The 55,035-nt window shown below is 70.8% G+C and carries 59 protein-coding genes and 1 pseudogene (1 of these 60 only partly in view); 14 read left to right on the top strand and 46 right to left on the bottom strand.

What is annotated here, in order from left to right; all coding sequences use genetic code 11:
* On the bottom strand, window positions 1–972 hold the beginning of the coding sequence (locus tag CW362_RS16735) for a transglycosylase domain-containing protein (RefSeq protein ID WP_103550271.1). Its footprint begins 1,302 nt before the window's first position; the window shows 972 of its 2,274 coding nt (coding positions 1–972); its start codon is at window positions 970–972; the stop codon falls past the left edge of the window.
* 406 nt (window positions 973–1,378) lie between these two features.
* Here CW362_RS16735 and wblA point away from each other — a divergent pair, with 406 nt between their 5' ends.
* Window positions 1,379–1,717 (top strand): transcriptional regulator WblA, encoded by a 339-nt coding sequence (gene wblA, locus CW362_RS16725; protein WP_028799159.1) that lies wholly within the window; start codon window positions 1,379–1,381, stop codon window positions 1,715–1,717.
* A 127-nt stretch (window positions 1,718–1,844) separates the two neighbouring features.
* Here wblA and bagB read toward each other — a convergent pair whose 3' ends face one another.
* Window positions 1,845–3,257, bottom strand: a complete 1,413-nt coding sequence (gene bagB, locus CW362_RS16720; RefSeq protein ID WP_103550270.1) for an ATPase BagB — start codon at window positions 3,255–3,257, stop codon at window positions 1,845–1,847.
* On the bottom strand, window positions 3,254–4,231 hold the full coding sequence (gene bagA, locus CW362_RS16715) for an ATPase BagA (RefSeq protein ID WP_103550269.1): 978 nt from the start codon (window positions 4,229–4,231) through the stop codon (window positions 3,254–3,256). The genes bagB and bagA overlap by 4 nt, the downstream gene beginning before the upstream one ends.
* Before the next feature lie 151 nt (window positions 4,232–4,382).
* Between bagA and CW362_RS16710 the strand changes: the two genes are divergently transcribed.
* The 4 genes from CW362_RS16710 (at window position 4,383) to CW362_RS16695 (ending at window position 7,229) form a co-directional block, all read left to right on the top strand.
* Complete coding sequence (locus tag CW362_RS16710) at window positions 4,383–4,544, top strand: Sp36 family protein (protein ID WP_075033571.1); 162 nt, start codon at window positions 4,383–4,385, stop codon at window positions 4,542–4,544.
* A complete protein-coding gene (locus tag CW362_RS16705) occupies window positions 4,541–5,011 on the top strand; it encodes a RidA family protein (RefSeq protein WP_103550268.1) in 471 nt (156 codons plus the stop codon). The genes CW362_RS16710 and CW362_RS16705 overlap by 4 nt, the downstream gene beginning before the upstream one ends.
* 521 nt (window positions 5,012–5,532) lie before the next feature.
* The gene (locus tag CW362_RS16700) at window positions 5,533–6,402 is read left to right on the top strand and encodes an NUDIX hydrolase (protein ID WP_103550267.1); all 870 of its coding nucleotides are present in this window, start codon (window positions 5,533–5,535) and stop codon (window positions 6,400–6,402) included.
* The gene (locus tag CW362_RS16695) at window positions 6,399–7,229 is read left to right on the top strand and encodes an MBL fold metallo-hydrolase (protein WP_103550266.1); all 831 of its coding nucleotides are present in this window, start codon (window positions 6,399–6,401) and stop codon (window positions 7,227–7,229) included. Before CW362_RS16700 ends, CW362_RS16695 begins: the two co-directional genes overlap by 4 nt.
* Before the next feature lie 48 nt (window positions 7,230–7,277).
* Here the strand turns inward: CW362_RS16695 and CW362_RS16690 are convergent, their stop codons facing one another.
* Both CW362_RS16690 and CW362_RS16685 read right to left on the bottom strand, forming a co-directional pair.
* Entirely contained in the window at window positions 7,278–8,096 is an 819-nt protein-coding gene (locus CW362_RS16690; protein ID WP_103550265.1) for a nucleotidyltransferase, read from the bottom strand.
* A gap of 154 nt (window positions 8,097–8,250) precedes the next feature.
* Window positions 8,251–8,925 (bottom strand): Crp/Fnr family transcriptional regulator, encoded by a 675-nt coding sequence (locus CW362_RS16685; protein WP_006382668.1) that lies wholly within the window; start codon window positions 8,923–8,925, stop codon window positions 8,251–8,253.
* 336 nt (window positions 8,926–9,261) lie between these two features.
* Here CW362_RS16685 and nth point away from each other — a divergent pair, with 336 nt between their 5' ends.
* The 3 genes from nth to CW362_RS16670 are packed head-to-tail and all read left to right on the top strand — an operon-like array spanning window position 9,262 to window position 12,320.
* Window positions 9,262–10,344 (top strand): endonuclease III, encoded by a 1,083-nt coding sequence (gene nth / locus CW362_RS16680; RefSeq protein ID WP_376450253.1) that lies wholly within the window; start codon window positions 9,262–9,264, stop codon window positions 10,342–10,344.
* A 52-nt stretch (window positions 10,345–10,396) separates the two neighbouring features.
* Window positions 10,397–11,107 carry an NUDIX hydrolase gene (locus CW362_RS16675; RefSeq protein WP_103550264.1) on the top strand — a complete coding sequence of 237 codons (711 nt, stop codon included), beginning with the start codon at window positions 10,397–10,399 and terminating at the stop codon, window positions 11,105–11,107.
* Between the two features lie 13 nt (window positions 11,108–11,120).
* Window positions 11,121–12,320 (top strand): MarP family serine protease, encoded by a 1,200-nt coding sequence (locus tag CW362_RS16670; RefSeq protein WP_103550301.1) that lies wholly within the window; start codon window positions 11,121–11,123, stop codon window positions 12,318–12,320.
* Window positions 12,321–12,376: 56 nt separating this feature from the next.
* Here the strand turns inward: CW362_RS16670 and CW362_RS44500 are convergent, their stop codons facing one another.
* The 6 genes from CW362_RS44500 to CW362_RS16640 form a co-directional block, all read right to left on the bottom strand.
* A complete protein-coding gene (locus tag CW362_RS44500) occupies window positions 12,377–12,556 on the bottom strand; it encodes a hypothetical protein (protein WP_103550263.1) in 180 nt (59 codons plus the stop codon).
* A gap of 162 nt (window positions 12,557–12,718) precedes the next feature.
* On the bottom strand, window positions 12,719–13,669 hold the full coding sequence (locus CW362_RS16660) for an alpha/beta fold hydrolase (protein ID WP_103550262.1): 951 nt from the start codon (window positions 13,667–13,669) through the stop codon (window positions 12,719–12,721).
* Entirely contained in the window at window positions 13,666–14,142 is a 477-nt protein-coding gene (locus CW362_RS16655) for a phage holin family protein (RefSeq protein WP_103550300.1), read from the bottom strand. The genes CW362_RS16660 and CW362_RS16655 overlap by 4 nt, the downstream gene beginning before the upstream one ends.
* Before the next feature lie 43 nt (window positions 14,143–14,185).
* The gene (gene nhaA / locus CW362_RS16650) at window positions 14,186–15,583 is read right to left on the bottom strand and encodes a Na+/H+ antiporter NhaA (RefSeq protein WP_103550261.1); all 1,398 of its coding nucleotides are present in this window, start codon (window positions 15,581–15,583) and stop codon (window positions 14,186–14,188) included.
* Between the two features lie 503 nt (window positions 15,584–16,086).
* Window positions 16,087–18,087 (bottom strand): acetate--CoA ligase, encoded by a 2,001-nt coding sequence (gene acs, locus CW362_RS16645; RefSeq protein WP_103550260.1) that lies wholly within the window; start codon window positions 18,085–18,087, stop codon window positions 16,087–16,089.
* Window positions 18,088–18,563: 476 nt separating this feature from the next.
* Entirely contained in the window at window positions 18,564–20,954 is a 2,391-nt protein-coding gene (locus CW362_RS16640) for a SulP family inorganic anion transporter (RefSeq protein WP_103550259.1), read from the bottom strand.
* Between the two features lie 327 nt (window positions 20,955–21,281).
* Here CW362_RS16640 and CW362_RS16635 point away from each other — a divergent pair, with 327 nt between their 5' ends.
* The gene (locus tag CW362_RS16635; RefSeq protein WP_103550258.1) at window positions 21,282–22,553 is read left to right on the top strand and encodes a polysaccharide deacetylase family protein; all 1,272 of its coding nucleotides are present in this window, start codon (window positions 21,282–21,284) and stop codon (window positions 22,551–22,553) included.
* A gap of 94 nt (window positions 22,554–22,647) precedes the next feature.
* Here the strand turns inward: CW362_RS16635 and CW362_RS16630 are convergent, their stop codons facing one another.
* Window positions 22,648–23,628 (bottom strand): ATP-binding protein, encoded by a 981-nt coding sequence (locus tag CW362_RS16630; RefSeq protein ID WP_103550299.1) that lies wholly within the window; start codon window positions 23,626–23,628, stop codon window positions 22,648–22,650.
* A 101-nt stretch (window positions 23,629–23,729) separates the two neighbouring features.
* On the opposite strand from CW362_RS16630, the gene CW362_RS16625 reads away from it, so the two are divergent.
* Window positions 23,730–24,554 (top strand): Fic family protein, encoded by an 825-nt coding sequence (locus tag CW362_RS16625; RefSeq protein ID WP_103550257.1) that lies wholly within the window; start codon window positions 23,730–23,732, stop codon window positions 24,552–24,554.
* A gap of 367 nt (window positions 24,555–24,921) precedes the next feature.
* On the opposite strand, the gene CW362_RS16620 is transcribed toward CW362_RS16625, so the two are convergent.
* The gene (locus tag CW362_RS16620; RefSeq protein WP_103550256.1) at window positions 24,922–25,755 is read right to left on the bottom strand and encodes an HAD family hydrolase; all 834 of its coding nucleotides are present in this window, start codon (window positions 25,753–25,755) and stop codon (window positions 24,922–24,924) included.
* A 570-nt stretch (window positions 25,756–26,325) separates the two neighbouring features.
* Between CW362_RS16620 and ssd the strand changes: the two genes are divergently transcribed.
* Together ssd and CW362_RS16610 are read left to right on the top strand one after the other, a co-directional pair.
* On the top strand, window positions 26,326–27,420 hold the full coding sequence (ssd, locus tag CW362_RS16615) for a septum site-determining protein Ssd (RefSeq protein WP_103550255.1): 1,095 nt from the start codon (window positions 26,326–26,328) through the stop codon (window positions 27,418–27,420).
* A pseudogene (locus tag CW362_RS16610) lies at window positions 27,417–28,271 on the top strand (ATPase, T2SS/T4P/T4SS family); the annotation flags it as partial. The gene ssd and the pseudogene CW362_RS16610, both read left to right, overlap by 4 nt.
* Before the next feature lie 217 nt (window positions 28,272–28,488).
* On the opposite strand, the gene CW362_RS43310 reads toward CW362_RS16610, so the two are convergent.
* The gene (locus tag CW362_RS43310) at window positions 28,489–28,638 is read right to left on the bottom strand and encodes a hypothetical protein (protein ID WP_162684102.1); all 150 of its coding nucleotides are present in this window, start codon (window positions 28,636–28,638) and stop codon (window positions 28,489–28,491) included.
* Between the two features lie 511 nt (window positions 28,639–29,149).
* Here CW362_RS43310 and CW362_RS16605 point away from each other — a divergent pair.
* The gene (locus CW362_RS16605; protein WP_103550253.1) at window positions 29,150–29,383 is read left to right on the top strand and encodes a GntR family transcriptional regulator; all 234 of its coding nucleotides are present in this window, start codon (window positions 29,150–29,152) and stop codon (window positions 29,381–29,383) included.
* Window positions 29,384–29,441: 58 nt separating this feature from the next.
* Here the strand turns inward: CW362_RS16605 and CW362_RS16600 are convergent, their stop codons facing one another.
* The 20 genes from CW362_RS16600 to CW362_RS16505 form a co-directional block, all read right to left on the bottom strand.
* Window positions 29,442–29,708, bottom strand: a complete 267-nt coding sequence (locus CW362_RS16600; protein ID WP_103550252.1) for a hypothetical protein — start codon at window positions 29,706–29,708, stop codon at window positions 29,442–29,444.
* Window positions 29,708–29,890: a hypothetical protein gene (locus tag CW362_RS16595; RefSeq protein WP_103550251.1), complete on the bottom strand. Its 183-nt coding sequence runs from the start codon at window positions 29,888–29,890 to the stop codon at window positions 29,708–29,710. The genes CW362_RS16600 and CW362_RS16595 overlap by 1 nt, the downstream gene beginning before the upstream one ends.
* Window positions 29,891–29,898: 8 nt before the next feature.
* Entirely contained in the window at window positions 29,899–30,615 is a 717-nt protein-coding gene (locus CW362_RS16590) for a peptidoglycan recognition protein family protein (protein WP_103550250.1), read from the bottom strand.
* Between the two features lie 63 nt (window positions 30,616–30,678).
* Window positions 30,679–31,155, bottom strand: coding sequence for a hypothetical protein (locus tag CW362_RS16585; protein ID WP_103550249.1), 477 nt, complete (start codon window positions 31,153–31,155; stop codon window positions 30,679–30,681).
* Window positions 31,156–31,165: 10 nt separating this feature from the next.
* Window positions 31,166–35,014 (bottom strand): carbohydrate binding domain-containing protein, encoded by a 3,849-nt coding sequence (locus CW362_RS16580; RefSeq protein WP_103550248.1) that lies wholly within the window; start codon window positions 35,012–35,014, stop codon window positions 31,166–31,168.
* A 14-nt stretch (window positions 35,015–35,028) separates the two neighbouring features.
* Window positions 35,029–37,962, bottom strand: coding sequence for a phage tail tape measure protein (locus CW362_RS16575; RefSeq protein ID WP_103550247.1), 2,934 nt, complete (start codon window positions 37,960–37,962; stop codon window positions 35,029–35,031).
* Between the two features lie 175 nt (window positions 37,963–38,137).
* Window positions 38,138–38,548, bottom strand: coding sequence for a hypothetical protein (locus CW362_RS16570; protein ID WP_103550246.1), 411 nt, complete (start codon window positions 38,546–38,548; stop codon window positions 38,138–38,140).
* A gap of 7 nt (window positions 38,549–38,555) precedes the next feature.
* Window positions 38,556–39,068: a hypothetical protein gene (locus tag CW362_RS16565; RefSeq protein WP_103550245.1), complete on the bottom strand. Its 513-nt coding sequence runs from the start codon at window positions 39,066–39,068 to the stop codon at window positions 38,556–38,558.
* On the bottom strand, window positions 39,068–39,478 hold the full coding sequence (locus tag CW362_RS16560; RefSeq protein WP_103550244.1) for a phage tail protein: 411 nt from the start codon (window positions 39,476–39,478) through the stop codon (window positions 39,068–39,070). Before CW362_RS16560 ends, CW362_RS16565 begins: the two co-directional genes overlap by 1 nt.
* A gap of 68 nt (window positions 39,479–39,546) precedes the next feature.
* Entirely contained in the window at window positions 39,547–40,284 is a 738-nt protein-coding gene (locus CW362_RS16555) for a hypothetical protein (protein WP_103550243.1), read from the bottom strand.
* Window positions 40,281–40,502: a hypothetical protein gene (locus CW362_RS16550; protein ID WP_103550242.1), complete on the bottom strand. Its 222-nt coding sequence runs from the start codon at window positions 40,500–40,502 to the stop codon at window positions 40,281–40,283. Before CW362_RS16550 ends, CW362_RS16555 begins: the two co-directional genes overlap by 4 nt.
* Window positions 40,502–40,948 (bottom strand): hypothetical protein, encoded by a 447-nt coding sequence (locus CW362_RS16545; RefSeq protein WP_103550241.1) that lies wholly within the window; start codon window positions 40,946–40,948, stop codon window positions 40,502–40,504. The genes CW362_RS16550 and CW362_RS16545 overlap by 1 nt, the downstream gene beginning before the upstream one ends.
* 10 nt (window positions 40,949–40,958) lie before the next feature.
* The gene (locus CW362_RS16540; protein ID WP_103550240.1) at window positions 40,959–41,552 is read right to left on the bottom strand and encodes a hypothetical protein; all 594 of its coding nucleotides are present in this window, start codon (window positions 41,550–41,552) and stop codon (window positions 40,959–40,961) included.
* Between the two features lies 1 nt (window position 41,553).
* Window positions 41,554–41,772, bottom strand: a complete 219-nt coding sequence (locus tag CW362_RS16535; RefSeq protein ID WP_103550239.1) for a hypothetical protein — start codon at window positions 41,770–41,772, stop codon at window positions 41,554–41,556.
* Between the two features lie 72 nt (window positions 41,773–41,844).
* The gene (locus tag CW362_RS16530) at window positions 41,845–43,236 is read right to left on the bottom strand and encodes a hypothetical protein (RefSeq protein WP_103550238.1); all 1,392 of its coding nucleotides are present in this window, start codon (window positions 43,234–43,236) and stop codon (window positions 41,845–41,847) included.
* 136 nt (window positions 43,237–43,372) lie between these two features.
* Window positions 43,373–44,047 carry an HK97 family phage prohead protease gene (locus CW362_RS16525; protein WP_103550237.1) on the bottom strand — a complete coding sequence of 225 codons (675 nt, stop codon included), beginning with the start codon at window positions 44,045–44,047 and terminating at the stop codon, window positions 43,373–43,375.
* Window positions 44,044–45,258: a phage portal protein gene (locus CW362_RS16520; RefSeq protein WP_103550236.1), complete on the bottom strand. Its 1,215-nt coding sequence runs from the start codon at window positions 45,256–45,258 to the stop codon at window positions 44,044–44,046. Before CW362_RS16520 ends, CW362_RS16525 begins: the two co-directional genes overlap by 4 nt.
* A gap of 13 nt (window positions 45,259–45,271) precedes the next feature.
* Window positions 45,272–46,837 carry a terminase large subunit domain-containing protein gene (locus tag CW362_RS16515; protein WP_103550235.1) on the bottom strand — a complete coding sequence of 522 codons (1,566 nt, stop codon included), beginning with the start codon at window positions 46,835–46,837 and terminating at the stop codon, window positions 45,272–45,274.
* Complete coding sequence (locus CW362_RS16510) at window positions 46,800–47,081, bottom strand: hypothetical protein (RefSeq protein ID WP_103550234.1); 282 nt, start codon at window positions 47,079–47,081, stop codon at window positions 46,800–46,802. The genes CW362_RS16515 and CW362_RS16510 overlap by 38 nt, the downstream gene beginning before the upstream one ends.
* A gap of 178 nt (window positions 47,082–47,259) precedes the next feature.
* Window positions 47,260–47,553 (bottom strand): HNH endonuclease, encoded by a 294-nt coding sequence (locus tag CW362_RS16505; protein ID WP_103550298.1) that lies wholly within the window; start codon window positions 47,551–47,553, stop codon window positions 47,260–47,262.
* 94 nt (window positions 47,554–47,647) lie between these two features.
* Here CW362_RS16505 and CW362_RS16500 point away from each other — a divergent pair, with 94 nt between their 5' ends.
* Entirely contained in the window at window positions 47,648–48,199 is a 552-nt protein-coding gene (locus CW362_RS16500; RefSeq protein WP_103550233.1) for a PH domain-containing protein, read from the top strand.
* A 119-nt stretch (window positions 48,200–48,318) separates the two neighbouring features.
* On the opposite strand, the gene CW362_RS16495 is transcribed toward CW362_RS16500, so the two are convergent.
* The 12 genes from CW362_RS16495 to CW362_RS16450 form a co-directional block, all read right to left on the bottom strand.
* Window positions 48,319–48,519 carry a hypothetical protein gene (locus CW362_RS16495; protein WP_167455621.1) on the bottom strand — a complete coding sequence of 67 codons (201 nt, stop codon included), beginning with the start codon at window positions 48,517–48,519 and terminating at the stop codon, window positions 48,319–48,321.
* A 187-nt stretch (window positions 48,520–48,706) separates the two neighbouring features.
* Window positions 48,707–50,827, bottom strand: coding sequence for an FtsK/SpoIIIE domain-containing protein (locus CW362_RS45275; protein WP_103550232.1), 2,121 nt, complete (start codon window positions 50,825–50,827; stop codon window positions 48,707–48,709).
* An 87-nt stretch (window positions 50,828–50,914) separates the two neighbouring features.
* Window positions 50,915–51,250: a hypothetical protein gene (locus tag CW362_RS16485; RefSeq protein ID WP_103550231.1), complete on the bottom strand. Its 336-nt coding sequence runs from the start codon at window positions 51,248–51,250 to the stop codon at window positions 50,915–50,917.
* A 2-nt stretch (window positions 51,251–51,252) separates the two neighbouring features.
* Entirely contained in the window at window positions 51,253–51,456 is a 204-nt protein-coding gene (locus tag CW362_RS16480; RefSeq protein ID WP_103550230.1) for a hypothetical protein, read from the bottom strand.
* A 13-nt stretch (window positions 51,457–51,469) separates the two neighbouring features.
* Window positions 51,470–51,871 carry a hypothetical protein gene (locus CW362_RS16475; RefSeq protein ID WP_240657825.1) on the bottom strand — a complete coding sequence of 134 codons (402 nt, stop codon included), beginning with the start codon at window positions 51,869–51,871 and terminating at the stop codon, window positions 51,470–51,472.
* A complete protein-coding gene (locus tag CW362_RS43785) occupies window positions 51,868–52,044 on the bottom strand; it encodes a hypothetical protein (protein ID WP_167455620.1) in 177 nt (58 codons plus the stop codon). The genes CW362_RS16475 and CW362_RS43785 overlap by 4 nt, the downstream gene beginning before the upstream one ends.
* Window positions 52,041–53,159: a hypothetical protein gene (locus tag CW362_RS16470; RefSeq protein WP_103550228.1), complete on the bottom strand. Its 1,119-nt coding sequence runs from the start codon at window positions 53,157–53,159 to the stop codon at window positions 52,041–52,043. The genes CW362_RS43785 and CW362_RS16470 overlap by 4 nt, the downstream gene beginning before the upstream one ends.
* Window positions 53,156–53,530: a DUF6907 domain-containing protein gene (locus tag CW362_RS16465; RefSeq protein WP_103550227.1), complete on the bottom strand. Its 375-nt coding sequence runs from the start codon at window positions 53,528–53,530 to the stop codon at window positions 53,156–53,158. The genes CW362_RS16470 and CW362_RS16465 overlap by 4 nt, the downstream gene beginning before the upstream one ends.
* The gene (locus tag CW362_RS16460; RefSeq protein ID WP_103550226.1) at window positions 53,527–53,781 is read right to left on the bottom strand and encodes a hypothetical protein; all 255 of its coding nucleotides are present in this window, start codon (window positions 53,779–53,781) and stop codon (window positions 53,527–53,529) included. The genes CW362_RS16465 and CW362_RS16460 overlap by 4 nt, the downstream gene beginning before the upstream one ends.
* Before the next feature lie 97 nt (window positions 53,782–53,878).
* The gene (locus tag CW362_RS16455; protein ID WP_103550225.1) at window positions 53,879–54,088 is read right to left on the bottom strand and encodes a hypothetical protein; all 210 of its coding nucleotides are present in this window, start codon (window positions 54,086–54,088) and stop codon (window positions 53,879–53,881) included.
* Between the two features lie 71 nt (window positions 54,089–54,159).
* A complete protein-coding gene (locus CW362_RS43305) occupies window positions 54,160–54,330 on the bottom strand; it encodes a hypothetical protein (RefSeq protein WP_162684101.1) in 171 nt (56 codons plus the stop codon).
* Entirely contained in the window at window positions 54,330–54,989 is a 660-nt protein-coding gene (locus tag CW362_RS16450) for a hypothetical protein (RefSeq protein ID WP_103550224.1), read from the bottom strand. Before CW362_RS16450 ends, CW362_RS43305 begins: the two co-directional genes overlap by 1 nt.
* Window positions 54,990–55,035 lie beyond the last annotated feature (46 nt).

Here is a 55,035-nt window from a genome sequence, read left to right as displayed (position 1 = left end):
CTTCGCCCGCTCCTCCTTGGTCTTGCCGAAGACCGGATCGCTCAGGAAGACCTTCTCCACGTACTTGCAGAAGAAGCTGGCGCCCTTGATGGCCGTGATGCAGCCGTTCTTCGGCTGGCTGACGTGCAGCCCGAGCTTCGTCGCCTTGGCGGCGTCGGCCTGCTCCTGGGAGATGTCGTGCACCTCGGCCATGCGCTGCAGCACGGTGTTGCGGCGCTTGAGGGCCTCCTCCTCGTCGTTGACCGGGTCGTACCGGCTGGGCGACTGGACGATGCCCGCGAGCAGCGCCGCCTCCTGGAGGTTCAGCTTCTTGGCGGGCTTGGAGAAGTACCGCTGGGAGGCGGCCTCGATGCCGTACGCCTGCTCCCCGAAGAACGTGATGTTCAGGTAGTTCTCGAGGATCTTCTTCTTGCCCAGCTTCTCTTCCAGCTGGATCGCGTACTTGAGCTCGCGGATCTTGCGGCCGATGGTCTGCTGGGTGGCCTGGGCGACCTTGGTCGGGTCGTCGCCGGCCTCCTCCACGAAGTAGTTCTTCACCAGCTGCTGGGTCAGGGTGGAGGCGCCCTGGGCCACGCCGCCGTTCTGCGCGTTCTGGTTGACCGCGCGCAGGACGCCCTTCAGGTCGATCGCGCCGTGCTGGTAGAAGCGCGAGTCCTCGATCGCGACGATCGCCTTCTGCATGTAGGGCGAGATGTCCTTGAGGTCGACCACCGTGCGGTCGCGCGAGTAGACGGTCGCGATCTGACCGCCCTTGCTGTCCAGGATCGTCGTCCGCTGACTCAGCGACGGACTCTTCAGATTGTCCGGAATGTCATCGAACCCCTGGGCCGAGCCCTTGACCGCCAGACCGAGCGCGCCCGCGGCGGGCAGCGCGATTCCGGCCATGACGGCGCCCGCGAGCACGCTGACACCGAGGAACTTGGCGGCCTGCTGCGTAGGGGACAGACCACCACCCGAGCGCTTCTTTGGCATGAGGGCAGCCTACGTTCTCATTCGCCGGACACGCGTATATGCCTTGGCCTAAGCTGCTCTCAACTGTCACAGCAGTGCGGCCACGTATCAATACGTCCGGCGACCCCGAATCGTTCCGGAGGTTCCGCGTTCCTGTGGAGCAGGTGTCCGAATCAGCCTCGTGTGTCATATGACGTCCGTTGTGACGAGACCGAATCGTCCCGGTCTGTCGGGATGGTCGCGCATGTCCTCGGCTCACTCCCCCGGGTGATCTGCCGCTTACGCATAGTCCGTTCGGGCCATTCAAGATTGGGCCCGAAGGGGGTGTTGCGCTGTGCCCACCTTCCGTAACGTCCTCAACTGGCGGCGGTGAATATGCCGCTGCCGCCGTGGGGGAGCCTCGAATTCGGGAGAGGACGGCGCCGGTATGGGCTGGGTAACCGACTGGAGTGCGCAGGCGGCCTGCCGCACTACCGATCCGGACGAACTGTTCGTTCAAGGAGCAGCGCAGAACAGGGCCAAGGCAGTGTGCACCGGATGTCCGGTTCGCACGGAGTGCCTCGCCGACGCGCTCGACAACCGCGTCGAATTCGGCGTATGGGGTGGCATGACCGAGCGCGAGCGCCGCGCGTTGCTGCGTCGGCGGCCGACCGTCACCTCGTGGCGTCGCCTGCTCGAGACCGCGCGCACGGAGTACGAGCGCGGGGCGGGCCTGCTGCCCCTCGACGAGGAAGAGGTGTACGAGCGCTACGCGGCGGTGGGCTGAGGGGGCCTTCCCGCCCCGTCGGCGGCCAGGACGCCGCCCAGGGCCCCTCAAGCGCCCCTGCGGGCCCTCCCGGGCCCGTTCGGTGCCGCGGGGGCCGGGCGAGGGCGCCCTTCGGGCGCCTCCGCGCTCAGCTTTCGGGAAGCTCCGGCCGGTGGGCCGCGAGCCGGTTCCCGATGTCCCGCAGCCCCGCGAGATCGTGTACGTCGCCGGGCAGCGCGGCCACTTCGGCCACCGGCACCTCCGGGTGGCGCGCGGCGAAGCGGTCACGTGTGCGCTGCTCGCGGGAGAGCAGCTGCATGCGCTCGGCGTGGAGCCGCAGCAGGCCTGCGGTGAGCTGGTCGATGGACCGCTCGGGGTCCGTGGTGGCGGTCCTGTCCGTAGCGGTGGGGTGGTCCGTGCCGGCCGTCCTGTCCGTGGGGGCGGGGGAGCCTTCGTCAGGAGCTGGTGACCCGGAAGCCGGTGATTCTGAACTGCCGTACGTGCCGGGAGAGTTACGAAGTCCAGCTTTCCCGTCCGCCTGATCCACAATGCGGGCGTCGGCAAGATTTTCTGCGGCGGTGGTTCCAGGGCCCCCGGCACCGTCCGCTCCGGGATTTTCCGCGTCGGCGGAATCGAGGTCCTCCGCGGCGGCGAGCGCCCGCTCGGCGGACAGCTGGGCGGCCCCGCTGCCGTGCACCCGGTTGAGCACCAGCCCGGCGAACGGCATCTTCTCCGCGGCCAGCCGCTCCACGAAGTACGCGGCCTCGCGCAGCGCGTCCCGCTCGGGCGCCGCCACCACAAGGAACGCGGTGCCGGGCGCCTGGAGCAGCTTGTACGTGGCGTCGGCCCGGGTGCGGAAACCGCCGAAGGTGGTGTCCATGGCCGCGACGAACGTCTGCACGTCCTTGAGGAGCTGGCCCCCGAGCAGCTTGCCCAGGGTGCCCGTCATCATCGACATCCCGACGTTCAGGAACTTCATGCCGGCCCGGCCGCCCAGCTTCGCCGGAGCCGTCAGCAGCCGGATCAGCCGCCCGTCGAGGAAGGAACCGAGCCGCTTCGGGGCGTCCAGGAAGTCCAGTGCCGAGCGGGACGGCGGAGTGTCGACCACGATCAGGTCCCACTCGTCGCGCCCCCGCAACTGGCCCAGCTTCTCCATCGCCATGTATTCCTGCGTGCCCGCGAAGCCCGCCGAAAGCGACTGGTAGAAGGGGTTGTTGAGGATGGCCGCCGCCCGGTCGCCGTCCGCGTGCGCCTCGACGATCTCGTCGAACGTGCGCTTCATGTCGAGCATCATGGCGTGCAGCTCGCCGGTCCCCTCGACGCCCTTCACCCGGCGCGGGGTGTTGTCGAGGGAGTCGATGCCCATGGACTGCGCCAGCCTGCGCGCGGGGTCGATGGTGAGCACCACCACCTTGCGGCCGCGCTCCGCGGCACGCAGCCCGAGCGCCGCCGCCGTGGTCGTCTTGCCGACGCCGCCCGACCCGCAGCACACCACGATGCGGGTTTCCGGGTCGTCGAGCAGCGGGTCGAGATCGAGGACGCGGGCGGGGTCCAGACTCATGACATCCCTTGCTTACGCAGCTGTGCGGCCAGTTCGTACAGGCCCGCCAGGTCCAGGCCCTCGGCGAGCAGCGGGAGTTCGTGCGACGGCAGGCCCAGTTCGGCCAGCACGCTCCGCTGTTCGGTCTCCAGCGTGTACCGCTCGGCGTACTCCTCGGCCTGCTGGAGAAGCGGGTCCACCAGGCGCTCGGCGAGCCCGCCGCGGCGCGCGCCGCCGAGGCCGGCCGAGGAGAGCGACTTGGCGATCGCCGAACGCGAAGCGGCCTTCGCCAGCTCCAGGTCGACACCGTCGAGGAGTGCCGGGCGCACCATGTTCACGATGATCCGGCCCACGGGAAGTTTCGCGGCGCGCAGCTCCGCGATCCCGTCCGCGGTCTCCTGTACGGGCATCTCCTCCAGCAGCGTCACCAAGTGGACCGCCGTCTCCGGAGACTTGAGGACGCGCATGACGGCCTGGGCCTGATTGTGTATCGGGCCGATCTTGGCGAGGCCGGCGACCTCGTCGTTGACGTTCAGGAAGCGGGTGATGCGGCCGGTGGGCGGCGCGTCCATCACCACGTAGTCGTACGTGAAGCGGCCGCTCTTCTCCTTGCGCCGCACCGCCTCGCAGGCCTTGCCGGTCAGGAGCACGTCCCGCAGCCCGGGCGCGATGGTGGTCGCGAAGTCGATCGCGCCGAGTTTTTTCAGGGCGCGGCCGGCTCCGCCCAGTTTGTAGAACATCTGGAGGTAGTCCAGCAAAGCCAGTTCGGGGTCGATGGCGAGGGCGTACACCTCCCCGCCCCCTGGAGCGACGGCGATCTTCCGCTCCTCGTAGGGCAGCGCTTCTGTCTCGAAGAGCTGCGCGATGCCCTGTCTGCCCTCGACCTCGACCAGGAGGGCGCGCTTGCCCTCGGTCGCGAGGGCGAGCGCGAGGGCTGCGGCCACCGTGGTCTTGCCGGTACCGCCCTTGCCGCTGACGACCTGGAGCCTGCTCACGTATTCGAGCCTAACCAGTCCGCCGCCGGAGTAAGCAGGAGGCTGTGGACAAGCGGTGCTGTCGGTGGCGTGGCGGCGGGTGGGTGGGGCGGTCGGCTCGGGTGGGTGGCAGGGCGGGAGGCTGTGGTCGGCAGCGGATACAGTCGGCCACATGACCAAATGGGAATACGCCACCGTGCCGCTGCTCGTCCACGCCACGAAGCAGATTCTGGACACCTGGGGCGAGGACGGCTGGGAGCTCGTCCAGGTCGTGCCCGGCCCCAACAACCCCGAGCAGCTCGTGGCCTACCTGAAGCGCGAGAAGTCCGCGTGAGCGGGGCCGTCGAGGCGAAGCTCGCCGAACTCGGACTGAGCCTTCCGGACGTCGTTCCGCCGCTGGCCGCGTACCAGCCCGCCGTGCAGTCGGGTGTGTACGTGTACACCGCCGGGCAGCTTCCGATGGTGGACGGGAAGCTGCCCGTCACCGGGAAGGTGGGGGCCGAGGTCACGGCCGAGGAGGCCAAGGAACTGGCCCGTACGTGCGCGCTGAACGCCCTCGCGGCGGTGAAGTCGGTCGTGGGTGACCTCGACCGCATCGCGCGTGTCGTCAAGGTCGTGGGCTTCGTGGCCTCGGCGTCGGACTTCACCGGGCAGCCGGGTGTGCTGAACGGCGCGAGCGAGCTGCTGGGTGCCGTACTGGGCGACAAGGGCGTGCACGCCCGGAGCGCGGTCGGCGTGGCCGTGCTGCCGCTGGACGCGCCGGTGGAGGTCGAGATCCAGGTGGAGCTCGCTCAGGCGTAGGTCTGTCGGGCGGCTCCGGCTCCGGCCCCGGCTCCGGCTTCGGTCCGGTGGGTGGGGCGGGGCCGTGCCGGTGCATCAGCCCGTCGCCGTCGGACAGAGATGTGAGCGTCGGTGGCGACGGGCATCGATGTACCGGCACGGCCCCTCACGCCGGATCCCGGCCGCGGGTGTGTCGTGGTGACGGGTATTGGGGTGCCGGTGCGGCCCCTTCCGTCGGATTCCGGCCGCGGGTGTGTCGTCGTGACGGGTAGCGGGGTGCCGGTACGGCCTCTTCCGTCGGATTCCGGCCGCGGGTGCGTCGTGGTGACGGGTAGCGGGGTGCCGGTACGGCCTCTTCCGTCGGATCCCGGCCGCGGGTGCGTCGTGGCTGGGGAGAGCCGGCCCCTCCGGTGTTTGAGGAGCGGTGGTCCGGGGGCGGGGGTCTGCGGGCGGAGTTCCTGGGTTCGGGTCGGGAGGGGCGAAAAGGGCTTGTGGGGCGGTGAGGTCTCGAACATCCGCCCGGCTCGGGATAGCCTCCGGCCATGGGGAATGGGCAATGGTTTCCGGCGGAGTGGCCGGAGCGGATCCGGGCGCTCGCTGAGGGCACGCTGACGCCGGTCGCGCCCCGGCGCGCCGCCACGGTGATGCTGGTCAAGGACAGCGGGTCCGGCCCTGTGGTCCACATGCTGCGCCGACGCGCCTCCATGGCCTTCGCCGGAGGCGCGTACGCCTATCCGGGCGGTGGCGTGGACCCGCGTGACGACGAGCACCAGATCCGCTGGGCGGGGCCCACGCGCGCGTGGTGGGCTCGGCGGCTCGGCGTGGACGAGACATCGGCCCAGGCCGTCGTCTGCGCGGCCGTACGGGAGACGTACGAGGAGGCGGGCGTCCTGCTCGCCGGCCCCAGCCCGGACAGCGTGGTCGGAGACACCACGGGGGACGACTGGGAGGCGGACCGGGCGGCCCTGGTCGCCAGGGACCTGTCCTTCGCCGAGTTCCTCGACCGCAGGGGGCTCGTGCTCCGCTCGGACCTGCTGGGAGCCTGGGCCCGCTGGATCACCCCTGAGTTCGAGTCCCGCCGCTACGACACGTGGTTCTTCGTGGCCGTCCTCCCGGAGGGCCAGCGCACGCGGAACGCCTCCACGGAGGCCGACCGTACGGTGTGGATCCGCCCGGCCGACGCGGCGGCCGGATACGACAAGGGCGAGCTGCTGATGATGCCGCCCACCATCGCGACCCTGCGCGGGATCGTGGAGTACGAGAGCTCCGCCGCCGCCCTCGCCGGCGCGGCCGACCGTGATCTGACCCCCGTTCTGGCCGAGGCGCGCCTGGAGGACGGCGAGGTCGTCCTCTCCTGGCCCGGGCACGACGAGTTCACCAAGCACATCCCGACCGGCGGAGCCCCCGCATGACCGACGCAGCAGCCCTCCCCGGCCAGCCGCGGGGCACGGTCCTCTCCGGTCCCGCCACCGCGCGCGCGGTGAACGTCCTCGCCCCCAACGCGTCCGCGATGACCCTGGACGGCACGAACACGTGGATCGTGTCCGAGCCGGACTCCGAGCTCGCGGTCGTCATCGACCCGGGCCCCCTGGACGACGTGCATCTGCGCAATGTCCTGGACACGGCCGAGAAGGCCGGGAAGCGTGTCGCGCTGACCCTGCTCACGCACGGACATCCCGATCATGCGGAGGGCGCGTCGCGCTTCGCCGAACTGTCGGGGACCGCCGTGCGCGCCCTGGACCCCGCGCTGCGGCTCGGGGACGAGGGGCTGGCCGCGGGAGACGTGATCAGCCTCGGCGGGCTCGAACTGCGCGTCGTGTCGACTCCCGGGCACACCGCCGACTCGCTGTGCTTCCACCTCCCGGCCGACCGGGCCGTGCTGACCGGGGACACCGTCCTGGGCCGCGGTACGACCGTGGTGGCCCATCCCGACGGGCGCCTGGGCGACTATCTCGACTCCCTGCGCCGGCTCCGCTCGCTGACGGTCGACGACGGCGTGCACACCGTCCTGCCCGGTCACGGACCGGTCCTCGACGACGCGCAGGGCGCGGTCGAGTTCTACCTCGCCCACCGTGCCCACCGGCTCGCCCAGGTCGAGACCGCCGTCGAGGACGGCCTCCGGTCGCCGCAGGAGGTCGTCGCCCGCGTCTACGCGGACGTGGACCGGTCGCTGTGGCCCGCGGCCGAACTGTCGGTGCGGGCGCAGATGGACTATCTGCGGGAGCACGGGCTCATCTAGGGCACGTGTCCGGGGTCGTGGCGCCCTGCGGGGCCTTTGGAGGGGTCTTCAGGGGCGGGGCGTCTTGATGCCGTGCACGCGCGCGTACTCCCCGGCCAGCCACGGTCCCAGCTCGTACGCGTACGAGTGGAGCACGGCCGGGTCGCCGGTCGGTTCGTATCCGCGTACGGCCGCGCCGCGCATGTCGGCGGCCCGTTCCGGGTAGTACGCGCCGAACGCCCCGGCCATCTCCCCGAGGTCGCTGGTCCAGCCGTTCCAGCGCGGCATGACGAGCGTGAAGCCGGTGCGGACGAGGTGCCGGGACATCGAGCGGACCAGCGGGCGCCTGGCCTCGTCACTGTCCGCGGCCGCGGCGATTCGTTCGCGCCAGCGCGGCAGGAGCAGGGCGAGGTCGCCGTTCGTCTCGCGGGCCAGCAGCGCGTCGGGGCGGTAGCGCGGCAGCCGTTCGGCCAGGTCCTCGCCCAGGAGCGGGGTGCAGAGGCAGGCGACGAACCAGCCGAGGTCGTGGGTCTCCAGGTCGCTCAGCAGCCGCGCACGGCTGAACAGGAGCGTTCCCACTCCGTCGATCTCGGTGAACTCCTCGTCGAGCGCCGCTTCGAGCGCGCGGGCGTCGGCGCGGTCCGTGCCGGTCGGCTCGTCCCGCAGGGACAGCAGCAGGTCGAGGTCGGAGCGTCCCACGCGCGCGGTACCGCGCGGGATCGAGCCGTAGAGGTACGCGCCGTCCAGCCGGGCCCCGAAGACGTCCTGGAGGCGCTCACGGGCCGCCACGACGACGGGCCGGAAGGCGTGCGGGACGAGCGCGAGTGATCCCTCGCGCTCGATGTACCCCCGGGCGTCGAGTCCTCTGCGGTGCCTCTGTGCGGCCATGCGCCCACTGTGCCGGGAAGGGCTGCCGCGGCGCAGATCATTTACGGCCGCGCGGTCGGCTCGGACGGCCGCGCCCGCGGCCGGTCCGGGGGACACGCCGACGGGGTCCCGCCTCGGAAGGAGGCGGGACCCCGTCGGCGTACGGACGGAAACGTCAGCGCGAGCGCTTGGCGAGCCTCTCCACGTCCAGGAGGATCACCGCGCGGGCCTCCAGGCGGAGCCAGCCGCGGCCCGCGAAGTCGGCGAGCGCCTTGTTGACGGTCTCGCGGGAGGCGCCGACCAGCTGGGCCAGCTCCTCCTGCGTGAGGTCGTGCACGACGTGGATGCCCTCTTCGGACTGCACGCCGAAGCGGCGCGACAGGTCGAGCAGGGCGCGCGCGACACGGCCGGGCACGTCGGAGAAGACCAGGTCGGACATCTGGTCGTTGGTCTTGCGCAGGCGCCGGGCGACGGCGCGCAGCAGGGCGGCGGCCACCTCGGGCCGCGCGTTCAGCCACGGCTGGAGATCGCCGTGGCCGAGGCCGAGCAGCTTGACCTCGGTGAGCGCGGTGGCGGTCGCCGTGCGCGGGCCCGGGTCGAACAGCGACAGTTCGCCGATCAGCTCACCGGGGCCGAGGACGGCCAGCATGTTCTCGCGCCCGTCGGGGGAGGTGCGGTGGAGCTTCACCTTGCCCTCGGTGACCACATAGAGGCGGTCGCCGGGGTCGCCCTCATGGAAGAGGGCGTCGCCTCGCGCGAGGGTCACCTCACTCATGGAGGCGCGGAGCTCCGCGGCCTGCTCGTCATCGAGCGCCGCGAAGAGCGGGGCGCGCCGCAGAACGTCGTCCACGAGTTCTCTCCTTGTCGGCCTGCTCAGGGGATCTTGCTCCCCCTTGGTACCAGGGGACCGTGTTCCCCATCTTGCCGGACGGTCCAAACAGTGTGATCAGTCACAAGTCTGCCGCACTGACGTCCCAACCAGTGCGGCAGGGGGCCAATTGGGGGCCGATCTTCGGGGTCCGGGGCGGATGCCGGTGCCGGGCTTTAGGCTGGCCGGGTGTCCAAAACGCCGGTGAGAGCACAGGCCAAGGGGGCTGGGCGGGTGGCCGCAGACCACGATTCCGCTGTGGGTGAACAGGCCCCCGACGGAACCAAAGAGACGACAGAAGAGACAGAAGCGACACCGGTGAAGGCGGTGCGGAAGACGGGGCCCGAGGCCGCGTCCGCGGGGGCGTCGGCGTCGGCCGGCGGGAAGAGCGCGAAGAGCGCGAAGAAGGCCGCCCCTCGGACCGCCAAGAAGGTGACACCCGCGAGAACGGCCGCCGGGAAGGCGGCAGGGGCGGCCTCCAAGAAGGCGGCCGCCGGGGGAACCGCCGCCGGGAAGGCCGCTCCGGTGAAGGCGGCTCCCAGGAAGGCGGCTTCCAAGAAGGCGGCGTCCGGTGAGGCGGTCTCCGCGAAGGCGGCGCCCGTGCGGCCCGCCGCCGCACCGCCGCGCGACGAGTCGCACACCGCCCTCGTCCGCCGGGCCCGCCGCATCAACCGCGAACTCGCCGAGGTGTACCCGTACGCCCACCCGGAGCTGGACTTCGAGAACCCCTTCCAGCTCGTCGTCGCCACGGTCCTGTCCGCCCAGACCACCGACCTGCGGGTGAACCAGACGACGCCGGCGCTCTTCGCCAGGTACCCGACCCCCGAGGACCTCGCCGCGGCCGACCCGGAGGAGGTCGAGGAGATCCTGCGCCCGACCGGGTTCTTCCGGGCCAAGACCAAATCCGTCATAGGACTCTCCAGGGTCCTGCGGGACGACTTCGGGGGCGAGGTGCCCGGCCGTCTCGAAGACCTCGTGAAACTGCCCGGGGTGGGCCGCAAGACCGCCTTCGTCGTGCTCGGCAACGCCTTCGGGCGGCCCGGGATCACCGTCGACACCCACTTCCAGCGGCTCGTGCGACGCTGGAGGTGGACCGCGGAGACCGACCCGGACAAGATCGAGACGGCCGTCGGCGGACTCTTCCCGAAGAGCGAGTGGACCATGCTGTCGCACCACGTGATCTTCCACGGCCGCCGCATCTGTCACGCCCGCAAGCCGGCTTGCGGCGCCTGCCCCATCGCCCCGCTCTGCCCGGCGTACGGGGAGGGCGAGACCGACCCCGAGAAGGCGGAGAAGCTCCTGAAGTACGAGAAGGGCGGCTTCCCCGGACAGCGGCTCAACCCTCCGCAGTCCTACCTGGACGCGGGCGGCAGGCCCGCACCCCCGCTGGGCGCCGGATGACGGAACGAACACGGCCTCGGCGGGCGTTGGGAACAGCAGAACGGGGGTGGCGATGAAGCACGCAGGCGGCACACAGGACGCGAGCAACACGCAGGGCGGGCCGATGCTCAGCAAGGACGGTCTGCCCGGGTGGCTGGGGCCGGTCGCGCGGGTCGCGGAGACCGTGGAACCCCTCCAGCTGAGCCGCTTCCTGCCGCCGGCCAACGGCGCGGGCCGCCAGTCCGCGGTGCTCATCCTCTTCGGCGAGGGCCCGCGCGGTCCCGAGCTGCTGCTCATGGAGAGGGCGGGCACCCTCAGATCGCACGCCGGACAGCCCTCCTTCCCGGGCGGCGCCCTCGACCCCGAGGACGGCGACCCGACGGCCGACGGGCCGCTGAACGCCGCCCTGCGCGAGGCCGAGGAGGAGACCGGTCTCGACCCGAGCGGCGTCCAGCTCTTCGGCGTCCTGCCCAAGCTGTACATCCCGGTCAGCCGTTTCGTGGTGACCCCGGTCCTCGGCTGGTGGCGCCGCCCGACGCCGGTCGGCGTCGTCGACCCGGGCGAGACGGCCCGGGTCTTCACCGTCCCCGTGGTGGATCTCACGGACCCCGCCAACCGCGCGACCACCGTGCACCCCAGCGGTCACCGAGGCCCGGCATTTCTGGTCGAATCGGCCCTGGTCTGGGGTTTCACGGCCGGGGTGATCGACAAGATCCTGCATTTCGCGGGCTGGGAGCGCCCGTGGGACCGCGAGAAGCAGGTCCCGCTCGACTGGCGCGCGTGACAAGGTGACCTTCGTGAATGTGCTGGACATCCTGTTGCTGGTCGCCGCCGTGTGGTTCGCGATCGTTGGCTACCGCCAGGGCTTCGTCGTCGGCATCCTGTCGGTGATCGGTTTCCTGGGCGGCGGCCTCGTCGCCGTCTATCTGCTCCCGGTCGTCTGGAGCTGGACGACCGACGACAGCAAGGTGAGCACGACCGCCGCCGTCGTCGCCGTGGTCGTCGTCATCGTCTGCGCCTCCGTCGGCCAGGCGCTCACCACACACCTCGGCAACAAGCTCCGTCGGTACATCACCTGGTCCCCGGCCAGAGCCCTGGACGCGACCGGCGGCGCCCTCGTGAACGTCGTGGCGATGCTGCTCGTCGCCTGGCTGATCGGCTCCGCCCTCGCCGGCACGACGCTCCCGACGCTCGGCAAGGAGGTCCGCAACTCCAAGGTGCTGCTGGGGGTTTCGCGCGCGCTTCCCAGCCAGGCCAACACCTGGTTCGCCGACTTCTCCTCGGTCCTCGCGCAGAACGGCTTCCCGCAGGTCTTCAGCCCGTTCGCCAACGAGCCCATCACAGAGGTCCAGCCGCCCGATCCCCAGCTCGCCGCCAGCCCCGTCGCCACCCGCTCGCAGAACTCCATCGTCAAGGTCATGGGCACCGCCCAGAGTTGCGGCAAGGTCCTCGAGGGCACCGGTTTCGTCTTCAGCGACCGCCGTGTGATGACCAACGCGCACGTGGTCGGCGGAGTCGACGAACCCACCGTCCAGATAGGCGGCCGGGGCAAGAAGTACGACGCCACGGTCGTCCTCTACGACTGGGAGCGCGACATCGCCGTACTCGACGTGCCGAACCTGAAGGCGCCCGCGCTGCGGTTCAGCACCGGGGACGCGAGCAGCGGTGACAGCGCGATCGTCGCCGGGTTCCCGCAGAACGGCTCGTACAACGTCCAGCCCGCGCGCGTGCGGGGCCGCATCACGGCCAACGGCCCGGACATCTACCACCGCAAGACGGTGCGCCGCGATGTCTACTCGCTGTACGCGACGGTGCGTCAGGGCAACTCCGGCGGACCGCTGCTGACACCCGAGGGCAAGGTGTACGGCGTGGTCTTCGCGAAGTCGCTCGACGACGCCGAGACCGGCTACGCGCTCACCGCGGACGAGGTCCGGCAGGACATCGCCAAGGGGCGTACGGCCGACCAGCAGGTGGACAGCGACAGCTGCGCGCTCTGACCGGTGGGCGGGGCCTCGACCGCAAGGCCTCGACCGCAAGGCCTCAGCCGCGGGTCTCAGCCGCGTGGATGGCGCAGCCGCACGGAGACCCAGCGGGCCCGGCGCCGCAGAATGCGCGGAATCCCCACGCGGGGATCCGTGCCCGTCAGCTGCGGTTCGCCCCCTCGGTGGGAGCTCGGACCTGCGGCCGAGCGGCGATTGCGTGCTGCGTCACTGTAGTCGTGCGTCCAGCCCATACCCCGACGTCTGCCCCTGCCCCAAGGTCGATAACCTCGCCCCGGCCCCTCAATTGGCCTATGCGCCGGGCAATTGGCCTTTCGTAGGACAGGTGTTCACGGTCCGCGTTCCGGACGCGGCACCGGGTGCGTCCGGACGGTCACGCGCGGGTGACCGAGGTGTCACCGATCGGGTTCCGGATCCTTCAGCCAGTTGATCAGTTCGGTGGAGAAGGCGACCGGATCCTCCTCGTGCGGGAAGTGGCCGAGCCCGTCGAACAGCCGCCAGCGGTACGGCGCCTCGACGTACTCCCCGGAGCCCGCCGCACTCCGTGTCCGCATCACCGGATCGAGCGAACCGTGCAGATGCAGTGTCGGCACCCGCACCGGCCGCTTCATGCGCCGGTTGAACTGGATGCCGTCCGGGCGCGCCATGGACCGCACCATCCAGCGGTACGGCTCGATGGAGCAGTGCGCGGTCGAGGGGATGCGCATGGCCCGGCGGTACGTCTCCAGGGTCTCCTCGTCCGGCTGCCGGGGTCCCGACCAGTCGCTCACCAGACGGCCCACCAGAGCGGCGTCGTCGGCGAGGAGTTGGCGCTCCGGGATCCAGGGGCGCTGGAACCCCCATACGTACGAGCCCGCCGTCGTCTGCCTGACGTCGGAGAGCATCGCGGAACGCCAGCGCCGCGGATGCGGCATGGACGACACCGCGAGCCGGCGGACGAGCTTGGGCCGCATGGCGGCCGCCGTCCACGCCAGATAGCCGCCGAGGTCGTGTCCGACCAGGGCGGCGTCGGGCTCGCCGAGGGAACGTACGACCCCGGTGATGTCGAGCGCGAGGTTGGCGGGGTCGTAGCCGCGCGGGGTGCGGTCGCTGCCCCCGACGCCCCGCAGGTCCATGGCGACGGCCCGGAACCCGGCGTCGGCGAGCGCGACGAGCTGGTGCCGCCAGGCCCACCAGAACTGCGGGAAGCCGTGCAGCAGCAGGACGAGCGGCCCGTCGCCGAGCTCGGCGATGTGGAAGCGCGCGCCGTTGGCGGCCACGTCGCGGTGCGTGACCTTGCGGTCGCCGGGAAGGTCGATCCGTACGACCGAGGTGGGTTGCGCCGAAGGTGTGGCGGGGTCCGTCATGAGGATGAGCGTGCCACAGCCTCGACGGCGTCCTCGACCGGTTCGGGCCGGGGGTGCGGCTTGGCGTTCTGCAGAACGCCCGCCGTCTCCTTCATGGAGGCCGCGACCTTCTGCGGGCCCTTGCTCTTCTTCGCCTTCTTCGCGAAGACCGTGCCGATCAGCGCGAGCACGGCCGCGACCAGCACGTTCGCCGCGAACGACAGCAGGAAGCAGATCGCGAGATTCCAGTTGCTCCAGGTCCGGATGCCGTACGCGAGGGCGAAATTGAGCATCGGCAGGGAGAAGACCAGGACCGCTCCGGCCGCCGAGAACGCGCCGCCGCTGACCGCACCGCGCTTGACGTCCTGCTTGAGCTGCGCCTTCGCCAGCGCGATCTCGTCGTGCACCAGCGCGGACATCTCGGTCGTCGCCGCGGCGACCAACTGGCCGATACTGCGTTCGGCACCGACCGGGGTCCCGTCGGGTGCGCTCATCGCGATCTCCCTCTTCTGCATGTGTTTGTACGGTCCTGTCAGATCATGCCGGACCGTCGTCCCCCTCGCTTGCCCCACCCGCCACTTCGCCAAGCCTGCGGTGTTCCGCGGCCTTTCGTTCATAGATCGCGGCCATGCGCAGGTGGTACGCGGGCTTGTCCTTCTCGTAGATGTCGGGGATGCCGTCGAGGTCGTCGTCGCGCTCCTCGGCCTCGCACAGCGAGCGGTACTTGGAGTTGCGTATCTTCAGCAGCGCCGTGGCGAGCACCGCCGCGATGAACGAGCCGATCAGGACGGCCGCCTTGGTCTCCTCGGTGAGGATCGCATTGCCTTCGTAGGCGAGCTCGCCGATGAGCAGGGAGACGGTGAAGCCGATGCCGGCGAGGGTGGAGACGGCGACGACGTCGGCCCATTCCAGGTCGTCGCTGAGCGAGGCCCTGGTGAACCGGGCCGTCAGCCAGGTACCGCCGAAGATGCCGACCGCCTTGCCGACGACGAGTCCGAGCACCACGCCGAGCGTCTCGGGCCGGGTGAACACATCGTGGATCGCGCCGCCGGAGACCACGACACCGGCACTGAACAGGGCGAAAAGCGGCACGGCGAGCCCCGCCGACACCGGGCGCACCAGATGCTCGATGTGCTCGCCGGGGGAGTGCTCCTCGCCTTCGCGCTGGTGGCAGCGCAGCATCAGGCCCATGGCGACACCGGCGATGGTGGCGTGGATGCCGCTGTTGTACATCAGGGCCCAGATGACCAGCGCGAGCGGGACGTACACGTACCAGCCGCGTACTTCCTTGCGCAGCAGCAGCCAGAAGAGGCCGAGGCCGAGGAGGGAACCGCCGAGCGCCGCGAGATTGATGGAGGACGTGAAGAACACCGCGATGATCAGGATCGCGAACAGGTCGTCGACCACGGCGAGGGTGAGGAGGAAGGCGCGCAGGGCGGACGGCAACGACGTCCCGATGACGGCGAGCACTGCGAGCGCGAAGGCGATGTCGGTGGCGGTGGGGACGGCCCATCCTTCGAGCGAGCCGCCGCCGGACACGTTGGTCAGGACGTAGACGACCGCGGGAACGGCCATGCCGCAGACCGCGGCGGCCACGGGCAGCACCGCGGCCTTCGGGTCCCGCAGGTCCCCGGCCACCAGCTCGCGCTTCAGCTCGATGCCGGCGACGAAGAAGAAGATGGCGAGCAGTCCGTCGGCCGCCCAGTGCTCCACGGACAGGTCGAGCCCGAGGGCGGCCGGTCCGAAGTGGTAGTGGGAGACGGTCTCGTAGCTGTGCGGCAGGGCGTTCGCCCAGATCAGCGCCGCGACCGCGGCGATCAGCAGGAGCACTCCGCCCACGGTCTCGGTGCGCAGCGCGTCCGCCACGAAGTTCCGCTCCGGCAGGGACATCAGGCCGAGGAACTTGCGAGGGGTGGTGCCGGGGGGCGCGGCCATGGGGAAGACCTCCGGTCGAGCAGGCAGGACGGAGCATTCGCCGACCAGACTTCCCGGCACACCATGAACGATCTTGTCGCGACTTTGACGCTTTGCTCACCTTACCCACGGTGCGGCCGGCTCGGTGGGGATCTTCACGTTACGACCGAACCGGGCGGGGGGCCTGCTGGTCGGGCCGACGGGCCGATGGGGCGCCGCGGCTTCGGCCGCCGGCGGATCGGGCCGCGCGGTCGTCGCGGATGAGGGTGCGGGTGTGGGTGCGGGTGCGGATGCTTCGCAGGGGTGCCCGGTGCGAGCCGGAAGAGCGGAGGCCGAGCGGGGGCTGGGGAGAGGGGCGAGGGCCGAGCGGGGGCGGAGAGGGGTGCGGGACCGTGAAGGGGGCTGAGGGAACGCCTGAGGGGTGCGGGGCCGCGAAGAGATGTGCGGGAACGCCTGAGGGGTGCGGGAGCAACGTGAGCGTGCTCCCCCACCCCTCAGGGCCGGGCCGGCGGGGTGAGCCCGCCTCAGTCCTCGCTGGGCGCGGCCGGCAGCTTCGCCTGGATCAGATCCATGACCGTGCTGTCGGTCAGCGTCGTGACGTCTCCGAGTTCACGGTTCTCGGCCACGTCCCGCAGCAGTCGGCGCATGATCTTCCCGGACCGGGTCTTCGGCAGCTCGGCCACCGGCAGGACCCGCTTCGGCTTGGCGATGGGGCCGAGCGTGGTGCCCACGTGGTTGCGCAGCTCCGCCACCAGCCCGGCGTCCTCGGCGGAAGCCGTCCCGCGCAGGATGACGAACGCGACGATCGCCTGTCCGGTGGTCTCGTCCGCCGCACCCACGACGGCCGCCTCGGCGACCGCCGGGTGGGAGACGAGGGCCGACTCGACCTCGGTCGTCGAGATGTTGTGCCCGGACACGAGCATCACGTCGTCGACGCGCCCGAGCAGCCAGACGTCACCGTCGTCGTCCTTCTTGGCCCCGTCACCGGCGAAGTACTTGCCTTCGAAGCGGGACCAGTACGTGTCGAGGAACCGCTGGTCGTCACCCCAGATCGTGCGGAGCATGGACGGCCACGGCTCGGTCAGCACGAGGTAGCCGCCACCGCCGTCGGGCACCTCGTTCGCCTCGTCGTCGACGACCGTGGCCGAGATACCGGGCAGCGCACGCTGTGCCGAGCCCGGCTTCGTCTCGGTGACCCCGGGCAGCGGCGAGATCATCATCGCGCCGGTCTCGGTCTGCCACCAGGTGTCGACGATCGGCGTACGGTCCCCGCCGATGTGCTTGCGGTACCAGATCCACGCCTCGGGGTTGATCGGCTCCCCGACCGACCCGAGCACCCGCAGCGAGGACAGGTCGAACTTCGCGGGGATGTCGTCGCCCCACTTCATGAACGTGCGGATGGCCGTGGGCGCCGTGTACAGGATCGTCACCCCGTACTTCTGCACGATCTCCCAGAACCGGCCCTGGTGCGGGGTGTCCGGGGTCCCCTCGTACATCACCTGCGTCGCGCCGTTCGAGAGCGGGCCGTACGTGATGTACGAGTGCCCGGTGACCCAGCCGATGTCGGCCGTGCACCAGTACACGTCGGTCTCCGGCTTGAGGTCGAAGACGGCGTGGTGGGTGTACGAGGCCTGCGTGAGGTAGCCGCCCGAGGTGTGCAGGATGCCCTTGGGCTTCCCGGTGGTCCCGGAGGTGTAGAGGATGAACAGAGGGTGCTCGGCGTCGAACGCCTCCGGCGTGTGCTCGGCCGACTGCCGTCCGACGACGTCGTGCCACCACACGTCGCGGCCCTCGGTCCAGGCGACGTCCTCGCCGGTGCGGCGCACCACCAGCACCTTGTCGACGCCGTCGACCCGGCCGACCGCCTCGTCGACGGCGGGCTTGAGCGCGGACGGCTTCCCGCGCCGGTAACCGCCGTCGGCGGTGATGACCAGCTTGGCGTCGGCGTCCTGGATGCGGGTGGCGATCGCGTCGGCGGAGAACCCGCCGAAGACCACCGAGTGCGCGGCGCCGATACGGGCGCACGCGAGCATCGAGACGACGGCCTCGGGGATCATCGGCAGGTAGACGGCGACCCGGTCGCCCTTGCCGATGCCCAGCTCGGTGAGGGCGTTGGCGGCCTTCGACACCTCGTCCTTGAGCTCGGCATAGGTGATGGCCCGGCTGTCGCCCGGCTCACCCTCGAAGTGGATGGCGACGCGGTCACCGTTCCCGGCCTCGACGTGCCGGTCCACGCAGTTGTACGCGACGTTCAGCTTTCCGTCGGCGAACCACTTCGCGAACGGCGGGTTAGACCAGTCCAGTGTCTCGGTCGGCTCGGTGGCCCAGGTCAGCCGACGGGCCTGCTCGGCCCAGAAGCCGAGCCTGTCAGCCTTGGCCTGCTCATACGCCTCCGCGGTGACATTGGCGTTCGCCGCCAGGTCGGCGGGCGGCGCGAACCTGCGCTCTTCCTTCAGCAGGTTGGCCAGGCTTTCGTTGCTCACGACATCTCCCTTTCCCAGGGTGTCCGTTGTGTCCCAGGCCACAGCTCATCAGACCGGGAGCCCGGTGACAAGGGCCGATCCGGAATTGGTTTAGACCTGTCCTGTGTCGTTGAACCGGGCCCTCGGCCCGCGCGGTACGTCCTCGCCCCGCGGTACGGCCCCGCCGTCCTCCGCGAGACCACACGGGTCCGCACGAGTCTGCCCCCTGGGGACACGTACGTACCGCCCACCGGGTTCATATTTCGGGTTCGCCCCGCCCGCGTCCACGGGGAGGCCCCGGGAGACGTGCCACCCCGGTTTCCCGGACCCCCGCCCCACCCCGATCAGCCGCTTTCCCCCCGTAGCCCTTGCCCCACCCCCTGTCCCGTGCCTCCCCGCCCGGTGCCGCGATCCCCCGGCGTTCCGTCGCGCGACCGGGCGGGGCGACGTCTCGCCCGGTGGCCGGCACCGGAGCGCCGGCGGCGGAGGTCGTTCGTGGTGCGCGGCCCCGTCGACCGGGGCCGCGCACCACCGCCCGATCACGCCGGATGTCGTGACCCCTCCGCCGCGCCTGCGTGATCGAACGGGTCCACGTGATCGAACAGCTCGGTCCCGTCGACATCGGCCAGCAGATACGCCTGGGCCTCCCCCACGTGGAAGTACATCCCTTGCAGTTCGAGCACGCCCTCCCGCAGGGCCCGTGCCACGGACTCATGCGCGCGCAGGTGCTCCAACTGCTGCACCACGTTGCTCAGGCAGAGTTGCTCCACCGCGTCGGCGGGTGCCCGTCCGGCGATCCGCGCCCACGGCCTGTCGTCCGCGGCCATCCGGTCCAGGCTCGGCTGCCCGTGCCGCAGCCACCGCTTGAGCGGTGTGAGTGTCCCTCCGGGCTCGGAGGCCAGCAGGGCCTGCATGGCCCCGCACCCGGAGTGCCCGCACACCGTGATGGACCGCACCTTCAGCACGTCCACCGCGTACTCGATGGCCGCGGCCACCGAGTCGTCCCCGCTCTCCTCTCCGGGGAGCGGCACGAGGTTGCCCACGTTCCGTACGACGAAGAGGTCGCCCGGACCACTGGATGTGATCATCGAGGTGACGAGCCGGGAGTCGGCACAGGTCAGGAACAGCTGGGACGGCCGTTGCCCTTCCCTGGCCAGCCGGGCCAGCTCGTCGCGCACCAGGGGTGCGGTGTTGCGCTGGAACGCGCTGATCCCGCGCGCCAGCTGATGTCCGCTCGGTCTGGCCTCGCCGGTCTCCTTCTCCTCCTGTCCGTCCGAAGGCGCGTCCGAGGGCTGGGATCCCGGTTCGGCGGCGGTGTCGCACTGGTGGTTCCGCCAGGGTGTCCAGGGCCGACAGCGGCAGTGTCCGGAGTCCGCGGGCTCGGCGATCCGCGTTCCGCTCCGCCCGCCGAGATCGACCGTGCCTCCTTGGGCGACATGGGTGCTCTGCCAGTCCTGCAGCGACTCGTACGCCGCGTGGTCCATGAACGAGCCGTCCAACTGCACGACGACGTCCGCCCCTCGGGGCACGAGATGCAGGGTGCGGCTGAGCCGGGGCACCGCCAGGAACGTCAACTGGCCTCTCACATGTACGTGATGGACTCCTTCCCTCTCTTCGTGTGTGATGCGGGTGCGGCTGAGGCGGTGCAGGGCGACACCGACGGCCACGGAGATCCCCAGGGCCACGCCCTCGAGAACTCCGAGGAACACGACGCCGAGCGTGGTGACGGCGTACACCAGCGCCTCGCGGTGGCGGGTGACCGTGCGGATGTGGAGCAGGGACACCATCTGGATGCCGACGGCCATCACCAGGGCGGCGAGCGATGCGAGGGGGATCAGCTCCAGGATCGGGACCATCAGCAGCGCGGCGATCACTACGAAAACGCCGTGCAGGATCGTGGAGTTCCGGCTGACGGCGCCCGCTTGCACATTCGCGGAACTTCGCACCGCGACCCCGGCGACGGGCAGTCCGCCGAGCGCGCCGGAGACGACATTGGCGGCGCCCTGCCCGAGCAGCTCCCGGTCGAGGCGGGAACGGCCCACGCGGCCCTGGAGTTCCGGACGGCCGCTCACCAGCTTGTCCACCGCGACGGCCCCGAGGAGCGACTGCACGCTGCACACCAGCGTCACGGTGAGGACGGCGGCGACGACGCCGAGCACCGGGCCCTCGGGCAGCCCGGCCAGCGCGTGGCTGCTCCAGGACGGCAGTTCGACGCGGGGCAGTGTCAGTCCCGCGACGGAGGCGGCCAGGGTGGCTCCGGCGACGGCGATCAGCGCGGCGGGGACCTTGCGCAGCACCTGCCCGGCCCGTCCGGGAAGGCGCGGCCAGGCGAACAGCAGCGCCAAGGTCAGCACGCTCATCGACAGCGCGGCTGGGTGCGTACGAGCCACCTGGTCCGGCAGCGCGACGAGGTTGTCCAGGACGGAGCTCTGCGGGGTGCCGCCCAGCACGATGTGCAGTTGGGCGACGGCGATGGTCACCCCGATTCCGGCGAGCATGCCGTGCACGATGGCGGGGCTGACGGCCAGGGCCGTACGGGCCACGCGCAGGCAGCCGAGGCCCAGCTGGGCGATTCCCGCGAGCATGGTGATTGCGCAGGTCGCGCGCCAGCCGTAGTGCTGGATGAGTTCGGCGGTGACGAGGGTGAGCCCGGCGGCGGGCCCGCTCACCTGGAGCGGCGAGCCGCCGAGCCGTCCCACGACCAGTCCGCCGGCGGCGGCGGCGACAAGGCCGGCCTGGAGCGGCGCGCCGGTGGCGAGGGCGATGCCGAGGGACAGGGGGAGGGCGATCAGGAAGACCGCGATCGAGGCGGACAGGTCGGCGCCCGCGACGCGGAAGCGCCGGGGCGGTGGCGGTGGGGGGCTGTGGGGCTGGTGGATCTGCGCGGGCCGAGTCGGGTCGGCGGCGCGGGTGGGGACGCAGGCAGACATGGTTCCCGTCTCCTCCGGGGCAGCGCGGTCGCGGAACAGGTGATCCCCCGTCCGAAGCGGCGGGGGGCGGGTCGCGGCCGTGGGTCACGGCGTGCAGCGGCGGGATTTTCAACGTTCGGTAAATGGATCGTAATGCAGAGTAAAGGGCCAATGTCGAAAATAGGGGCGAATGGGGCATTGATTCACTCTCTGGAGTGAAATAGGCCTTTGGTCGGCTTGTCATACTTATTTCTTCTCGGTCCCGTGAAACCTTGGCGGCGCCGCCGGTGCGCAGCAGCGTCGGCACCCCGACCGGCGCTGCCCGACCGAGGAGAAGGAGGGCGGAAGATGGCCGCCACCCAGAGGACCGCCACGGGTGTGGCGTTCGCCGCGGCCTGCGCCACGGCGCTCGCCGGTTGCGCAGGGGGTACCACGACTTCCCCGGAAGGCGCGCGTGGCGCGAAGAAGGCCGCGGGGGCCCCGGCGCCCGGGGCGGCGGTCCGTCCGATCGGCGACGGTTCCACCTCGTACACCGGGGCGCAGCCGCATCTGCCGCGACCCGAACGGCTGAAGCCCGGACAGCGGCCGCCGCAGTTCGTCGTCTTCTCCTGGGACGGTGCGGGCGAGGACGGCCAGAAGCTCTTCTCCCACTTCCGGAAGCTCTCCAGGGCCAACAAGGCGACGATGACGTACTTCCTGAGCGGCGTGTACATGCTGCCGGAGGACAAACGCGACCTGTACCGGCCGCCGCAGCACTCACCCGGCAGCTCGGAGATCGGCTTCAACGACGAGCGGGGCATCGCGGACACCGTGGAGCAGTTGCGCGGTGCGTGGCTGGAGGGCGACGAGATCGGCACGCACTTCAACGGTCACTTCTGCGGTGCGGAGGCCGGGGTCGGCCAGTGGTCGGTCGCGGACTGGAAGAGCGAGATCGCCCAGGCGAAGTCGTTCGTGAAGTCCTGGAGGACCAACTCGGGCCTGAAAGGAGCGGCTTCGCTGCCCTTCGACTACGACAAGGAACTCATCGGCGCCCGCACCCCCTGTCTGGAGGGCCGGGAGAACTTCATGAAGGCGGCCCGTGAGCTGGGTTTCCGCTACGACACCAGTGGCGTCGGCCACCAGGTCTGGCCCGGGAAGAAGGAGGGGCTGTGGGATTTGTCGATGCAGCTCGTTCCCTTCCCGGGGCACTCCTACGAACAGCTCACCATGGACTACAACTTCATGGTCGGCCAGTCGGGCACGCGGACCCAGGGCGATCCGGGCAAGTGGAAGCTCTGGGGCGACCAGATGCGTGACGGACTGCTGGGGGGCTTCGACCGTGCCTACGAAGGCAACCGGGCGCCGTTGATCATCGGCAACCACTTCGAGTCGTGGAACGGCGGCACCTACATGCGTGCCGTCGACGAGGTCGTCGAACGCGTCTGCACCAGGGCCGAGGTGCGTTGTGTCTCCTTCCGGCAGCTGGCCGACTGGCTCGACGCCCAGGACCCGGCCACCCTCGGCAAACTGCGCGGCCTCCAGGTGGGCGAGGTGCCGAAGCGGGGCTGGGCGTCCTTCCTCGCCCGCCGCCCGGCTCCGGCCCCGAAGGGCGTCCCCGGGGCGCCGGCGGTCAAGCCCTAGCGGTGCCCCGGGCGGTCCTGTCGCTCAGGCCGTCGTGGTGTTCGCGGCCGTCCTGCGGCTCAACCCGTGGCAGCGCTTCGTGCCGGGCGGCCGCTCACGCGGTGGCCAGGGGGTTTTCGCCGAGCACGAAACCGGGGTCGACCTGCTCGGCGAGGTCGGTCCCGGTCCTGGCGTTGCCCCAGCCGACGGCGTTCTTCAGGTGGAACTGCACCATCTGACGCGTGTACCGCTCCCGGTCGCGCAGCCCGTACGTGGCGTCGGCGGCGGCCCGCAAGGTGTGCAGCGAGCGCCGGTTGGTCTCTTCCAGGGCCTCGAACCGGGGCGGGCGGCCCTTCTCCATGGCGCGCACCCAGTCCGAGTGCCCGACCGTGACCAGGAGGTCGTCACCGGCCTCCGCTCGCAGGAAGTCGATGTCGTCCTGGTTCTGCACCTTGTTGCCGACGACCTTCAGGGTGACGCCGAAGTCGCGGGCGTACTCCTTGTACTGGCGGTAGACGGACACTCCCTTCCGGGTCGGTTCGGCGACGAGGAACGTGATGTCGAAGCGGGTGAACAGGCCGGAGGCGAAGGAGTCGGAGCCCGCCGTCATGTCGACGACGACGTACTCGCCCGGGCCGTCGACGAGGTGGTTCAGGCAGAGTTCCACCGCGCCGGTCTTGGAGTGGTAGCAGGCCACTCCCACATCGGCCTCGGTGAACGGGCCGGTGACCATCAAACGGACGACGCCGCCGTCGAGTTCCACCGGCCGGGCGCAGGCGTCGTACACCGGATTGGTCTCGTCGACCCGCAGCAGCCGGGAACCCGCCCCGGGCGGGGTCGTCTTGATCATCGTCTCGGCGGACGCGATGCGCGGGTTGGAGCCGCGCAGGTAGTCCTTGATGAGGGGCAGCCGCTCGCCCATGGCGGGGAGTGCCGCGGCCTCCGTCTCCTCGAGTCCGAGCGCGGCCCCCAGGTGCTGGTTGATGTCGGCGTCCACGGCGACGACAGGTGCCCCCGCGGCGGCGAGGTGGCGGATGAAGAGCGACGACAGAGTGGTCTTGCCACTGCCGCCCTTCCCGACGAAAGCAATTTTCATGTTCACCAAGAGTAGTGCGATGGTCGCTCCACGTGCTCGCGCCGCGTGAAGAAGACCACTCCATCGTGGGGTGCGAGCCAGGGGTGCGTAATGTCGTACTCATGAGTACGACAGGTGCGACCGCCGATCCGCTCGCGGCCCTCGGTTCACTTCCCGGGGTGGCCGATTCCGTGGAGTCCGTGCGCAAGGCCGTGGACCGGGTCTACGGACACCGGATCATGCGCCGCCGCAGCAACGAGATCACGTCAGAGGCCGCGCTGCGCGGGGCCCGTGGTTCCGCGGCGCTGTCCGGTGCCGACTGGGCCCTCGAAGAGGTGCGCCGACGCACCGACTTCAGCGCGCAGGAGGAGGACCGCACGATCGGCGCCGCCCTGCGGCTGACCGCCGAGGCGGGCCAGCTCCTGTCCATCTGGCGGCAGTCGCCCCTGCGCGTCCTGGCCCGGCTCCACCTGGTGGCCGCGGCCGACCGGGGCGACGCGGTGGGCCGGCCGAGGCGTGCCGGGGAGGAGGCGGACGAGCCCCTGGTGGAACTGCCGCTGCCGGACGCGGACGAGGTCGCCGGCCGGCTCGAAGGACTGTCCCAGCTGATCATCGCGGGCGGTTCCGCCCCGGCCCTGGTCACGGCGGCCGTCGTCCACGGCGAACTCATCGCGCTGCGGCCCTTCGCCTCCCATAACGGGCTGGTCGCGCGCGCCGCCGAGCGCATCGTCCTGATCGGCAGCGGTCTCGACCCGAAGTCCATCTGTCCGGCGGAGGTCGGCCACGCGGAACTCGGCCGGGCGGCCTATCTCGCGGCGCTGGACGGGTACGTCTCCGGCACCCCGGACGGCATGGCCGCCTGGATCGCGCACTGCGGCCGGGCCGTCGAGCTGGGCGCCAGGGAGTCCGCGGCGGTCTGCGAGGCGCTGCAGCGGGGCGCCGCGTAAAAGGTGCGGGACGCCCGGAAAAGGGTTGCGGCGGTACGAGTTCTCGTACCGCCGCTGGCATGTTCACCGGGTTACCAAGCGTCCTCGAAGTGTTGCCCATCAGGTCGGGAACTTCTGCCCGCCACCTGGTGCGGCTGGCCCGTAATCGACGGGTCGACGTCGCGTGGGTGCTCGATGTCCATGCTCGGTCCGTGGGGCCTGAATGCGTTTGAAGGTGATCCTCTCGGATGTCCTTGGTCTCGCGGGCCGTTAAACCCTTTGTACTCCAGGTCCCGAGGAAGCGAAACCCCTGACCGTACTTCTTTACTTTTAGGTTCAAAACGGTGAGAAGTGGACTTCAATGGGGTCGTCACGCGCGCGTGACGGCTCACACCGCCGTCGCGCGACGCCGGCTGGCGTACCAGACGAGTCCCGCCGTGGCCGCCGCCGCTCCTATCGCGGCCGCGGCGACGAGGGCGGGGCGGGGAGGTACGGACAGGCCGGGCAGTCGCTGCTTCAGCCGGACCGGGCGGTGGAAGTCCAGGATGGGCCACGAGCGGGTGACCGCCTCGCGGCGCAGCGTGCGGTCCGGATTCACCGCGTGCGGGTGCCCGACGGACTCCAGCATCGGCAGATCGGTCGCCGAGTCGCTGTAGGCGTAGCAGCGGGCCAGGTCGTACCCCTCGGACGCGGCCAGCTCCTTGATCGCCTCGGCCTTCGTCGGTCCGTAGGCGTAGTACTCCACCTCCCCGGTGAAGCAGCCGTCCTCGCCGACGACCATGCGGGTCGCCACGACGCGGTCGGCGCCGAGCAGCTCGCCGATCGGCTCGACGACCTCGGCGCCGGACGTGGACACGATCACGACGTCCCGGCCGGCCCTGTGGTGCTGTTCGATGAGCGACGCGGCCTCGTCGTAGATGATCGGGTCGATGAGGTCGTGCAGCGTCTCGGCGACGATCTCCTTGACCTGCTGGACGTTCCAGCCGCGGCACATCGAGGACAGGTACTTGCGCATCCGTTCCATCTGGTCGTGGTCGGCGCCGCCCGCCAGGAACACGAACTGGATGTATGCGGTGCGCAAGGCCGCCCTGCGGTTGATCAGTCCGCCTTGGTAGAACGACTTGCTGAAGGTGAGCGTGCTCGACTTCGCAATGACCGTCTTGTCCAGGTCGAAGAAGGCCGCTGTACGAGGCAAGGAGTGGTTTTCCACGAGGTTGAGCATAGGGCCCACCATTCGGCGTAAGGTGAGGCGTGTGGGTTTGCCTGAGAAGGCTCTCGGGTACACCATGGAAGTCACGGATCGTTCGCGACCGTGCTAACCCGGTCCGACTCCTCCCCCCCCGAGTCGGCCGTGGGGACGACCCCCGCTCTCCCCCCCGGCGGGGGTCGTCGCATGTCCGGACGGGTTTTTCCCCTTCCGTGCGACCCCCAAGCCCTCCCGGCGCGGTTGATTCCGCCCTCCTTGCGCACTCGCGCCTCGTCACTGTGTGTAGCCGTCGGGATGCTCTGCGGAAGTCGTTGAGTGTTCACCGGTAGGCGTGAAGGCGATATTCACAGCCGCCGAGTTGTCCACAGTTTTCGACCAAGATCCACACGATTTCCGGGATCGCTGCACCGTGATTCTCACGCGCTCCGTTCGCGGCCAGTTCATGGCCGGTTCCGTTTGTCGGACGCGTTTGACCGGTTCGTATCGGCCGCTCATATGGAGGCCGCTTGCCGGGTCCTCACACGAGCGGGAATCAAGGGGCCCTGGAGGGCCCCGCGCAAGAAGCAGCGAAGGGGGCTGGAGATCGTGGCGGGAGCCATCACCCACGACCGGCCGCCCACCGCCGAGGGGCGGCAGGGCGGGCCATTGATCGTCACCGAGGACGTCGACCTCCTCGACGACCTGTTGCGCCTGTGCGCGGCGGCGGGCGCACGGCCCGAGGTCCATCACGGGATTCCGGAACACAGGGCCAGCTGGGAGGCGGCGCCTCTCGTCCTGGTCGGCGACGACGCGGCACGACGCGTGCGGGGCGCCCTGAGGAGAAGGGGAGTGGTGCTGGTCGGCCGGGACCAGGACGATCCCGGAATCTGGCGGCGTGCCGTCGAGATCGGCGCCGATCATGTCCTGGTGCTGCCGGACGGCGAGCAATGGCTCGTCGACCGCATCGCCGACGTGGCCGAAGGAGTCGGCCGGCCCGCTCTCACCGTCGGCGTGCTCGGCGGCCGCGGCGGGGCCGGCGCCTCCACGCTCGCCTGCGCGCTCGCCGTCACCTCGGCGCGCGAGGGGAAGCGCACCCTGCTCGTGGACGCGGACCCTCTCGGAGGCGGACTCGACGTACTCCTGGGCGGGGAGGCGGCCGAGGGACTGCGCTGGCCGGCGTTCGCGGCATCCCGTGGCAGGGTCGGCGGCGGCGCCCTGGAGGAGTCCCTTCCGGAACTGCACGCCCTGCGCGTTCTGAGCTGGGACCGGAGCGACGCGGTCACCGTTCCCCCGCAAGCGGTGCGCGCGGTGCTGGCCGCCGCCAGGCGGCGCGGTGGTGTGGTGGTCGTCGACCTGCCCCGCCGCATCGACGAAGGTGTCGCCGAGATCCTCGCCCAGCTCGACATGGGACTGCTGGTGGTGCCCGCCGACCTGCGCTCCGTCGCGGCGGCCGGGCGGGTGGCGTCCGCAGCCGGCATGGTCCTGCGCGATCTACGGATCGTGGTCCGCGGCCCCTGCGCGCCGGGTCTCGACGACCGCGAGGTCGCCCGTCTGCTCGACCTGCCCCTGGTGGGCGAACTGCCGACGGAGTCCTTCCCGCCGGACGGCGGGCCGCCGCCCGGGAGCGCGGCGAAGGGGCCTCTGGCCCGGTTCTGCACGGCCTTCTGGGAGCGGGTTCCGGTCGAAGGAGGGGGCGTATGAGCTGGGACGCGAACCGAGACACGGGCCGCGGCGCGGGAATCGACGGCCGGACGCGACCCGGACCCCGGGACCCGTACGAGAGCCGCTCGCCAAGGCGGACGGAGGCGCGGGACGGACCCGGGCTTCACCTGTCCGGTCGTGCCGCGGCGCGGGACGGGACCCGGCAGTACCGCTCCGGGCGGACGGAGACATGGGGCGGACCCGCAGTCTCCGTGCCGGGGGTAGCGGAGGCTCGGTACGGAACCGGGAGCGGCCCGGACCGAGGCGTGGGACTGCTGGACGGCGTGCGGCAATGGCTGGCCGAGAGTGGATCCGAACCCACCCCCGCGCGTGTGGCACAGGCGCTGCGCGAGCAGGGGCGGGTGCTCGGAGACGCCGAGGTCCTCGGCACGGCCGAGCGTCTGCGCTCCGAACTGGTCGGCAGCGGTCCTCTGGAACCGCTGCTCGCCGACCCGTCGGTGACCGACGTGCTCGTGTCGGCGCCCGACCGGGTCTGGGTGGACCGCGGCGGCGGTCTGGAACTGACCTCCGTGTCCTTCCCGGACACGGCAGCCGTACGACGCCTCGCGCAGCGTCTCGCCGCGGTGGCCGGCAGGAGACTCGACGACGCCCGCCCCTGGGTGGACGCCAGGCTGCCGGACGGAACACGTCTGCACGCGGTGCTGCCGCCGGTCGCCGTCGGTTCCACCTGCCTCTCCCTGCGTGTCGTACGGCCGCGCGCGTTCACCCTCGACGAGCTGGTGACGGCGGGCACGGTGCCGCCCGGTGGGGACCGGGTGCTCAGAGCGCTGCTGGACGCCCGGTTGTCCTTCCTCATCAGCGGAGGCACGGGCTCCGGGAACCCCAATCTCTGTCTGTGACACCACTAAAAGAATCTTGCTATGAGGTTCTTTCGGGATCCCGAAAAACCCACTCTGACCTGCGGCTTTGTGGTGCGATTCCGGAACGTTCGAGATCGCCTTCGAATCCAAGGTGGGCCCGAAATGATGACGGCCCCGGCCGGATCGGCGTCCGGCCGGGGCCTGGTCCCGCCCGCCCCCTTGGATCACGGGGTGCGGGGCGGGCGGTCTACCAGCTCTTCTTGCTGTACGCGTGCCAGTGCGTCCCGGCGTGCCCGGCGGGCAGCGTGCAGTGCTGGCCGCCGTCCGGGTGCTCGGCCCAGCAGTAGTTGGAGATGCGGCTGCGGGCGGGCTGCGGAGTGGTCGAGGGCTTGCTCATCGCGGCCTCCTTTCGCGGATGAACTGGCGGCCCGCAGCGTGCCACTGACGGCGCAGCACGCCGGCCCGCGGGCAGGCGTGCCCGGTGACGGTCCGGCACGAGTCGCAGGACGAGCAGTGGGCGAGGAGCGCCCGGTACTCCACGGGCGCGAGCGGCTGTACGGTCCGGGCACTCACGGCCGCACCGCCCGGCGGAGCGGGGTGAGGCGGCGCTGCTCCCGGCACGGTGCGCATGCGGTGCCGCCCTCGACGGGGCGGGCGGTTCCGGACGGGCCGCGGTGCCAGTCGCACCATCCGGTGGCCGGCGTCTGGTCTGTGCGGCGGGGCGAGGTATGCGTATGGTCAGTCACGTCGACTCCATCCAGTCGTCCACCCCCCCGGGGCCGTTCGCGCGGTCGCCGGGGTTCTCTACGTGTGGCCCCACCGTAGGCACCCTGTACACACCTGTCCACGCATAGCTATGCCTAGGTATCTCTATGCCCTGATACGTCCGCATATCTAGAGTCGGCCGGGTGATCGACTTCGACCCGACACGACCCAAATGGGAGCAGATCGCCGACGTGCTCCGCGCCCGCATCGCCAGCGGCGAGCTGCAGCCTCGCACGCTCGTCTCCGAGGTGCAGCTCGAGGCCGAGTTCGGCGTCGCCCGCGGAACGGTCCGCAAAGCCACGGCCGCGCTCCGGGACGAGGGGCTGCTCGTCACCACCCCGGGCATGGGCTCGTTCGTCGCCGACCCCCGGACATGACGAAACGGCCCCGCCCTCCCGGAGGAGAGCGGGGCCGCGTTTCGTTACGGGTTCCGTTTCAGCGGGCGAGGAGTGCCACCACGCCGGTCGCCGCGCCAGCCACGCCAGCAAGCGCGCCGATGGTCGGCAGTGGCCAGCGAGCCTTCTCCAGCGTGCGGATCCGGGTCTCGTGATCCGCGACGTCCTTGCCGAGCTCGGTGAGCCCCTGGCCGATGCCGTCGAGTTTGGTCTCCACTCTGACCAGGCCGTCGCTCAGAGATCTCAGCTCCTGGTACATCTGCGCGGGCGGGATGTACACGCCCGGGTCCGGGACCGGGGCGCCCATCAGGCACCTGCGGACGGCCGGTTCGGCACCGCCCAGGTGATGCCCCAGGCGGCGAGCACGGCGAGCGCGATGGTCACGCCCTCCCCTGTCGTGAGCGTCCCGTCCTGCACGGCGGTGGCAGCGACGGAAGCGCCGGCCGCGAGCCCGGCCACGATCGACTTGGCGATGCTGGAGATCTTCATGCTGATCCTCACTTCTTCTCAAGCGCGGTGACGCGCTTCTCCAGGGCGGCGATCCGCTCCTCGGTCGTGGGCGGCTTCGGTGCCGGCGCGGGCGTCGTGCCGGGCGACCAGCTCGCGGGGTGCTTCAGCCGCTCGGCGACACGGGCGCGGATGTTGGGCATCGAGACGCCGGGCCCGGCCGGGTCGACCTTGCCCGGCTGCCACTCCTTGTGGCCGATGACCGAGGTGTCACCGTCCTTGCCCCAGCCGTGCGCGCGGCACAGCGCGGCGGCCGCGCGGACCATGGCCTCGACCTGGACGGCGGGCCACGGGTCCTTGCCGTCGCCGAGGTTCTCGCACTCGAACCCGTAGAAGCGGGCGTTGCCGTCGGTGTTCGCCTCGTTGTCGGCGGGCAGTGCCTTTTCCGCGATGACGGCCTGGAGCACGTCGTCGTCGCCGAGGCCGGCGTGGTTGGCCCGCCCGTAGCCGACCAGGTGGACGGTGCCGTCCTTGGCGACGACGCCGTGGCACAGCGGACCGGGCAGGGCGGCGTATCCATCACGGCAGATGGCGACCGTGGCCGCGGTCCCCTTGGTGACGGTGTGGTGGACCATGACGCCGTGCACGGGCCCCCACGCCCCGTGGCCCTCGCGGTTGTGGTGCTCCCAGTCGCCGACCTCGACGACCTTCACACCCTCGCCCTTGAGGGCGGCCAGGAACTTGGCAGCGGACAGGGGTATGGCCATGCGGACTCCAGACATGAGAAAGGCCCCGGCCAGTCGGCTCGGGGCGGGCGGTGTGGGGGTTGGTCAGGCGCGGCGGTAGCGGCCCTGGATGATGACCAGGGCACCGCTCTTGAGGTCGACGCCGAGCACGTTGTTCTCGCCGTCGCCGTCGCTGTCGTCGACACGGATGCGGTCGGCGCGGGCGCCGGAGCCGCCCGTGAAAAAGACGCATTCGCCGCCGCGGATCGTGCCGCCGGTCGAGGCGCCGTTGCCGTTGACGCCGAGGGTCTCGGCGTGGACGGTGAGAGCCTGGCGGACGGTGCGGTCGACGTTCGTGGGCATGTCGATCGTGACGATGCCGCTGCCGCTTCCGGCTGTGGTCACGGCCAGGAAGCAGATCACGTCCACCCAGATATCGGTGATCGTGTAGAGGCCGGTCTGGATGCTGAAGACGGCCGTGCCGTGGTTGGTGATGACCGGGACGTAGCTGGCAATGTCGGTCGGGCTGCCCGACTGGAGTCGCTGCCAGGTGAGCCGCTGTCCGGGTTGATAGAGGACCACTGTGCGCCTCCTACAGGGCGACGTAGCTGGGCGTGGCGAGCGCGACCGGAGCCGCCGCAGCCTGCGCTTTGACGATGCCGTTGGCCGCGCGAGCCACGGTGTACAGCTGCGGGTTGATCACGTCGAACGCCCTGTACCTGACCTCGACCGTGGCCGCGTTGGTGTTGCCGGTCGACCGGATCGAGCGGGTGCCGATCGGGTCGGCGGCCGTGAGCGCGCTGTCCGTGACGTCGATGTGCCACGGCCCGGGCTCGACGGCCCCGGACAGCCAGGCCTTGGCCCGCAGCGCGGTGCCCTGGACCTGGAACCGGACGCTCAGCCACTGCCCGGCCACGTGCGTGATGCGCGGCAGGGTGACCGATCCGAGCGAGGTCTGCACGTCCGCAACGATCTTGCGGATGGACAGGATGATCGTGTTCGCCGTGGTGAACTCGACCCGGGCCAGGTACATGTTGCTGGCGTCGGGCATCCTGGCGCAGAGCGCGCCGTACAGGCTGTCGCCCGTGGCGAGCGCGCTCGTGGTGATGTCCGCATAGGTGTCGCTGTCCGCGTGGATCGCGGCCACGGAGGTGCGCCGCGACGTGTCGAGGGTGGACAAGATGTGCCCGGCGTACCCGCTGGAGTTGACGTTGTAGTCGGTGGCCGAGCCGCCCGAGCGGGTCCAGGTGAGTCCGGAGTCGGAGGTGCCCCAGTTGCTGGCCACCGTCCGGCCGAACTGGTCGTACAGCCATGACGCCTTGGGGCGGGTGATCCGCGCGGCCCACACGTACCAGATGCTCGAGGCCGCGGGCGTGCCGCCGTGCCGCATCCGTACCCGGGCCTGGGACGCGGTGGACGGCGCGGTGAACTGCTGCTCGAGGTAGGTCCACAGGCCGGCCGTGGCGGGCATGCTCGATCCGGTCGCGCTGGAGATGAGCGCGCCGCCGGAGGTGTACCAGTCCACCGCGGGCTGGAGATCCGAGGACCCGCCGGGGGACATGACCCAGGCCGACAGGACGTACACGCCCCCGGGGTTGATGCTGCCGACCCCGGTCAGGTCGCCGAGCGCGCCGCCGGTCGCGGACACACCGTCCGGGGTGATGCGCAGCGAGCCCCTGGCTCGCGGGTGCGGGCACACGGCCGCCGAAGACCAGGCGATCGACGAACTCTGGGCCGTCCAGTTGGTGACGGTGCTGTCGAAGAACGGGTTCGGGTTCAGCAGCGTGCCGGGCGCGGTGACGGTGATGGTCTCGCCGCCCACGGTCCAGTCCCAAGGGGTGTCGGAGACTGCGCCGGACCACACCGGCCCGCTGTTCGTCAGCAGCGGCACGACCGTGTCACCGGACGCGAGGGCGCTGACCAGCTGGCTGGTGTCGCCGTCGGTCCATCCGAACTCGCGGGACGTGCGGGCGCTAGTCGCGTCCCCGATCCACCCGACGTTCCACGGCGCGGCCGGCGTGCAGTTGAGCGTGAGATCCCAGTCCGTTGGGTGGCCGATCGTCTCGGTGTAGCCCATGACGATCAGGTCGATCGGCCCGGGCGGCAGCCAGGCCGGCGGGTTGGCGATGGTGACCCGGTCGCCGATCTCCAGCGCCGTGACCGCGTCGATCAGGGACGGCGCTGCGGCCAGGTCGAGGTTGACCTCCGGGTAGCGGGCGTCGTCGATCGTGCCCAGGCGCAGCCTCCACCCGGCGTGCGCGGACGGCTGGCTGTCGTCGTAGAGGTTGAGCGTGAGCGACTCGTCATACGGTCCGACACCGTCCGGCGGAGCCTGGATGGACAGGGCTCCGGTCTCCAGCACGGCCCGCTCCGTGGAGCCGCCCTCGCGCGAGATCTCGATGTCGTTGCGCACGTCCTGGTCGTCCGGGGCGGGCTCCAGCGGCGGGGCGATGTGGCCCGGCGCGAGGTAGTCCAGGGCGAGCGCCGGCGTCTGGTTGTACATCGACACCCGGTCCCGGTACGCCAGGTTGAGCACACCACGCCGCTCGTAGAGGATGCCGCCGTCGACGTCCGCGCACTCCTCGACCAAGTCCAGGAACGTGCGGGCGCGCTGCGGGCCGAGCAGCTCCTCGTCGGTGGTGTCGCCGTGGACCGTGATCGGCTTGCCCTCCTCGGCGGCGAGGCGGCGCAGGCGCACGCCCGCGGTCTCGCCCGCGAAGCCGAGGTCGGCGTTGTTGTAGACGACCGTGCCGGCCGTGGTGAACGCGGCGATGTGCCCGATGAATGTCCCGTTCAGGTCGCTGCTGTAGGACTCGGGGCCGGACACTCCGGAGATGCGCCCAACCGTCCCGGCGAAGCTGGTGGTGGCTCCGCCACCCGCCCCGCCGATCGGAACGTAGGTGACGGTCCAGTCCACGTTTCCGCCGTTCTGGACGGCGAACAGCTGCCACCTGGTCCACGCGTTCACGACGCTCGATCCCAGGACCAGGAGCGAGGACGTGATGTTGTTGTTGTCGGCGTCGTAGCCGATCACGTTGGCGCCGGTGCTGGTGATCTGGAGCTGCCACCGGCGGACGGTGCCGGTTCCCAGCCACTGCAGGAGCGTGCGTGTCGTGCCGAGGGCGCTGGGGATGCGGTACACGAACTCGGTGTGCCACTGGGTCGGCGAGCCCGCGGGCGCGGGCACCGACCCGGCCAGCGTGGCACCGCCCTGGATGGCGGGCAGCGGGCCGGACCCGGCGAGGGAGTCGCCGGAGGCCATGTCGAAGCCCTTGAGCTGGAGCGGGCGCACTCCGGTGATGGGGCTGTAGGCCTGGGTGGCGCCCTCGCCGTCCTCGCACGGCCAGTACGCGAGCGGGCTGCCGGACGGGATGCGGCGCCGCAGCGTCGACTCCAGGCTCTTCTTGCCCTGCCCGTACCGGCGCAGGACGCCCGCGGCCTCGATCGGCACGCGGACGTCCTTGCCGGAGACGTCCCACCGGGACGGCCAGCTGCTCACTTCGCCGATGAACCGGGTGCGCCGGTTGGTGATCTGCGTGCCGCCGTTGAGTGTCCAGGTGAGGCCGGCGCCGTCCACGAACGAGGTGACGCCGATGGTCTGGGCGGTGAAGTCGGGGTTCGCGACGACGGTGCCGCCGATGCCGGAGCGCACCTCGACGCCCATGCAGACGCCCGCGGCCGTGGTGAAGGTGACGTTCGTCGCCTGGCCGACGCGCAGCGGGACCGTGGTGGCGTTGAACAGCGAGGTTGTCCCGGCCTGGACGACGGCCGCGCCGAGCTGCGTCCAGGGCCCGGCCGTGCCCGAGGGCGCGGTGTAGAACGTGATGGTGCGCCCGCCCGCGCCGTTGTTCACGTCGAGGGCGGCGCGCACCGCCAGGCGCCCGGAGGGCGGCACGACCAGCTCGACGGTGGACGAGGCCGACAGCGCGTTCGTGCCGTCGGCCGACCACTCGAAGAACAGCCGGTTGCCGCGCACCCCCAGGAACCAGGACTTCGAGGCCGCGTTGTGCTTGCCCACCAGCTCGGTGGTGGACACCGCCCCGGCCTCGTTGGCGTCCAGCCAGTTCAGCAGCTGCGCGTCCATGCGCACGTCGATGTCCCCGGTGATCCCCAGGGCGGTGACGTGCGGCGTGCTCGCGAAGTCGGCCGACGCCCCGGGCAGCCGCAGGAACTGCGACCCCGCGAGCGTCGACACCCGGATCGGCGTGTTGCGGCCGATCAGCCCGAAGTACGGCGACAGGGGATTCTTCGGGCTGTACTTCCCGGAGCGGTTGTTGAGAACCATGGTCATCTTGCCGGGGTCGGTGCGCGAGCCCTCGTCGGGCCGCCCCCGCTCAATGACGATCCGGTTCTCGGTGTAGACGTCCGTCGTGATGTCGGTCCAGACCCCGCCGATCTGGGCCTCGATCTGGACAGCGAGCGGGGTCTGCGGGAACGCCACGCCGGGCCCCCTTCCTAGTTGTGGCTGCCGGTCAGGATCTGGACGGAGCCGCGGCCGTCGACCCGGACCATCTTGCGGAACAGCTTCTTCACGTCGCCCTCTGCGCCCGTGGTGTCGACGATGACGCGGACGACACCGCCACCGGCCTGGCCACCCATCAGCGGCGCCATGCCTGCGGCGGTGAGCGGCCGGGACGGTGCGGCCAGCTCGGGCTTGACCAGTCCGCGCATCGCCGACTCCAGCAGCGGCGTGGTCTGCTTCATGCCGGCCACGACGCCGGGCGGGATGAACCGGCCCACGGTGTCGGCCATCAGGGTCGACGGGGACTTGATCCCCAGCGCCTTGCGGATAGCCGACTGCATGCCCTTTGCGATCTTCAGCATTTGCCGCTCGATCGCGGCCTGTTCCTTCTTCAGCCCCTTGACGATGCCTTGCGCCGCGTGGATACCGGCCCCGTACATCGCGTCCCCGGCGGTTGCCCCGGCGCGGTCGGCGGCCGAGACGAGGGAGCCCTGCGTGGAGTTGATCTGCTTGATCGTCAGCTTGTCCGCCTGGGCGAGCGCTGCGGCGGCCGCGGATCCTTGCTCGACGCCGGCCTGCGCGATCTGCTGGATCAGGTCACCGCGCACCCCTTTCTTACGCAGCTGCGCGAGGTCGGCCTCCCACTTCTGCGCCTGGGCGAGCTTGTCCTGCAGGCCGGTCAGGATGGAGGCGGCCGTGGTCGGTCCCTCGGCACCCTGGCTTTGCGTGATGTTCGCGGCGTCCAGTACGCCCTTGCGGACATCGGCGGCGAGCTTGTCCCGGTCCTTGATCAGATCCGAGATCCTCTTGTTCGCGGCCTTCATCCGCGTGGCCACCGCGGCTTCCTGGCCGGCCAGCCGCATCAGCGCCTTGGACCCGACGCTGACCTTGCTGAGGGCCTTGGAGCGCTTCTTTCCCGGGGCGAGCGCGTCGGCGATGATGTCCGACAGCTTCAGCGACGCGGACTTGATCTGCTTGGTCGAGCCGGTCAGACCGTCAACGAGGCCTCGAGCGATCCAACGGCCCTGCGCCTTGGTGACCTTGGAGGGCGATGCGATCCCGAGCGCCTTGGCGATCGGGCCCGGGATCGCTGACTTGGCCCAGCCGAGGATCTTGGACTTGATCCATCCGGCCATGGACTTGATGCCGGACCAGAGCCCTTGCACCACGGCCACGCCCTTGCTGACCAGGATTGAGCCCAGGCTGCCGAGCGATGCTTTGATCCGGCCGGGCAGGCCTCGCATGTACGTCACCAGCGCGGTGGCTTTCGAGGCGGCGGACGTCTTCATCCGCCCGAAGTAGCCGCTCACCAGGCCGGGGAGTTGGGCGAGCAGGCGGACCGCGCCGATCACGCCGGAGACGGCGCCCTTGACCTTGGACCACACCCAGCTCCAGGCCGCGCCGGTGTAGCTCTTGATCGTGTCCCATTTGGCGATGATCAGGACGGTCAGGGCGATGATCGTGGCGATGACCCAGCCGACCGGGCCCATCGCGATCAGCCACTGGGCGGCCGTGACCGTGGCCCAGGCGACCGCGCGCGCCGCCATCAGCGCGTAGCGGGCGGTGGCTGTGACTGCCGACCACACGACCCTTGCTGTCCACGTGGCGATGGAGACAAGCGCCGATCCGGTCCACGCGGCGGCGGTGGTCAGCGCGGACGCCACGGCGCCGGCCGCGATCCGGGCGTAGGCCATGAGGCCCATGACGTTCATTCGCACCCAGGTGGCCATGACGCCCCATCCGGACCAGGTGATGGCCGCGTTGGCGGCGGTCACCACGGCCGAGACGGCCGAGTAGGTGATCATTGCCGCCTTGACCACCAGCACGGTGGCGGCCAGTCCGGTCAGGGTGTAGGCCAGCGGCTTGAAGACGCTCTGGTTTTCCATGGCGAACTTCACGAATCCGCCACCGACCTCGGCCAGCTTGGTCATGGCCGTGCGCTTGAACTTCTCCAGGGCCTTGGCCGGGGAGTTCTCGATGGTCTTGGCGGTCTTGTCCATCGCACCGTCGACCTGGCCCAGGGAGCCGACGGCGGCCGACGGGTCGATCGCGAACAGGGCCTTGGACAGGTCCTCCGACTGGGTACCGAGCAGCTGCTGGGCGAGCGTGAAGCGCTCCGTGGGGTCCTTCACCCCGCGCAGCTTGTCGGTGATGGTGTCGAGGGCCTTGGTGGCCTTGGGGCCGCCCTCGTTGAATGCTGCCGCCATGTCCTTGGCCGACAGGCCAAGGGTCTTGAGGGCGGGCGCCGCGGACTTGCCGTCCTTGACGCGGATGTTCAGTTCCTTCATCGCGTCGGCCACGATGTCGGCGTCCCGGGCGCCGCCCTTGAGGCCCTGGCCGATGATGCCCATGGCCATCCGCCCGTCGATGCCCATGTCGCGGAACTGGGTCGAGTACTCGTTGAAGGTGTCCAGCAGGTCATCGGCCTTGTTGGCGCCGGTCTGGAAACCCTTGGCCAGGATGTCGAACGCCTCGTCCGCGTTCTTCGCCAGGCCCGTTTTGACCATCTGGCCCACGGCCACGGTGGTCGGCCCGACCTCCTGGTCGAACGTCTCGGCCAGGGCCAGGGCCTTGGTGGTCAGCCCCTCCAGACCGCCCTTGGCGCTCGAGGTGTCCCCGATGTTCTGGTAGACGCCGCGGATGGCCTCGTTGACCGTCTCGACCGAGTCGCCCCACGCGTTGGAGTACACGCTGGCGGTGACCTTGGCCAGGCTGGCGGCCTTCTCCGGACCGACGCCCAGCTGCGCGGCCAACTTCGCGTTGGCCGCGGACATGTCCATCGCCGCCGCGACGCCGACGCCGAGCGCTCCGGCGACGCCGGCCGCGATGCCGGTGGCCGCCTGGTCGAACTTCTCCCGCACCTGGCCGAGGGTCTCGGACACGCGCTCGCGGGCGACCAGGTTGAAGACGAGCGAGGTGTCGCTCACGACGCACCCCCTTCAGGAAGGGGGCGTCAGCCCCTTTTCAGTTCTTCGTTGGCCTTGCGCTGCGCCTCTTCGTAGGCGTCGAGCCAGTCCAGGAGCACGTCGGTTTCCTCGACCGTGCATGTGTCCCAGTCGCGCGGCCGCATGTGCAGCAGGTGCGCGGCGTCGCCGAGCCTGCTCAGTCGGCGACGGGCAGCTGTGCTTTTCCCTCGTCCTCGGGATCCTCGAAGGCCTCGGCGATCTCGGCGTCGAGCTTCTCCAGGATGGCCGCGGCCTCGCTGCCGGACACCGTGTCGGCGACCGTGGACCGCATCTCGATCAGCTCAGCCTTGGAGTACTCCAGGCTCAGCTCATCCCAGGCGAAGTCGACGTCGTCCCACTTCACGCCCGGGTGGTCCCGCTTGAGGAACGTGAAGAGCAGCGCCCTCCGGCACAGGCTGCTGCCCTGGACGACGTCCTTGGTGAACTCCGACCAGTTGCGGTCGGTGCGGCGCTCGATCGCCTCCCGCTCGGCCGACATCATCTTGCGCGGGTTGTACTTCCAGCGCGTGGGCTCTTCTTGGCCCTCGGGGCTGTAGACCAGGTACATCGTGCTCCTATCGGGCCCGGGCGGCGATCCGCCGAGCCATGTCTTCCATCGCTTGCTCGACCGCGGCCCTGTAGACGCCCTCGCGGCCGGCGAACGATCTGTCGAACCAGTCGACCTTGCCGCGCTGCTGGACCCACACCTCGCGGTTCCCGTACACCGGGTGCCGCCAGCCGGACGCCCTGTTCAACCGCTTCGGCGCGTTCGGGAAACCGCGGACGTTCTTCGTCTTGAACGCCTTCACCCGGGCTCCGGACCAGCGTCCGCCGAGCTTGACCTCCGGCCTGATCTTCTTGGCGACGGAGGACCGCAGGGCGGGCGAGGTGCGCAGGCCACCCGAAGACATCGACATGATCGAGGACTTCGCTTCCTGCGCACCGGGCTTGAGGGCGTCGCGCATGTTCTTCGCGAGTTCCTTACGCAGCTCCTTGCCGTCCTCCTCGGCGCGGATCGCGCGGACCAGGGCGGCGAGGCCGTCGTGCGTCTCGACGCGCAGAGAGAACGGCGGCCCACCGCCGGCCATCAGACGGTCGCCCGGGTCACCGCACCCGAGGTCGGGAAGGTGAGCCCGGACGTGGCCTCGTCACCGACGCTGCCCTCGATCGGGTTCCATCCCTTGATCAGGATGGACCCGGTGTATTTGGGGTTGGAGGTGGACACCGCGCCCTGGTCGGCGCGCACCTCGAACGCGACGACCGTGCCGAGCAGCGGCCACATGATCGAGTCGAGCTGGGTGGCGGCGAAGTCCTGGAGGAACTCGCACGCCAGCTCACCGGACTTCAGACCGCCGAGGACTTCCTTCCAGCCGAGGGACGCAAAGTTCGTCACGTCCTTGTCCTCGACCTCGACCGACAGCTCGGCCTTCTTGGTGTTCGAGCTGAGAACGGTTCCGTTGATCGACAGGTACTGGGCGAGCAGGACCATCTTGGCCATGACAGGGGTCCCCTTCCAGGGCAGTGGCGACGGCCCCGGATGCGGGCCGGGCAGGTGGGTTTGGCGGGTTACTGGATGCCGAGCGAGGACACGAACAGGAAGCTGGGCGTAGTGCCGGAGATCGTCCAGGCGATCCGCCACCACGTGTCGGTGATGGCCGTCCCAGCGGTGCGCAGCAGCTGCCCGCCCGGCGCCGTCGCTGCGGCGAACGTGAGCCGGGTCGTCGGCGCCGCGAAGGTGTTGTCCGGGGCGGACTCCACGCGGGCGGTGATGCTCGGCGTGGTGCCGGACGCGGACAGCACGTGCAGCGCGGCGTGCAGCCGCTTGCCCGCGATGACCGCCCCGAGGTTCAGGCCGGTGCCCGTACCGGTGGCGGTCCGGGCGGTCCCGGGCGGGTGGGCGAACTGGCCGCGCACCAGCGGGCTCGCGGACTTCGCCGTGCCGGACCAGGGCGCGATCTCGCCGACCGCGTCGAACAGCGTGTAATCCGAGCGGAGCGCGCCCATGAAATACGCCAGGTCGCCGACGGCCGCGCCGTTGTTCGCGCTCACCGACCAGGGCCCGACGCCGCCGAGCTGCGACCAGGACGCGTCGTCCACCTTGGTGGTGTCGCCCGCTTCCCACTGTCCCTCGCCGCTCAGCTCGGCCGAGCCCAGACCGCCGAGGACTTCCTTCCAGCCGCCGGACCCGTAGTTGGTGGCGTCCTTGTCCTCGACCTCCGAAGACAGTTCGATCTTGTTGGACTGGCTGGTGAGGTCGACGCCGACCGCGAAACACCTGACGTTCGTCAGGATGGCCTTGCTCATGGCGCCTCGCCCTCAGTGTCGGCCGCCTTGCGGCGGCGGGACTTCGCCTCGGCCGGGGCCTGGGCGTCGTCCTCGTCGGTGGCTTCCTCGGCGACGCCGGCGGCGACCAGGTGCGCGGCCTCCGCCGTCGGCAGGTCTACCGCCTCACCCTTGGCCGGCCACGGCACGCCGTTGCGGGTCGCGCCTTCCGGCATCTCGACGAGCATGCGGATCCGCATCAGTTCCCCTCTCCGATCACCTTGATCATCAGTTCGGCGCCGACGTAGGTGGCGCCCGCGTGCTCGTACCAGCGGTAGCCCTGGACGCGTTGCACGTGCAGGTCGTGGGCCAGGCCGCCGAGCGCGTACTCGCCGGGCGCCCCGCGGGCCAGCTCGATGGTCTGTTTCAGCGAGGCCGGGCCCGCGCCGGACAGCATCAGGTCGAGGACCTGCTGGGCGGCCCGGTCGTCCGCCCGGCTGACCAGCAGTCGCGTGGTGAAGACGAGTTCGTCCAGGCCCCGGGCCATCGCCTTGTCGAAGTCCTGCTCGTACTCGGCCACGAAGAAGTGCGGCGCGATGACGCTGTCCGGCACGTAGCCGGAGCACGTCAGGGCGGGCAGCCCGCTCGGCAGGACCACGGCCCGGGCCGCCGTGGCGAGCGCGTCGCGGACAGCGGAGATCTGCACGTGAGGCTCCTCAGAATCCGGGGATGATGTACGGCTCGATCAACGCCCACACGTCCGGGTCCCGGCGGCTGAGGTTGCGCACGCCCCACTCGGCCGAGCCGATGATCCCCTCGGGCGAGTCCTTGCGCTTGTACAGCCGTGACGCCTGGATCAGCGCCGCCTCGTGGATGTCGTCCGGAACGGCAGGCCATCCGAACTGTGCGGTAACCCGGAGGCGGGATGTCACCGTGCCCCACGTGCCGAGCGGCTGGAGCAGACCGGTGACGGGCTTGCCATCGGCGAGCGCGTTGTCCGGGCTGGTCTCGAACCCGGTGACCGCCGACCACGAGGCACCCGCCCCGATCTCGACCACGAGGCCGGCGGCGCTGCCGACGTCGTCGATCAGGAACAGGTCGCCGTCGTCCTCGCGGACGATCCGGCCCCGCGGGTTGAACGTCCGCTGTACGGGCACCGGGTCGAGCCAGAAGCGGCGGCCGGTGGTCTTGTCGATGCTGCGCGAGGCGGAGGCCCGGGCGCGGTTCAGGTCCTCGTCGCGACTGTCGTCGTCCGCCTCCAGGCTGAACTGCCGCTTCAACTCCTCAAGGGTGACGTACTCGTTGGCCACGTCACGCCTTGTCCGTGCTGCGTGCGCGCCGGCCCTTCGGCGGCGTCGACCGCGTCGACGCCTCGGACGTCCGGTCGTCGGCCGGTGGCGTGGCGCCGCGGAGACGGAGCTGCTCGTCGACCTGAGCGACCCGGTCGTCCATGCCGCGGCCGACGTAGCCCTCGCGCTCGCGCAGCAGCGCGGCCACCATCGGATCGTCGGTCTGTGGTGCGTCGGTCATCGCTTCGCTCCCAGGAACTGGAGGTGGACCGCGCGGGCCCGCCCGGTTGAGGCGGGCCCTCGCGGCGGGGGATCAGACGCCGGTGAACGTCGGCGTGACCAGGCCGGTGCCCGCGATCTTGCGGGCCTGGGCGTACCGGGCGTGGGTGTAGGCGAAGTAGCCGTACACGACCAGGAGCACGCCGAGGCTGGCGGCCTTGGTCTGCTCAGCCCGGATGAACATCGGGGCGGACGGGTCCTCCCACAGGTGGCACTCGGTACGGTCCACGAGGTAGATCTCGTCCTCGTTGGTGCCCGCGCCGAGGTTCGTCGCGATGTTGTTGTCGACGACGACCGGCGTGCCGTTGGGCAGGACACCGCGGATGCCGCCCCCGTAGCTGGTGGCGTAGTTCGCGCCGAGGGTCTGGGCCACGATGCCGGGCTGCGTGATGAGCGGCCACGTGGAGCCGAGCGCGTTCTGCATCCAGTACCAGCGCCGCGAGTGCATGACGGCCAGGTTGTCCCCGGACGCCATGTCGAGCATCGCGGCCTCGATGCCCGCCAGGCCCTCCAGCACCTTCGGGTACAGCTCGGCCGCGGTGGGCGAGGCGTCGGTGTAGGCGACGCTGGTGGCCACGTTGGTCAGGCCGTTGGTCGCCTGGTTCAGGAGCGTGTTGTCCAGGCGGGTGTTGTACCGGCGGAACAGGTCGTCCAGGACGACGGCCTCGACGCCGGCGCCGCGCTCGATCGCCTGGCGGGACAGGGTCTGCTGTCCGGCGTTCGTCTGGACGTTGATGGTCAGCAGCGTGTCGTCGATGTCCTGCTCGGTGACGTTCGAGTTCTCCGACGCCTGCAGGCCGGTGTCGGTGGACGTCGTGATCCGGGACAGGTTGACGGTCATGCCCGACGGCGGCAGGTCGTGCCGCGTGCACGCGTCGGCGAACGGGCGCTTTGCCGCGGCGGCCGGGGCGTACATGTCGGTCAGGTACTGCGGGACCACCAGACCGGCGAACGCGGCCGTACCGGCTGCGCGCTCGAGCTGGTTGCCGCGCTCGACGCGCTCTTCCTGCATGTGCCGGGCGAGGCGCCCCTGGGCGTCGTAGTCGCCCATGAAAGCGGCGGCGACGTCACGCTCGAACTGTGCGCCGCGGCGGTCCTGGTCGGGCCGGTAGGTCCGCTCGTCCTGGCCGACCCGGTGGACCTGGTCGTAGGCCGGCGCCCGGGTGGCGGCCGGGACGGTGCGCGCGGACAGGGCGGCGATCTCGTCCTCGCGGGCCTGCTCCGCCTCGAGCGCGGCGAGCGCTTCCTGGCGGCGGGTGATCTCGGCGTCGGCGGCGTCGCGGGTGGCGACCCGCGCGGTGACCGCCTCTTCGGTCAGGTTCTCGTCGGAGCGCAGCGCCATCAGCGCGTCCTGCTCCTGCTGTCGTGCGGTGATCGCCGTGTCCAGCGCGGTGCGCGCCTGGGCGATCAGCTCGGCGAGAGTCATCTCGTCGGTCCTCTCTCTCGTGGATTCCAGGCGCCCCGGTCCATGACAGACGGCCGCCCGAGGCATGGCGCCGGGCGGTCTCGTGCGCGCAGAGCGCAGGGCAGTAGCTCCCGCCGGGCGGCGGGAAGATCAGGGGTCAGCGGGCGAGCGCGATCTCCAGCAGCGCCCGCGCACGGCTGTTCGTCGGCGCGGTCCCGGGCTGGCGCATGCTCGCCCCGGTGTACGGGTTGGCGCCGTAGCCGACGATCGCGACGTCGCCGCGGTGGATGTCGTACCGGTTGATGCGGTACTCGGTGTAGTCCGGGGACCACTGGCCCGACTCGATCCGGAACGCGAAGGACATCTCGTCGATCAGGCCGGCGCGCAGCTTCGGCGTGATGTACGCGACGTCGACGTCTGCGGGGTCCAGCGCGGGCGCGCGCACGTCCAGGCCCTCGGCGCTCTCCGTCAGGAACAGCGTGCCGGTGGTGGTGCGGGCCATGCGGCGCAGCTGGTCGTGGCCCAGGACGAGCGGCACGTCGAGATCGGCGCGGGCGAGCGAGTCGGCCCCGGCGCCGTTGGTGACGATCTCGGTGTACGGGCCGAACATGTCCCACATCTCGTAGGACTGCTCATACACCGAGGCGCGGCCGACGAACTCCAGGGCGCCGGTGTCGCCGCTCTCGCGGACCTGGACACCGGACAGCGAGGCCCGCACGGTGGCCCGGGCGCCGACGTGCTCGGCGCAGCGGCGCCGCGAGGGACGGTCCGCGCGCTGGCGGACGTGCTGTGCTCGTTCGGCCGCGGCGGCGGCGAGCGCGGGTGTGGTCATGACGTAGCTCCCGGTACGGCGGTCGTGGGTGGCGCGGGTACGGACCGCGAGCCGAAGAGCCGGTCGAACTCGGCGAGCTGGTCCTCGGTGAAGGGCGGCCGGTTCTCCAGGGCCCGGGCCTCGGACGGCGCGAGCGTGCGGTTGGTGATCTGCATGCCGATCGTGCGGGCGCGGGCCTCGGGGTCCATGCGCAGCAGCGCGTCGGTGTTGAGCTTCACGAACCGTGGGCCGGAGACGAGTTTCCGGCTGAAGGCGTCCTCGCGGCGGGCGACGGCCGGCCCGAGATTCATGATCAGGAATTGGAGGTTGCGTTGGCCGATGTTGGCGTAGGTGACGCTGCCGCCCGAGACGGCCACGTCGATCAGGTCGCCGGGGACGCCGAAGAACCGGGCGATGTCGGCCGCCCCGTACTGGCGGGCCTCGAGGAACGAGGACTGCGAGGCGACAGCCTGGATCGGCTTGTACTCCCAGTCCATTCCGTGGACGAACAGGCCGCTGGAGTCGACGGCCGCCCGGAAGTTCTCGCGCGCGACGCGGGCGCCTTCCTTGTCCACGGTCTTGGAGGTGTTCTTCAGCTCGGCCAGCGGCACGGCGCCGCTGGCGAACCAGTCACGCGCGAACTGCTGCGCGGACAGCGACTCCTCGATCGTCCACGCGGCGTAGGCCACGGGGGACAGCCCGAGCGGGACGCCGGCCACGGTGTACTGCTTCTCGTGCCAGACCTCCCAGGGGTCGTACTCCTTGCCGTTGATGACGAACTTTGTGATCGTCGCCCCGGTGCCGCGGACGGTGACCGCGTTCAGTTCCGCCAGGTCGATGCGCCCGGGCAGGCCGCGGCCGTCCGGTCCGATGACGCCGGTCCGTTCGGTGATCAGGCCGAAGCAGTTGCCGCCGCGGTCGAGGTCGAACTCGGTGGAGTACATCCACTCGCGGACGCCGACCTCGCTGCCCCCGGGTGTGACGAGGACGGGTGGCTTGGGCACCTCGACCTGGATGCCGTTTACGTACCGGTAGACGTCGATCGGGAACGAGGACACCAGGTCCGCGCGCAAGCGCAGGGCCGCCCACACCGCGGCGTTCCGCAGCGCCGTGTCGTTGGTGACGGGCGTCCGGTGGGTCCGCTGCCCGCGAGCCTGGGCGAGCAGGTCCTCGGGAGATGAGATCTGCGCGTCGCGGGTGAACGCGCCCTTCAGCCTGGACCAGGCGCCCACGGCGTGCCCCCTCTCACGCGAACGAGTCCGCGATGTCGTAGTCCTCGATGACGTGCGGGCCGCGGATCAGCAGCGCCCACCGGGCGAACGTGGCCGCACACAACGGACTGATGTCCACCAGGGAGTTCGTCCGGTCCAGCGTCCAGGCATCCCCTTGCCGCCGGGTCCTCGCCCCGTTCACCGCAGCAGTCAGCGGCACCTGGTCGAGGTGGGCAAGAGCGCCCTGGTTCATCGCGTCCGCCAACTGCCCGCACGCCTCGGTGATGTCGCCCGACCGCATCACGGCCAGGTCCCCCCGCTCGGGGGCTCCCTTGTCCTTGGGCACGTCGATGCCCGCAGTCACCAGGTCGTCGATGAGCGAAGCGGCAGGCGACCCAGAAGCGACGGCCACAGCCACCGGCTTCCACAGCCTGTGAAGCCTCGCCACGGCGGGCACCACCCAGTCCGTACCCGGCCGGTGCGCCACGACCTCGACGTGCACCCGGCCATCCGGCCGCAGAGACGCCGCGCTGATCGCCGCCCGCTTCCGGTCCTGCGACACGTCGATGGCCAGCGCCACGCTCACCGGATCCGGCCGGCTGTCTGCGTCGACCAGCCCGGGCCACTTCTCCTTCGGCACGTTCGGGTCGCTCGGAGGAACCGGCTTCCTGGTGCGGTTCAGATAGGCCCGGTCGAAGCCGCTCGGGTCACTGGCCATCTTCTCCAGCTCGGAGCGGATGACGTCCACCGTGACCGTGTGCCCCAGCGCGGGCAGAGTCGCCGCCCACGTGGCCGGGTCATCGCGCGGCATGTCCTCCGGCGCGTACCACTCGAAGTACGCGGACGCAGGGCGCACAGCGCCGAGGTCCTCGGCGAGCGCGGCGAACAGGGCCTCGACCAAGGCCCGGCCCGTCTCCCGCTTCTTGTTCAGCCACACGCTCTTCGTCGTGCCGCCGGCCGACGCCCACCACAGTTGCGCCATGGGCCGGGTCAGCATCGCCGGGGAGAACGCCTGCTCCAGCCGGTCATCCTCGTGCGCGAACGCCTCGTCGATGAAGCCGAGGTCGAGGGGCGGACCGTGAGCGGCGCGCTCGGTGTTCGCGGTGATGCCCATGCGGCTGCGCTTGCCCGGCCACAGGATCGCCTCGTTGCCGTTGCTCTTCCGGATGCGCGCGTACCGGGCCAGGGCCGAGCCGGAGATCTTCTCCCAGAACTCGTCCTCCCAGCGCTTACGCGCATCGTTGCGGGTCTGGGCGGCGTACACGATGTTCTGCCCAGGGAACGCCAGGGCCCGGTGGACCTGGGCGGCCAGGCACAACTCGGTCTTGCCCTGCTGCCGGGAGACGGACAGGCCGACCTCGCGGTGCGCGAAGCGGCCCGTGGCCGGGTCGATCTCCAGGGCGACGTCGGACACGTACTTCTGCCACGGCATCGGCGGGGCGCCGAGCCGCTCCATGACCTTCCACAGCTTCGGCCCGAGCGATGGCCGGTCCGGGTGCCGCGGCGTCCCCCAGCGTGGCGGGCAGGTCAGGCCGTACCGCTCGTACAGATCCTCGGCGAAGCTACTCGGGGGAGCCCAGGTCTCCGAGGTCGTCGTCATCTTCAGCGGCCCGCCCCTCCAGCAGCTGGGCGAGCGTCTGCCGGAGCTCGCGGTTCAACTGGGGCAGGGACCGTCCGTCGTCGGCGCCGGCCACGGCTTCCCCGCAGGTCTGGCACTCGCCGCTCGCTGCGGTGTCGATCGACCGCGCGAGTGTGTACGCCATCTCGGACAGCGACGGCTCGACGCCGGCCAGGTCGCCGAGCTGCTCGACGTCGTCCCGGACGGCCTTCTCGACGGGGCCCATGACGCCCCCTTTCATGATCGTCCGGGGGTCACTGGCCCGGGGAGAGAAAAATGAAAGCTGGGCGCGGGGTTGAGAAGATGATCTTTCCTAAAAAACCCGGCCGATCTCAGCCGGATCAGGCTTCTGACCTGCGGTTTTGCTTGATCGATTCGAGCCTCTGACCTGCACGTTTCCAGGTCTACGGCCCAGCGAACCAGTCCACGGATGTCGCCAGCTGGACGACGTCGGCGAGGGGCTTGTCGCCCTTCTCCGAGTTGCACTTGCGGAGGCAGGTGGGGCAGCCGGCCACGCCATGGATCGGCGCCACGTTGTCGGGGTCGAGGCGGGCGCCGCCCTTGCTGACCGGGTGGATGTGGTCGACGGTGTCGCTGCCGCCGTGGCCGCAGACGATGCAGATGTCGGATGCGGCGAGGGTGCGGGCGCGGAGCTGGCGCCATCCGTAGGACGTGAGCTCGCTACGGTCAGTGGCCACGGTCACCTCGGATGACTGATCAGCTTGCTGTTGCTGCTGTGTGCTTGCGGGCAGGTCGGTACGATCCGGGCACGATTCAGGAGGGGGGACGTCGATGGCGACGTTCAACGTGAGACCGGACATCGATGCTGCGGCCGCAAAGCTGAGCAGCACTCTGGGATCCAAGCGTGAGATCCAGCGGTTGCCCGAGGTGCTGTGGGAGGGCGAGACGGTCGAGATGCTCGCGACCGGTCAGTACGGCGGCGGGGCCGGGCTGATCGCGATGACGAATCTGCGGCTGATCTTCTACAAGAACGGGATCATGCAGCAGACCGTCGAGGACTTCCCCTACGGGAAGGTCTCCTCGGTGCAGTGGCAGGGCGGCATGTTGCTGGGCACGCTCACTGTGTACACGTCGGGCAACCGGGCGGACATCAAGAGCATGCCGAAGGACCAGGGCAAGGCCTTGGCCGACGAACTGCGCCGGCATATCGCTCAGGGGACGGCGCCGGGCGCACCGGCTGCTGGCCCTGCAGCGGCTCCCGCTCCGGCCCCCGGTCAGGACATTGCGAGCCGGTTGGCAACTCTCGATCAGCTGCGCGGCCAGGGGCTGGTGTCGGACGAGGAGTATGAGCAGCGGCGCGGGCAGATCCTCGACAGCCTGTAGGTCTGCCGGCACGACGAAGCCCCGGCCGGTAGGAACTCGGCCGGGGCTTCGTGTGCGTCTGTGGTGCTGGTTGAGGGCACAGTTGTACACGCAGATCGTGACACCGCGCTGACCTGCGGTCAAGCGGCGTCGCGCTCCTGGCGTTTGGCCTGGAGAGCGGCGACGTCTTTGACGGCGTACCAGGCCTGTCGGGGGGTGCCGCCGGAGCGGGTGAGCTGGCCGCGGCGGACGAGCTGGCGGACGCCGTCGAGGCTGATGCCGAGGGTGCGGGCGGTCTGGTGGGCGGTGAGGTGGCCGGGCCGGATCATCTGCGACTCCATGCCTCCATGATGCGGCAGCGGTGTCCCTCAGGAGCACTGTCCCGGAGGCCGGTTCCGGGCTGGATCGGGGCTCGCATGGGAGGGCCCGAAACTCGAAACTTCCCAGCGCACACCCGATATCGGGGGCGAAACCGGTTTCGGATCAAGGTGAAACCATGGGCTTGATCCGAAACCGGTTCGGAGGGTCCTATTCGCCGTCCTCGGCGGCCGGGAGATCGGCGTACCGGAGGCCCTTGGCGCCGCCGCAGCACTCGCGGATCGTGAGCTGCCGGGTGGACACCTTGAACGGCTTCAGCGCGGCGCTCAGCGCGGTCGAGGCCCCTGCGGCGTCCATGTCGAGCCACGGCCGGTACAGGTCGGCCCGGTAGGCGGCGAGGGCCTCGACGAGCCGGTGGGAGTGGACGGTCTCGACTCCGTCCGGCCAGATGGCGCGCAGGTGGTCGAGGATCGTCTCGACGTCCTGCTCCTCGACGGCGGCGCCGACCGCCTGCCCGGTGAGGGTGCCGGCGGCCATGCGGAGCGCCAGGGCGCGCTTGCCGATGTCCTCGGCCTCGGTCTGCTTGATGAACGCGGCGCGGACGGTGAAGCCTTCGCGGCCGCGGGCGAGGATGCCGGTGCCCTGCTCGTCGATGCTGATGTCGGTGGCGCGCAGGCCGCGGTCGTAGGCGCCGGTACCCAGCACGTTGTTGTTGGCGCGCCAGTCCATGACGGCGAGGCACAGGCGGGTGCCGACCGAGCTGGAGACGCTGGAGGGCAGGGACGGGGCGTCGGGGTTCTGGGTGAGCAGGATGAGGATCAGCCCGTAGGCGCGGCCCTTCTTGATCAGGCGGGTGGCCAGGGCGGCGGCCTCGTCCTTGTAGTCGGCGTGGGTGAAGAGTTCCTGTACCTCGTCGATGACGATGACGCGGGGGCCGAGGCGCTGCTCGGGGTACTTCTCGGCGAGGGCGCGGGTGACGCGGCGGCCGTCGGGGACCTCGGAGGCGGGCAGGCTCTTGATGAACTTGGCACGCCGCTGGTACTCGGCGATGCCGGAGCGCATCCCGGCGAGGGCGGCTTCCAGGTCCTCGTCCTCGTCGCCGGAGACGTAGCGGTGGCAGACGGGCTTGACCGAGTCGAGGTCGCCGGAGCCCTTCAGCTCGTAGATCCACAGTTCGGCGGTGGGGTCGAGGGCGACGCCGAGGACGATGGCGAGCGCGCAGCTCGTCTTGCCGGAGCCGGGGATGCCGCCGACGAGCAGGTTGGAGTACATGAGGGTGATCTCGATGAGGTTGCCGCGCGGGTCGAAGCCGTAGGGGAGCGGCTCGTACACGTCGGCGGTGCCCTGCTTCATGAGCGGCCACAGCTTACGGCCGGCCTTGGCGGGGTCGCGTTGGGCGACCCAGAGGACGAGGCGGCCGGGGTGGGCAGTGCGGTCGGCGGACGGCCATACGGTGCTGATGGGGCGTCGCATGGCCGCGGCGAGCGCGGCCCGCTTCTCCAGGACGGCGGTGGCCTCGATGCCCGGGGGCAGATCGACCTCGGCGCGCCATCCGGGGCCGTCGCGCATGACCTCGGCGGCGAACTCGACGCCGCGGCGCCCCTTCTTGCCCTCGATGCCGATGGCGGCGAGCGCGTCGATGACCTCGGTGGAGTCGAGGCGGCGGAGCACGTTGGTGGCGACGTAGCGGGTGACCAGGGGGCGGCTGTCGTGCTTCTTGCCGTTGAGGCCGACGAGGGTGGCGGCGGCGAGGGTGGCGGTGAGCGTCCAGCCGGGGGACAGGAAGCAGCCGACCAGGGTGGTGATGCCGGTGGCCGTGGCGACGGCCAGGGAGGCGACGCGGCGCGGACGGACGCGGCGGGAGTGCTCGCGGGACAGGGTGAGCCAGGCCTCGATGTCCGCGGACGCCGCGGCCTTGGCCTCGACGGGCCGGGCCTCGGTGTCGGCGACCCAGCGGCCCCAGCGCAGGATCATGCGGGCGAGGCCGCGGGGTGCGCGGGTGAGCAGGCGCAGGGCGTAGACGGGCAGGCGGATGGCGTGGAAGGCGGTGACGTGGCCGTAGTAGGACGCGGTCCAGCGGGCGGCGTTCACGAACTCGGCGGCGTTGCGCAGGAAGGTGGGGACGACGGGCGGGGCCTCGGCGAGGTACGCCTGCCGTTCGGCGATCCACGAGTCGGCCGGGGCGGGGCCGGCGGGCGGGTCGACGGGGCGGGGCTCGGCGTCGTGGACGACGTCGATGATGGTCTCGGTCAGGGTGCCGCGGGCCTCGTCGGTGAAGGCGTCGGGGGCCGGGGGGCTGTCCTTGTGGAGATGGATCACGGTCTCGGTCATGCTGTGCTGGTCCTGCCTCTCGGTGAGGTGTGGGACGCCCGGGGACGGCGGCTTGCTTGGCGGTGGGACGCCGTCCCCGGGGCGGAGTTACTGGTAGCGGCGGAGCTCGCGCTCGATGCGGCGGGCGGTCTGCTCGTATTCCTGCATCTGGCGGCGGGCGGCGGCCCGCTCGGGGCCGCTGCTGGTGCGCATGGTGACCTTGGCGCTCGCGGCGTCCCGGCGGGCCTGGCTGAGGCGGCGCTCCAGCTCGGCGACCTCGGCCCTGCCGCGCTCCTCGGCGCGCCGGTCGATGCGCTCGACCTCGGCCTTGACCTTGGGGTCGATCGTGTCGACGTTCCGGTCCCCGGCCAGGCTCTGCTTGCCGGCCTTGGCGACGAGCCAGAACTTGCGGCGCTTCTCGGCCGGGGTGTACGAGGCGGGCATGGTCAGGCCTCCGGGGTGGTGTCGGGGAGCAGACGGGCGATGCGGGTGTGGGTGTCGGCGATGGCGGCCCACAGGGAGCCGACTGCGGCGATCGGTTCGGCCTTGTGCCGAGCGTCGCCCTTGGCGGCGGTCTCGGCGTCACCGGCGAGCCGCTCAGCCCGGGTGACGGCGGCGTCGGCCAGGTCGATGTGTGCTTTTCGGTTCACGTCTTTCTCCTGGTCAGCGAGGCTTTTTGGCAGTGCGGAGCCTGGAGGCGGCCCACCCGGCGGCGAGGATCACGCCCACCAGGGAGACGCCGATCATCGGGAGGTTCGCGGAGACGGTGCCGATGATCCCGATCAGCGTGCCGCCGACGAGTACGACGACCGCGCAGACGGCGGCCGTGCAGACGACGACCACGGCGAGGATCAGGAAGGTCACGATGATCAGCCGCTGCAGTGCCGGGTCCAGGCCCTGCTGGATCGGAGCCTGGACGACGAGCGGGGCCGGCGGCTGGCCGATGGTGAAGTGGACGGGGCGGCCCTGCTGGTCGTAGAGGACGTTCGGCGGGCGGTGGTGGGCGGCCGGCTCGAGGTACTGCCGGTACGCCGCGGGCAGGTTGGACGGGGTGGGCTCGGTCACTTCACCCACCCCTTTACGCGGCGGGCCAGGTCCGGCCACAGGAGGACGCCAACGGCGAAGGCGAGCAGCGGGGGGTAGGACGCGGCTTTGGTGGTGCCGGACAGGGCGAGGTTGAAGAGCGGCGGGTACGCGACGAGGAGTGCGAGGACCAGGCCGAACAGGACGCGCATCATGCGTATCCACCTTCCATCGGGTCGGGCTTCGGGTCGGGCTGGGGCTTCTTCGCGGCCCTCGACAGGGCGGTGCGGATGTACGGCTCGGTGACGACGAGGCGGCGGTGCCGGGCGACGTGCTCGGCGATCTCGCGGGCGGATGCATCGGGGCCGAGGATGGATGCGGCTTCGACGACGACCCCCTCCACGTTCAGCGGCTCCAGCTCACTGACCTGCGGCGCATCAGGCGCATCAGGTCGATGCACCTCGTACTCCGGGGCCCGCTGTCCGAGCACCAGGGCGACGGCGACCGGGTCCACGGGCACCCCGTAGGTGTCGAGCAGCGTGGCGAGTTCGGCAGGCGGCGCATCAGGGCGTGCATCGTGGGCGAGCTGGATCGCGTCCGCCGGGTCCATCTCGGCGAACCGCTCGCGCAGCACCTCCGTGGCCGAGGCGGTCCGGGAGCGGGCGGAGGGGGCGGTCTCGGCGGCCGGGACCGGGGCGCCGTACATGGATGCGAGGGCCGCATCAGCTCCCTCACGGACGCGGACGCGCTGCACGTCGACCAGGCCGGCGCCGAGCTCGGCGTCCCCGACGCCGACGTGTCTGGCGAGCCGCCAGTACCGGCGGACGGCACCCTTGCGCTTCCACTCGTCGGGGTGGCCGTCGGCGACCGCCCGGTGGAACGCGAGCTGCCGGGCAGCGTCGGCGTTGCGGCGCATCGTCTCGGCGTCCAGCCCGGTGCGGTAGACGACGATCGAGCGGGCGATCAGCCCGAGGCCTTCGGCGGCACCGGACATGGCCAGCGGAGTGACCGCGTACACGGCCGCCTCGCGGGCGTTGTTGGCGATGGCGACGCCGATCCCGCTCGCGGAGACCGGGGCCACCCACATCCCCGTCCGGACGATGCTGGGCGAGGCCATGCCGAGCATGGTCCGGCCGAGCATGACCAGGGCGAGGATCAGGGTGAGGCCCTCGCCCGCGGCGACGACGCCGGCGGCGGTGGCCTGGCGGTGGAACTCGGTGACGGCGTTGGTGTAGGTGCCCCAGGCGCCGAAGCCGCCGACGGCGACCATGGCGGCGGCCGCGACGCCGAGGACGACGGCCTGTCCCTGGGTGAGTTCGCGGGCGGTCACTGGCTACCTCCGCCGAGGATCGTGTCGAGCTGGTCGGCGAGGGCGCGGAGCCGGTCGGCGTGCATGTCGAGTTCGGCGGCGAGGTCGTACAGCCCGGCCGGGTCGAATCCGTCGGCACTCTCGTAGGAGAGGACGACGTATCCGCGGATGTTGCGGGCGCTGCGCTCGGCGCAGGGGGCCTGTGCGATGGCGGCGAAGCCGATGGCCCGGCCGCGGTGGCGGAGGTCGACCTGCGGGGCGTAGTGCGTGATGTCCGCCCGATACGTGTCGGGCCGGTGGTCGGCGTGGCCGCGGCACCAGTCCGGCTCCGGGAGGATGACGTCCCCGTGGTCGAGGGTGGCGAGGGTGACGGTGCGGGGCTCGGTGCTCATTCGGCCACCGCCTCGTCGACCATCTCGACGAGCTGCTGGAGGGCGACCTCGATGCGGCCGAGGGCGCGGGCCATCGCCCGGTCGTCGCCCAGGTCGAGGGTCTCCAGCGCGTCCAGCTCGGCGCGGGCCTGGGTGACGCGGTAGCGGTCGCGGTCGGTCATCTGGAAGCGGCTTGCGCCGGTGTGGCGCAGCGCTTCCTCCTTGTCCGGGTCGCTGTCGCCCGGATATGCGGGCATGGAAAGATCGGCCATAGCCGGATCTCCTCCTGGTCTAGTCAGGAAGTGGGCTTCGGTCAGGCCCTTGGTCGGCGTTGGCGCGCCGGCCTTGGGCCGTCTTCAGTAGCGGGTGCTACTCGGTCTTCTTCTGGTAGGCGCGGATGGCCTGGTTGACGCTGGGTGTCTTGACGCCGAGCGCTTGGGCGACGGCGGTCTGGGTGCCGAGTTCAGCGACTCCGTCGAGTAGGGCTTGAGCCCGTTCGTCGGTGGCTTCTCGGTAGGCCTGCTGTGCGGCTTCTTGCTTGCGGACGGCCTCGTCGTGCCGTTCTCTCCACGTAGTCACGTCCCTCCTCGTACCGGAGGTGACTGCCTGACCACAAATATAAGCAGGGGTGCTTATCTGGGTCAAGGTGTTCACGGCGAGTCGCTCGCCTTCCCCGCCCGCTGGAACGCCTCGCGGATCAGGCGCTGCGCCTCCGCCAAGTGCCGCGCGCAGATCTTCAGTTCGGCGGACGGGTCGACCGCCTCGCCCGTGCACTGGTTCCCGCGGCCAGTCAGCACGCGGCACGTCACGTAGGACGCCATCAGGACGCCTCCTTCTGCCGGGCCTCCAAGGCCTCCTTGTTGTCCGTCTGCGCCTGGGCGAGGGCGAGCCACTTCTCGGGCGGCCACTCGGCGCCGCACCAGCTGCACGACACCGACGTCCGTCCGGGCAGTAGCGCCACGACCGCCCCGCACAGGACCTCGTCGAGCAGCGTCGGGCAGTAGCCCAGGCGGCGCGGCCGGTCCTTCGGGTCGCGCGGATTGACGATCGAGGCGACGTCCCGCTCGAGGTCGCGGATCTCCTCGGCGAACGCACCGGCCATCGGCCACGACGAGGCGATCCATTCGATGTTGATGGACAGCGCCCGGGCGGCGACCGCCACCCGGCGCTCGGTGGTGCCGTCGATGACGGGCTGGCCCCAGCCGCGGTCGGCCTGCATGGCGGAGCGCCAGTCCTCGAGGACGCCGACGATGCCGCCGGGACCGCGCAGGTTGAAGGCGGGCTCGGCGATCGGTAGCGGTGCCTCGGAGCGGGCGGAGCGACCGAACTCGGGGCGCCGCCCGGCGGGGTGGAGGAATGCGGCGAGCGCCTCGTACAGGCGCGGCGCGCGGTCGAGTCGCTGGGCGGTGCCGAGAGTGCAGCCGGGGCACAGATAGCCGTGCTCCAGCTGCCGCTCGCACAGCCCGCAGGATGCGGTCACACGCGGCTCCGGTTCCGCAGCTGGTACAGGCGCAGGCTGGCGAGGA

This window comes from Streptomyces populi, assembly GCF_002911015.1.
Taxonomy (GTDB): domain Bacteria; phylum Actinomycetota; class Actinomycetes; order Streptomycetales; family Streptomycetaceae; genus Streptomyces; species Streptomyces populi.
This window is presented reverse-complemented; position numbering and strand designations above follow the sequence as displayed.

Coding starts and splice junctions, on each gene's coding strand:
- CW362_RS16515 (WP_103550235.1), bottom strand. CDS start 46,837: ATGACGACGACCTCGGAGACCTGGGCTCCCCCGAGTAGCTTCGCCGAG.
- CW362_RS16700 (WP_103550267.1), top strand. CDS start 5,533: ATGGGGAATGGGCAATGGTTTCCGGCGGAGTGGCCGGAGCGGATCCGG.
- CW362_RS43310 (WP_162684102.1), bottom strand. CDS start 28,638: ATGAGCAAGCCCTCGACCACTCCGCAGCCCGCCCGCAGCCGCATCTCC.
- CW362_RS16600 (WP_103550252.1), bottom strand. CDS start 29,708: ATGGGCGCCCCGGTCCCGGACCCGGGCGTGTACATCCCGCCCGCGCAG.
- CW362_RS44500 (WP_103550263.1), bottom strand. CDS start 12,556: ATGGGCTGGACGCACGACTACAGTGACGCAGCACGCAATCGCCGCTCG.
- CW362_RS16595 (WP_103550251.1), bottom strand. CDS start 29,890: ATGAAGATCTCCAGCATCGCCAAGTCGATCGTGGCCGGGCTCGCGGCC.
- CW362_RS16495 (WP_167455621.1), bottom strand. CDS start 48,519: ATGGAGTCGCAGATGATCCGGCCCGGCCACCTCACCGCCCACCAGACC.
- CW362_RS16625 (WP_103550257.1), top strand. CDS start 23,730: ATGAGTACGACAGGTGCGACCGCCGATCCGCTCGCGGCCCTCGGTTCA.
- CW362_RS16570 (WP_103550246.1), bottom strand. CDS start 38,548: ATGTACCTGGTCTACAGCCCCGAGGGCCAAGAAGAGCCCACGCGCTGG.
- CW362_RS16660 (WP_103550262.1), bottom strand. CDS start 13,669: ATGACGGACCCCGCCACACCTTCGGCGCAACCCACCTCGGTCGTACGG.
- CW362_RS16620 (WP_103550256.1), bottom strand. CDS start 25,755: ATGCTCAACCTCGTGGAAAACCACTCCTTGCCTCGTACAGCGGCCTTC.
- CW362_RS16695 (WP_103550266.1), top strand. CDS start 6,399: ATGACCGACGCAGCAGCCCTCCCCGGCCAGCCGCGGGGCACGGTCCTC.
- CW362_RS16535 (WP_103550239.1), bottom strand. CDS start 41,772: ATGACCGACGCACCACAGACCGACGATCCGATGGTGGCCGCGCTGCTG.
- CW362_RS16525 (WP_103550237.1), bottom strand. CDS start 44,047: ATGACCACACCCGCGCTCGCCGCCGCCGCGGCCGAACGAGCACAGCAC.
- CW362_RS16590 (WP_103550250.1), bottom strand. CDS start 30,615: ATGGCCATACCCCTGTCCGCTGCCAAGTTCCTGGCCGCCCTCAAGGGC.
- CW362_RS16510 (WP_103550234.1), bottom strand. CDS start 47,081: ATGGGCCCCGTCGAGAAGGCCGTCCGGGACGACGTCGAGCAGCTCGGC.
- CW362_RS16565 (WP_103550245.1), bottom strand. CDS start 39,068: ATGGCCGGCGGTGGGCCGCCGTTCTCTCTGCGCGTCGAGACGCACGAC.
- CW362_RS16500 (WP_103550233.1), top strand. CDS start 47,648: ATGGCGACGTTCAACGTGAGACCGGACATCGATGCTGCGGCCGCAAAG.
- CW362_RS16560 (WP_103550244.1), bottom strand. CDS start 39,478: ATGGCCAAGATGGTCCTGCTCGCCCAGTACCTGTCGATCAACGGAACC.
- CW362_RS43305 (WP_162684101.1), bottom strand. CDS start 54,330: ATGGCGTCCTACGTGACGTGCCGCGTGCTGACTGGCCGCGGGAACCAG.
- nhaA (WP_103550261.1), bottom strand. CDS start 15,583: ATGGCCGCGCCCCCCGGCACCACCCCTCGCAAGTTCCTCGGCCTGATG.
- bagB (WP_103550270.1), bottom strand. CDS start 3,257: ATGAGTCTGGACCCCGCCCGCGTCCTCGATCTCGACCCGCTGCTCGAC.
- CW362_RS16690 (WP_103550265.1), bottom strand. CDS start 8,096: ATGGCCGCACAGAGGCACCGCAGAGGACTCGACGCCCGGGGGTACATC.
- CW362_RS16675 (WP_103550264.1), top strand. CDS start 10,397: ATGAAGCACGCAGGCGGCACACAGGACGCGAGCAACACGCAGGGCGGG.
- CW362_RS43785 (WP_167455620.1), bottom strand. CDS start 52,044: ATGATGCGCGTCCTGTTCGGCCTGGTCCTCGCACTCCTCGTCGCGTAC.
- CW362_RS16640 (WP_103550259.1), bottom strand. CDS start 20,954: ATGTCTGCCTGCGTCCCCACCCGCGCCGCCGACCCGACTCGGCCCGCG.
- CW362_RS16555 (WP_103550243.1), bottom strand. CDS start 40,284: ATGAGCAAGGCCATCCTGACGAACGTCAGGTGTTTCGCGGTCGGCGTC.
- CW362_RS16530 (WP_103550238.1), bottom strand. CDS start 43,236: ATGACTCTCGCCGAGCTGATCGCCCAGGCGCGCACCGCGCTGGACACG.
- CW362_RS16710 (WP_075033571.1), top strand. CDS start 4,383: ATGACCAAATGGGAATACGCCACCGTGCCGCTGCTCGTCCACGCCACG.
- CW362_RS45275 (WP_103550232.1), bottom strand. CDS start 50,827: ATGACCGAGACCGTGATCCATCTCCACAAGGACAGCCCCCCGGCCCCC.
- CW362_RS16550 (WP_103550242.1), bottom strand. CDS start 40,502: ATGCGGATCCGCATGCTCGTCGAGATGCCGGAAGGCGCGACCCGCAAC.
- wblA (WP_028799159.1), top strand. CDS start 1,379: ATGGGCTGGGTAACCGACTGGAGTGCGCAGGCGGCCTGCCGCACTACC.
- CW362_RS16465 (WP_103550227.1), bottom strand. CDS start 53,530: ATGAGCACCGAGCCCCGCACCGTCACCCTCGCCACCCTCGACCACGGG.
- CW362_RS16630 (WP_103550299.1), bottom strand. CDS start 23,628: ATGAAAATTGCTTTCGTCGGGAAGGGCGGCAGTGGCAAGACCACTCTG.
- CW362_RS16485 (WP_103550231.1), bottom strand. CDS start 51,250: ATGCCCGCCTCGTACACCCCGGCCGAGAAGCGCCGCAAGTTCTGGCTC.
- CW362_RS16460 (WP_103550226.1), bottom strand. CDS start 53,781: ATGGCCGATCTTTCCATGCCCGCATATCCGGGCGACAGCGACCCGGAC.
- CW362_RS16655 (WP_103550300.1), bottom strand. CDS start 14,142: ATGAGCGCACCCGACGGGACCCCGGTCGGTGCCGAACGCAGTATCGGC.
- CW362_RS16635 (WP_103550258.1), top strand. CDS start 21,282: ATGGCCGCCACCCAGAGGACCGCCACGGGTGTGGCGTTCGCCGCGGCC.